Annotated in this window: 46 protein-coding genes and 3 pseudogenes (2 of these 49 cut by a window edge); 34 read left to right on the top strand and 15 right to left on the bottom strand. The window is 42.5% G+C overall.

Annotated elements, in window-relative coordinates:
- Nucleotides 1–447, bottom strand: partial view of a spermidine synthase gene (locus tag FH971_RS10045; protein WP_140234207.1) — the 5' portion only. 315 nt of this gene lie to the left of the window's left edge; 447 of the gene's 762 nt are visible here — the first part of the coding sequence; its start codon is at nt 445–447; its stop codon lies off the left edge, out of view.
- Nucleotides 448–1,284: 837 nt separating this feature from the next.
- Here FH971_RS10045 and FH971_RS10040 point away from each other — a divergent pair.
- From FH971_RS10040 to nhaA, 7 genes are all read left to right on the top strand, one after another.
- A complete protein-coding gene (locus FH971_RS10040) occupies nt 1,285–1,743 on the top strand; it encodes a hypothetical protein (protein ID WP_101088299.1) in 459 nt (152 codons plus the stop codon).
- Nucleotides 1,744–2,258: 515 nt separating this feature from the next.
- On the top strand, nt 2,259–6,092 hold the full coding sequence (gene putA, locus FH971_RS10035) for a bifunctional proline dehydrogenase/L-glutamate gamma-semialdehyde dehydrogenase PutA (RefSeq protein WP_140234206.1): 3,834 nt from the start codon (nt 2,259–2,261) through the stop codon (nt 6,090–6,092).
- A 677-nt stretch (nt 6,093–6,769) separates the two neighbouring features.
- Nucleotides 6,770–7,240, top strand: coding sequence for a Dps family protein (locus tag FH971_RS10030; RefSeq protein WP_140234205.1), 471 nt, complete (start codon nt 6,770–6,772; stop codon nt 7,238–7,240).
- 96 nt (nt 7,241–7,336) lie between these two features.
- Nucleotides 7,337–8,443: an efflux RND transporter periplasmic adaptor subunit gene (locus FH971_RS10025; RefSeq protein WP_140234204.1), complete on the top strand. Its 1,107-nt coding sequence runs from the start codon at nt 7,337–7,339 to the stop codon at nt 8,441–8,443.
- Between the two features lie 2 nt (nt 8,444–8,445).
- Nucleotides 8,446–11,517 carry an efflux RND transporter permease subunit gene (locus FH971_RS10020; protein ID WP_140234203.1) on the top strand — a complete coding sequence of 1,024 codons (3,072 nt, stop codon included), beginning with the start codon at nt 8,446–8,448 and terminating at the stop codon, nt 11,515–11,517.
- 310 nt (nt 11,518–11,827) lie between these two features.
- Nucleotides 11,828–12,076, top strand: coding sequence for a DUF2171 domain-containing protein (locus FH971_RS10015; protein WP_123777483.1), 249 nt, complete (start codon nt 11,828–11,830; stop codon nt 12,074–12,076).
- A gap of 579 nt (nt 12,077–12,655) precedes the next feature.
- A complete protein-coding gene (nhaA, locus tag FH971_RS10010) occupies nt 12,656–14,002 on the top strand; it encodes a Na+/H+ antiporter NhaA (protein WP_140234202.1) in 1,347 nt (448 codons plus the stop codon).
- 196 nt (nt 14,003–14,198) lie between these two features.
- Here nhaA and FH971_RS10005 read toward each other — a convergent pair whose 3' ends face one another.
- Nucleotides 14,199–15,194, bottom strand: coding sequence for a patatin-like phospholipase family protein (locus FH971_RS10005; RefSeq protein ID WP_140234201.1), 996 nt, complete (start codon nt 15,192–15,194; stop codon nt 14,199–14,201).
- A 245-nt stretch (nt 15,195–15,439) separates the two neighbouring features.
- The gene (locus tag FH971_RS10000) at nt 15,440–15,634 is read right to left on the bottom strand and encodes a YgaP family membrane protein (protein WP_140234200.1); all 195 of its coding nucleotides are present in this window, start codon (nt 15,632–15,634) and stop codon (nt 15,440–15,442) included.
- A gap of 457 nt (nt 15,635–16,091) precedes the next feature.
- Here FH971_RS10000 and FH971_RS09995 point away from each other — a divergent pair, with 457 nt between their 5' ends.
- Complete coding sequence (locus FH971_RS09995) at nt 16,092–17,786, top strand: thiamine pyrophosphate-dependent enzyme (RefSeq protein WP_140234199.1); 1,695 nt, start codon at nt 16,092–16,094, stop codon at nt 17,784–17,786.
- 451 nt (nt 17,787–18,237) lie between these two features.
- The gene (locus FH971_RS09990; RefSeq protein ID WP_140234198.1) at nt 18,238–18,507 is read left to right on the top strand and encodes a hypothetical protein; all 270 of its coding nucleotides are present in this window, start codon (nt 18,238–18,240) and stop codon (nt 18,505–18,507) included.
- A 155-nt stretch (nt 18,508–18,662) separates the two neighbouring features.
- Here FH971_RS09990 and FH971_RS09985 read toward each other — a convergent pair.
- A pseudogene (locus FH971_RS09985) lies at nt 18,663–18,870 on the bottom strand (IS110 family transposase); the annotation flags it as partial.
- Nucleotides 18,871–18,947: 77 nt separating this feature from the next.
- On the opposite strand from FH971_RS09985, the pseudogene FH971_RS09980 reads away from it, so the two are divergent.
- The 9 genes and pseudogenes from FH971_RS09980 to FH971_RS09940 all read left to right on the top strand — a co-directional run.
- Nucleotides 18,948–19,550 (top strand): annotated as a pseudogene (locus FH971_RS09980) (transposase); the annotation flags it as partial.
- Between the two features lie 459 nt (nt 19,551–20,009).
- Nucleotides 20,010–22,568, top strand: a complete 2,559-nt coding sequence (locus FH971_RS09975; protein ID WP_140234197.1) for an excinuclease ABC subunit UvrA — start codon at nt 20,010–20,012, stop codon at nt 22,566–22,568.
- 979 nt (nt 22,569–23,547) lie between these two features.
- Complete coding sequence (locus FH971_RS09970) at nt 23,548–24,207, top strand: DsbA family oxidoreductase (RefSeq protein WP_101088479.1); 660 nt, start codon at nt 23,548–23,550, stop codon at nt 24,205–24,207.
- Nucleotides 24,208–24,562: 355 nt separating this feature from the next.
- Nucleotides 24,563–24,997 carry an OsmC family peroxiredoxin gene (locus tag FH971_RS09965; RefSeq protein WP_140234196.1) on the top strand — a complete coding sequence of 145 codons (435 nt, stop codon included), beginning with the start codon at nt 24,563–24,565 and terminating at the stop codon, nt 24,995–24,997.
- A 575-nt stretch (nt 24,998–25,572) separates the two neighbouring features.
- Nucleotides 25,573–26,922 (top strand): APC family permease, encoded by a 1,350-nt coding sequence (locus FH971_RS09960; RefSeq protein WP_140234195.1) that lies wholly within the window; start codon nt 25,573–25,575, stop codon nt 26,920–26,922.
- Nucleotides 26,923–27,026: 104 nt separating this feature from the next.
- Nucleotides 27,027–28,670 (top strand): FAD-dependent oxidoreductase, encoded by a 1,644-nt coding sequence (locus FH971_RS09955; protein ID WP_140234194.1) that lies wholly within the window; start codon nt 27,027–27,029, stop codon nt 28,668–28,670.
- Between the two features lie 109 nt (nt 28,671–28,779).
- A complete protein-coding gene (locus tag FH971_RS09950) occupies nt 28,780–29,067 on the top strand; it encodes a sll1863 family stress response protein (protein WP_140234193.1) in 288 nt (95 codons plus the stop codon).
- A 55-nt stretch (nt 29,068–29,122) separates the two neighbouring features.
- Nucleotides 29,123–29,377 carry a GlsB/YeaQ/YmgE family stress response membrane protein gene (locus FH971_RS09945; RefSeq protein ID WP_140234192.1) on the top strand — a complete coding sequence of 85 codons (255 nt, stop codon included), beginning with the start codon at nt 29,123–29,125 and terminating at the stop codon, nt 29,375–29,377.
- A 50-nt stretch (nt 29,378–29,427) separates the two neighbouring features.
- The gene (locus FH971_RS09940; RefSeq protein WP_140234191.1) at nt 29,428–30,780 is read left to right on the top strand and encodes a DUF2254 domain-containing protein; all 1,353 of its coding nucleotides are present in this window, start codon (nt 29,428–29,430) and stop codon (nt 30,778–30,780) included.
- A 517-nt stretch (nt 30,781–31,297) separates the two neighbouring features.
- Here the strand turns inward: FH971_RS09940 and FH971_RS20545 are convergent.
- Complete coding sequence (locus FH971_RS20545; protein WP_240778471.1) at nt 31,298–31,609, bottom strand: hypothetical protein; 312 nt, start codon at nt 31,607–31,609, stop codon at nt 31,298–31,300.
- A gap of 612 nt (nt 31,610–32,221) precedes the next feature.
- Between FH971_RS20545 and FH971_RS09930 the strand changes: the two genes are divergently transcribed.
- Nucleotides 32,222–33,310 carry an alkene reductase gene (locus FH971_RS09930; protein WP_140234189.1) on the top strand — a complete coding sequence of 363 codons (1,089 nt, stop codon included), beginning with the start codon at nt 32,222–32,224 and terminating at the stop codon, nt 33,308–33,310.
- Between the two features lie 83 nt (nt 33,311–33,393).
- Complete coding sequence (locus FH971_RS09925) at nt 33,394–34,776, top strand: NAD-dependent succinate-semialdehyde dehydrogenase (RefSeq protein WP_140234188.1); 1,383 nt, start codon at nt 33,394–33,396, stop codon at nt 34,774–34,776.
- A gap of 408 nt (nt 34,777–35,184) precedes the next feature.
- On the opposite strand, the gene FH971_RS09920 is transcribed toward FH971_RS09925, so the two are convergent.
- Both FH971_RS09920 and FH971_RS09915 read right to left on the bottom strand, forming a co-directional pair.
- Nucleotides 35,185–35,883, bottom strand: coding sequence for a Crp/Fnr family transcriptional regulator (locus tag FH971_RS09920; protein ID WP_140234187.1), 699 nt, complete (start codon nt 35,881–35,883; stop codon nt 35,185–35,187).
- A 652-nt stretch (nt 35,884–36,535) separates the two neighbouring features.
- Nucleotides 36,536–36,721, bottom strand: a complete 186-nt coding sequence (locus FH971_RS09915) for a hypothetical protein (RefSeq protein ID WP_140234186.1) — start codon at nt 36,719–36,721, stop codon at nt 36,536–36,538.
- A 172-nt stretch (nt 36,722–36,893) separates the two neighbouring features.
- Here FH971_RS09915 and FH971_RS09910 point away from each other — a divergent pair, with 172 nt between their 5' ends.
- A complete protein-coding gene (locus FH971_RS09910) occupies nt 36,894–37,679 on the top strand; it encodes a PRC-barrel domain-containing protein (protein ID WP_140234185.1) in 786 nt (261 codons plus the stop codon).
- Nucleotides 37,680–38,190: 511 nt separating this feature from the next.
- Here the strand turns inward: FH971_RS09910 and FH971_RS09905 are convergent.
- A complete protein-coding gene (locus FH971_RS09905) occupies nt 38,191–38,799 on the bottom strand; it encodes a TetR/AcrR family transcriptional regulator (protein ID WP_140234184.1) in 609 nt (202 codons plus the stop codon).
- Between the two features lie 216 nt (nt 38,800–39,015).
- Between FH971_RS09905 and FH971_RS09900 the strand changes: the two genes are divergently transcribed.
- Entirely contained in the window at nt 39,016–39,552 is a 537-nt protein-coding gene (locus FH971_RS09900; protein WP_140234183.1) for a peroxiredoxin-like family protein, read from the top strand.
- Between the two features lie 389 nt (nt 39,553–39,941).
- Here the strand turns inward: FH971_RS09900 and FH971_RS09895 are convergent, their stop codons facing one another.
- The 5 genes from FH971_RS09895 to FH971_RS09875 all read right to left on the bottom strand — a co-directional run bounded on the left by FH971_RS09895 (nt 39,942) and on the right by FH971_RS09875 (nt 44,686).
- The gene (locus FH971_RS09895) at nt 39,942–40,952 is read right to left on the bottom strand and encodes a hypothetical protein (protein ID WP_140234182.1); all 1,011 of its coding nucleotides are present in this window, start codon (nt 40,950–40,952) and stop codon (nt 39,942–39,944) included.
- 133 nt (nt 40,953–41,085) lie between these two features.
- The gene (locus tag FH971_RS09890) at nt 41,086–41,448 is read right to left on the bottom strand and encodes a glutathione binding-like protein (protein ID WP_240778470.1); all 363 of its coding nucleotides are present in this window, start codon (nt 41,446–41,448) and stop codon (nt 41,086–41,088) included.
- A 572-nt stretch (nt 41,449–42,020) separates the two neighbouring features.
- Nucleotides 42,021–43,328, bottom strand: a complete 1,308-nt coding sequence (locus FH971_RS09885) for a tyrosine-type recombinase/integrase (protein WP_206194451.1) — start codon at nt 43,326–43,328, stop codon at nt 42,021–42,023.
- Nucleotides 43,329–43,417: 89 nt separating this feature from the next.
- Nucleotides 43,418–43,702 (bottom strand): hypothetical protein, encoded by a 285-nt coding sequence (locus tag FH971_RS09880; RefSeq protein ID WP_137227116.1) that lies wholly within the window; start codon nt 43,700–43,702, stop codon nt 43,418–43,420.
- A gap of 588 nt (nt 43,703–44,290) precedes the next feature.
- Entirely contained in the window at nt 44,291–44,686 is a 396-nt protein-coding gene (locus FH971_RS09875; protein ID WP_240778469.1) for a hypothetical protein, read from the bottom strand.
- 320 nt (nt 44,687–45,006) lie between these two features.
- Here FH971_RS09875 and ccoN point away from each other — a divergent pair, with 320 nt between their 5' ends.
- The 11 genes and pseudogenes from ccoN (at nt 45,007) to ttcA (ending at nt 55,460) form a co-directional block, all read left to right on the top strand.
- A complete protein-coding gene (gene ccoN, locus FH971_RS09870; RefSeq protein WP_137227118.1) occupies nt 45,007–46,434 on the top strand; it encodes a cytochrome-c oxidase, cbb3-type subunit I in 1,428 nt (475 codons plus the stop codon).
- Nucleotides 46,435–46,446: 12 nt separating this feature from the next.
- Complete coding sequence (gene ccoO, locus FH971_RS09865; RefSeq protein WP_137227119.1) at nt 46,447–47,073, top strand: cytochrome-c oxidase, cbb3-type subunit II; 627 nt, start codon at nt 46,447–46,449, stop codon at nt 47,071–47,073.
- Between the two features lie 9 nt (nt 47,074–47,082).
- On the top strand, nt 47,083–47,259 hold the full coding sequence (locus tag FH971_RS09860) for a cbb3-type cytochrome oxidase subunit 3 (protein WP_137227500.1): 177 nt from the start codon (nt 47,083–47,085) through the stop codon (nt 47,257–47,259).
- Between the two features lie 5 nt (nt 47,260–47,264).
- Nucleotides 47,265–48,233 carry a cytochrome-c oxidase, cbb3-type subunit III gene (ccoP, locus tag FH971_RS09855; RefSeq protein WP_137227120.1) on the top strand — a complete coding sequence of 323 codons (969 nt, stop codon included), beginning with the start codon at nt 47,265–47,267 and terminating at the stop codon, nt 48,231–48,233.
- Nucleotides 48,234–48,349: 116 nt separating this feature from the next.
- Nucleotides 48,350–48,829, top strand: coding sequence for a FixH family protein (locus FH971_RS09850; RefSeq protein WP_137227121.1), 480 nt, complete (start codon nt 48,350–48,352; stop codon nt 48,827–48,829).
- A gap of 57 nt (nt 48,830–48,886) precedes the next feature.
- Nucleotides 48,887–51,280 (top strand): heavy metal translocating P-type ATPase, encoded by a 2,394-nt coding sequence (locus tag FH971_RS09845; protein ID WP_140234181.1) that lies wholly within the window; start codon nt 48,887–48,889, stop codon nt 51,278–51,280.
- Nucleotides 51,277–51,415: pseudogene (gene ccoS, locus FH971_RS20540) on the top strand (cbb3-type cytochrome oxidase assembly protein CcoS); the annotation flags it as partial. The gene FH971_RS09845 and the pseudogene ccoS, both read left to right, overlap by 4 nt.
- A gap of 217 nt (nt 51,416–51,632) precedes the next feature.
- Nucleotides 51,633–52,322: a sulfite exporter TauE/SafE family protein gene (locus FH971_RS09835; protein WP_137227124.1), complete on the top strand. Its 690-nt coding sequence runs from the start codon at nt 51,633–51,635 to the stop codon at nt 52,320–52,322.
- 324 nt (nt 52,323–52,646) lie between these two features.
- Nucleotides 52,647–53,399 (top strand): electron transport transcriptional regulator EtrA, encoded by a 753-nt coding sequence (etrA, locus tag FH971_RS09830; RefSeq protein ID WP_137227125.1) that lies wholly within the window; start codon nt 52,647–52,649, stop codon nt 53,397–53,399.
- A gap of 100 nt (nt 53,400–53,499) precedes the next feature.
- Nucleotides 53,500–54,426, top strand: a complete 927-nt coding sequence (gene uspE / locus FH971_RS09825; RefSeq protein ID WP_137227126.1) for a universal stress protein UspE — start codon at nt 53,500–53,502, stop codon at nt 54,424–54,426.
- 89 nt (nt 54,427–54,515) lie between these two features.
- Nucleotides 54,516–55,460 (top strand): tRNA 2-thiocytidine(32) synthetase TtcA, encoded by a 945-nt coding sequence (ttcA, locus tag FH971_RS09820; protein WP_137227127.1) that lies wholly within the window; start codon nt 54,516–54,518, stop codon nt 55,458–55,460.
- Between the two features lie 83 nt (nt 55,461–55,543).
- On the opposite strand, the gene FH971_RS09815 is transcribed toward ttcA, so the two are convergent.
- Together FH971_RS09815 and FH971_RS09810 are read right to left on the bottom strand one after the other, a co-directional pair.
- On the bottom strand, nt 55,544–56,197 hold the full coding sequence (locus FH971_RS09815) for a DUF2987 domain-containing protein (protein WP_137227128.1): 654 nt from the start codon (nt 56,195–56,197) through the stop codon (nt 55,544–55,546).
- The gene (locus FH971_RS09810; RefSeq protein ID WP_137227129.1) at nt 56,190–57,008 is read right to left on the bottom strand and encodes a glucosaminidase domain-containing protein; all 819 of its coding nucleotides are present in this window, start codon (nt 57,006–57,008) and stop codon (nt 56,190–56,192) included. The genes FH971_RS09815 and FH971_RS09810 overlap by 8 nt, the downstream gene beginning before the upstream one ends.
- Before the next feature lie 268 nt (nt 57,009–57,276).
- Here FH971_RS09810 and yvcK point away from each other — a divergent pair, with 268 nt between their 5' ends.
- Nucleotides 57,277–57,671, top strand: the 5' end (the start) of a protein-coding gene (gene yvcK, locus FH971_RS09805; RefSeq protein ID WP_140234179.1) for a uridine diphosphate-N-acetylglucosamine-binding protein YvcK. 547 nt of this gene lie beyond the right edge of the window; only the first 395 of its 942 coding nucleotides appear in the window; its start codon is at nt 57,277–57,279; the stop codon falls past the right edge of the window.

The raw sequence follows: 57,671 nt of genomic DNA, 5'->3' as shown, positions 1-57,671 counted from the left end.
TTCCATGCCTTGTGCGCTGTAAAGATCTGAAAAAATAATGTCGCTTTGAGTTTTGGTCTTGTTAATGTAGTTAGCGGCATCGTCGATATGAATAAACAAGCGGTCAGTATCGGGTAAGTAAAAATATTCTTTTGCGGTATTTACCACCGCTTCACGGTATTCAACCGCGTGTACTTTCAAATCAGCAAAACTACTGAGCAGATTTTTTACCATGGAGCCGGCACCTAAACCCATAACGGTGGCAGTTTCTACTTTGGATATAAACAGAAAGGCCGCCATCATCGCCTGGGTATAACCCAAATGTAATCCATTAATGTCATTGGTTTTCATGCAACTCTGATAGATTTTGCCATCAAAGCTTAGAATGCGGCTGTTCTTTGTTTGGTAAACATAAATTGGGCCGTGCTCATCTACTATTGATGAGATACAAGTTCCTTTGATATCCATAGTATTTTTATATCTCTTAAAATGATGTCGATAACGGGTAGGGCATTATAACGGGAAATTGCTGAAGGAAAGTCACTCATAAACAAAAAGTGTCTACAGATTTAGGAGGAAGATCATTCTTAAGATACTCGATACTCAGTGCTTGCTTTATTCCTGGTGTTTTCGTGCTTTGCCAAGGACCTTTACTTGTAATCCCACAAGCCACAGCAGTTTAGATCTTGACATCACATTTGAATAAATTCTGTACCTTAGTTCGTCGTTTTCACTACTGACGCCATTGGCAGATATGAACGCGACGTCGGATCCAATGGTCTACGATACATCTTAGCTCGCACCGTCAGGCCCTTCATGGGAGCGTCATTATCAGAGTGCAACACAACGTCTTTCTATAAGCATTTTTCTGCCCAGCGTTCATCTATTTCAGGTACGTTCTATCTAAAAATCGCACGATATTTTTCAATGAGTTTGTTGACCTCTTTGATGATATCGCCACGATGAGCCGATAATTCTAATTGCCTTATGTTGGTCATACTTCTTCTCAGTAAGGTTTGTAAATATCTTGATTAGACAGATATTTATGTCAAGTTCAGTGCGGCAACGAACAGAGTGAAAAGTAAAATACACGTATTATGACCATCAACATCATGATTTAAATCCTGGTTGCTAATTTTTAATTATGTAGTAAATACATAATGTTGCATAGACAAAATGAGTTAAAAGCGATTGAAATTCAATCCGCAGATGGTGATATTTTTTCACCATTGTTTTATTTTTATGCTAGGCAGGCGATTCACTTTCCACCCAGAGTGACCTAAAAGCTTTAATTTTGAGGATAATATGCAAATAGAAACACTTCACGATGTTATGCAATGGACTAAAAACATGCACCAAGAACTGCATTATTTTGCAGCCAATTGTGCACAAAAAAGCGATAGTGTAAGAGTTGGTTTGCTGCTTAAGTACATTTCAGAGCACGAAAAAAAAATGGCGCAGGTAATGAAAAAGTTTGAAGATAATGGTAATAGCAGTGCACTCAACACGTATAGCCGGCATTACTACGAAAAATTCACTATTTCTATTCACACTGAAGGTGAGCATCCGTTTGAGAAGATGGATACGGATGAAATAGCAATTGTCACTCTTGAATATCACAAAAATATCGTCGGACTATTTGAGTATCTGCAAAAATGCAGCTGTGCACCTTCGGTGACTGAATTTCTTGATAATATATTGTCAGTTCAAGAGGCCGAGGGGCGATTACTGGCACGTAACATGAAACAAATTGACGATTTGTAGCATAAATGCCTCACAAACAAAAAATCACATAGCGTCATACTGAGTGATTTAGTACTAGAAACTTTTCAGAATGCACTCCTCTGGCAAGCAGAGCCTTTTTAATGACTAACTTTATGCGTTATTTTAGCCACCAAAATAACGCATAAAGTTAGTAACAACGGCCAATTCATATCAAGCCATATATAGATAATGCAACCTTTCAACAAATCTAGGCCGAATTTATGGGTTGTATTACCTCAACGTAGGTAACACTCCACTTAAACTCAGCGATATTGGCAAAACCAAACGATAGTTTATCAACGACATATAGCCTGATAAGGTTTTGAAAGTATGAGTTAACGTTAAGAGTTGGAACCTCTGTTAACCGTGTTTTATAGAAAGTACGCTAACGCACAGAGTCTAAAACTAAAGAGCAGTACAATTTACTCGTTAGTTATCAAATCTTGGGTATCACTTAGATATCAAATGTCTCCAATCATTGCAAAATACAATTTATTCATGCTGAGGTGAAGCACATGCTTTTTAATAATTCGAACATTACGGACTCTCCTATTCGTCAGAAAATTCGCGAGTTCTATCGTATTGATGAAAGTGTTGCGGTAGAGCATATTTTACCGTTAGCAGACGTTAACGATGAAGCTGCCAGTAGAGCGTGGGAAAAAGCACGTAAAATATCACTAAAAATACGTAGAGACGAATCAGGTAACGGTGCTGTAGATGCCTTACTCGCAGAATATACATTATCCAGTGAAGAAGGTGTGGTGTTGATGTGTTTGGCTGAGGCCTTATTGCGTGTACCAGATAAGCACACTCAAGATGCCCTCATTAGCGACAAAATTTCTCAAGGTGAGTGGCGAAGTCATTTGGGCAGCAGTGATTCACTGTTCGTTAATGCCTCATCGTGGGGGTTATTAGTGACCGGCACAATGGTTGATTATGCTGATGAACGCGAAAAAGATAGTTTTGATTTATTGAAAAAGATTATTGGTCGTTTAGGTGAGCCTGTCATTCGTAAAGCAATGAACTATGCCATGCAAATTATGGGTGAGCAGTTTGTTATGGGTGAAACAATTCAAGCTGCAACAGAGCATGCTACCAAACAAGATCGGCAAGGCTTCGTATATTCTTACGATATGTTAGGTGAGGGTGCGCGCACCATGGGTGATGCTGATAAATATTTTAAAGCTTATCAAGTTGCCATAGATGCTATTGGCGCGGTTTCACTCGCCTCAGGTAAGAACGATCCTCGTAGAGTTCCTGGTATCTCAGTTAAGCTTTCTGCTATTCACCCTCGTTACGAATTTGCGCAAAGACAACGGGTAATGACTGAAGCTGTTCCCAAACTTAAAGCGCTTTGTTTGCAAGCTAAAAAATACAATATTGGTTTAACGGTTGATGCGGAAGAATCTGAGCGATTAGATTTGTCCCTTGATGTTATTGAGGCGGTATTTAGTGATGACGAATTAGCGGGTTGGAATGGCTTTTCGATGGCTCTGCAAGCTTATCAAAAACGGGCTATTTTTATCATTGATTGGTTGCATGAGTTAACCGTTCGTGTTGGCCGAAAAATGATGGTGCGTTTAGTTAAAGGTGCTTATTGGGATACTCAGATTAAAAACACTCAAAAAGGTGGTTATGAACATTTTCCGGTATTCACTCGCAAGGCTTCCACTGATGTTTCTTACCTCGCCTGTGCAAAAAAATTATTAGAATATAGAGATACTCTCTATCCACAGTTTGCGACACATAATGCTTACACAGTGACGACTATTCTTGAACTGGCGGGCAATGACAAAACAAGTTTTGAATTTCAATGTCTATATGGCATGGGTGGTTCTTTATATGATCAAGTTGTTGCCAGTGAAAATGTTCAATGTCGCGTCTACGCACCGGTTGGTCCTCATAAAGAGCTACTAGCCTATTTAGTCCGTCGTTTGTTAGAGAATGGCGCTAATTCTTCTTTTGTTAATGCCATTATTGATGAGTCTCAACCGGTCGAATCTTTACTTGAAGACCCCGTTAAAAAAATGCATCGCTTAAAAGACAAATATAACGGCCAGATTATCAAACCTATTGCGTTGTACCATGATGAAAATGGTGTTGGTCGTGATAATTCCAAGGGCTTAGATTTAACCGACATAAATATGGTAACCCCGCTAAAAACATCACTAGATAACTGGGTTGAAAATAACCAGTTTTCTGAAAGTGATACGCCAGAGGGGGCTGTAGCCATTAGAAACCCAGCAAAGCAAAGTGAAATCATTGGTTTCCAGCGACATCATAGCAAAGATGACATGCTCGCGATGATCGATACAGCTCAAACTACATTTACCTCATGGTCACAAAAGCCTGTATCTGAACGCGCAGCCTTATTATGCAGTATCGCCGATATTCTCGAACATCATATGGACGAGTTAATTGCCTTATGCATCAAAGAAGCGGGAAAAACGACTCAGGATGGTATTGATGAAGTCAGAGAGGCTGTTGATTTTTGTCGCTATTATGCACAACAAGCGATAGTACTTGCAGAAGATGATCGTTTAGAAGCTCGTGGTGTGGTGTTATGTATCAGCCCTTGGAACTTCCCGTTAGCGATATTTATAGGGCAAGTGACTGCTGCCATTTCTACTGGTAATACGGTGCTGGCAAAATCAGCCGAGCAAACAAGTTTAATTGCATTACGCGCTATTGAACTAATGACGTCTGCTGGATTACCTCATGGCGTTGTACAAGCGGTTATTGCCAAGGGCAGTGAAGTGGGAAGTATTATTATTCCTAATGCACATATTCAAACGGTTATTTTTACGGGTTCGATTAAAACAGCGACTATTATTTCGCAAACTTTGGCTGATAGAGACGGCGCAAAAGTCCCTTTTATTGCTGAAACAGGCGGTCAAAACTGTATGATAGTTGACTCCACAGCTTTGCCTGAGCAAGTGGTTGATGATGTTATTTCTTCAGGATTTCAGTCTGCAGGTCAGCGTTGTTCTGCGCTCAGGGTATTATTTTTGCAAGAAGATATTGCTGATACTGTTATTACAATGCTTAAAGGCGCATTAGCAGAATTACATGTGGGTAATCCAGAAAAACTCAGCACTGATGTAGGTCCCGTCATTGATCAAAAAGCGCTAGATTCACTCAATGCTCACAGCGACTATATGAAAACTCATGGTCAATTATTGTACCAATGCGCGATATCTAATGAGACAAATGAAATAGCAGAAAACGAACATTTCTTTTTTGCGCCGCGACTTTATGAAATAGACAATATTAGTGTGCTCAAGCATGAAGTATTTGGTCCCTGTGTTCATATTATTCGTTTTAAAGGCGATGAAATAAAAAAAGTCATTGATGATATTAATGGCACCGGTTTCGGTTTAACGATGGGTATTCATACGCGGATTGAACAGCGAGCTTTTCATTTGGCGACACTATCCCGTGCAGGTAATGTATATGTAAATCGCAATATGATTGGCGCTATTGTGGGGGTGCAACCTTTTGGGGGGCGTGGTCTTTCAGGTACAGGGCCAAAAGCGGGTGGGCCATATTATTTAACACGTCTAGTGAAAGAGAAAGCCACTCCCGATGCCGATAAATTTAACTTATTACCATCGCAAGTTGATGCTTTAGTGAGCGATTCGAGATCGAAAGCAGAAGCAGAATTAATGATGGATAGGGCGGATATAGCAGAAAAAACCTGGCGCTTGACCGAGTTAGATCAGCGTATTTCTTTTGTGAGTCAAATGTTAGCCGAAATGGCTGATATCGATATTGTTGATGATTTAGCCGATGACTTAAATAGTACTTTGACAGCGGCTAATTCACAATTAGTGTGTGTTGAAAAACATCTGCAAAAGCCAACAACGCTTCCAGGTCCAACAGGTGAGTCTAATATACTCTATTTGGAAAATCGCGGTAATATCATCTGCTTTGCTGATGAAAATGTGACTTTTCACTTTTGGATACTCTCAATTGTAACGGCTTTGACAACCGGAAATACCGTTATCTCGGTCGTTTCTGATTTATTTTATGATCAAGCGTTAGCCATTAGAGATAAGTTCGTTACAACAGGCGCAGATGAGAATGTTTTTCAAATTACCCGCTTATGTCATTTAACCACTTTGTTGGCGCATCCTGCGTTATCAGGAGTCGTTGTTGATAGTCATTGTGGCCGAAAAAATTATATCAGTGACAGATTAGCCGAACGTCAAGGGGCAATTTTACCAATGATCAGTTCAGAATATTTTGATAATCTCATTCAACGTTTATTAACAGAAAAAGCCGTTAGCATTGATACTACCGCATCTGGTGGTAACACGTCGCTGATGACTTTAGATGAAGAGAACTAACTATTTTTGAATGTTATGTTTAAACAAAAATTCAAAATATTTATAAATCATCAACTGAAAAGTTGATGATTTATTCTCCTAATGTTTAGGTTTATTTGTCACAACTGATAAAAGTACTAATGAGTGACAACAGATAATACTTTCGGTGCGAACCTAACTTGATGGGGTTTATATTGTTTTTACATTTCATTTTGGCAAAAAATTAAGCCTGATTTAATGAGTTTAACTACTCAGCCAACAGGATTAAGCGACCACCCAGTTAAGGTCTATTCGCAGTAGGTTACGGTGATGAATCTATTCTTATTGCGATTAATAAATCTTTATTCAATATCCCCATTCCTCATGTTAATCCACTAGGCATTATTGTTGGTTCGATATCGCACAGAGCTTAAGTCCGTAATGGAGTAAAGTGTTGCTTGGTGTTACGGGAAAATACTTTTCTTACTCTGCTTTTATTTCAGTAAAGAATATTAATACTCGACCATGTCATTTCGTCTTGGTTTAAGGAACGACGTTGAGCTTTATTACTGGGACAACGATCAATCACCTACGCTATACAATATAAAAATTAATACATGTAAGGAATAAGTGCTAGCTGGATTTTTAAATTTTTTAAAGTCAGCATTCAGAAAAATCAGTATGAATATATCCATTAATAAACTAAAAGGAAATTTAATATGAGCAACATTAATATTGGCATTGATAAAAAAGATAGAAGCGAAATCGCTGAAGGGTTAAAAAAGTTATTAGCCGATACTTATACGCTTTATTTACAGACGCATAACTTTCACTGGAATGTGACAGGGGTGAGGTTTAGGGAGCTGCACTTGATGTTTGAAGAGCAGTATATGGAATTGGCCATTGCTGTAGACGATATAGCTGAACGTGTTCGAACTCTCGATGTTGCTGCGCCAGGCACTTATAAAGAATTTTCCAAGTTAAGTTCAATCCATGAGGTAGATGGTGTCCCGCATGCAACGGAAATGATGGCAGTATTACTCGTTGGTCACGAAAAAATTATACAGACCGCTCGTGATGTTTTAAAAGTGGCCCATCAATCAGACGACGAATCAACGGTATCTCTTGTATCTGATCGAATGCGAATACATGAAAAAACATCGTGGATGTTGAGAGCTTCAAATAAGTAGATTGAGCGTTTCAAACTACCAAGTTTTTGAAATTAAATGGGCAGATTATTAACGTTATTTACTTATTATATATTAACTAAAAAGGATACAGATTGAATGGGCACTTTCTCACGCTTCGCAATTGCTATCGTTCTGCTCCTTGTCGTCATCGGCAGCATCTTCGGCTACAAGTTCTATCAAATTAACCAAATGCAGGCCAAATTCTCTCAGCCACGCCCCGCAACCGTCGTTAAAACTACAGAGGTCGCTAGAGTATCTTGGCAACCGAGTATCCAATCAATCGGTGGCATCAGAGCTATCAACGGCGTCATGATAGCCAATGAATTGCCCGGTGTAGTGACAAAAATTTTGTTCAAATCGGGTCAATCCGTCAAAAAAGGCGATATCCTGATCCGCCTAAACAGCGATATAGAGCAAGCCGCTCTTACAACACGTCTAGCTGAGGCACAGCTTGCTTCGAAAGCATTTCAACATAACTCAGACTTGATTTCCAAACGGGCTGTGTCACAGTTCGCCTTAGATGAAACAAAGGCTGCGCTGGATGTAGCCAGAGCACGAGTAAAAGAAGCCGAGGCCCAGTTTGGTAAAAAAATACTCACGGCTCCCTTCGACGGCATACTAGGACTGCGTCTAGCGGATATAGGTGAAAACTTATCTGTGGGTACACCTGTCGTTGAAATCAATATGCTAAATCCAATTCTGGTCGAATATACTCTGTCTGAACAGGAACTGGCCAGCGTCGATATTGGTGATCTCGTTGAAGTCACTGTGGCGGCAACTGGCTCAGAGGTATTCAAGGGAACAATTACCGCAATTAATAGCTCTATCACGCCAGAGACACGCACAGTTAAGCTGCGCGCCCAACTTCTAAACCCCCAACAAAGCCTCAAACCGGGTATGTTCGCTACCATTAGAACCATGGCAGAGGGTGAAAGGCAGGTCATTGCAATTCCAAACATAGCCCTGTCGTTCAACACCTACGGCGATTTCGCCTATGCATTAACTAAAAATGAAAAAGGCCAGCTGGTGACTGAGCAGCGGACATTGGAAACAGGCGTTACACGGGAGGGCATGACTGAAATTAACAAAGGGCTAGAACCCGGTGAACGTATCATTGCCTCTGGTTTGCTGCGCTTGAGGGCTGGTCAGCGAGTGAAAATAAAGCAAAATGACAAGATTGCAGACAGTACAGGAGTTAAATAAACATGCGTTTTACAGACATTTTTATACAACGGCCAGTTCTGTCCATTGTTGTTAGTCTACTAATATTACTGGTTGGGATTCGCTCTATTATGGAGATGGAGATCCGCGAATACCCTGTATTGGAAAACACTAAAGTCACCGTTACTACTGCATATCCAGGCGCCAGCAGTGAATTGATCCAGGGATTCATTACCCAACCTTTGCAGCAGGCTATTGCCGAAGCAAAAGGCATAGACTTTCTGAGTTCATCGAGCATACAAGGTTTTTCAACTATCGAAGCGCAGATGGAACTCAACTACGATGCTAATGACGCACTCGCGGAGATTCAATCTAAAGTTGCCAGTCAGCGTAACGAGTTACCTGACGAGGCTCAGGACCCTGTTATCAACTCGACGACGGGAGAAGGTCGCGCGCTCATGTACATCGCCTTCTTCAGCGATACCATGCAAGTTCCACAGATCACGGATTATCTTGCCCGAGAAGTACAGCCAAAACTACAAGCCCTATCCGGTGTAGCCAAGGCCGAGCTGCTGGGGCGTAGCTTTGCGCTGAGAGTCTGGCTCGATCCTCAAAGACTTGCAGCGGTTAATCTCACCTCGACAGATATTGCTCAAACCCTGCGTCAGAACAACTATATTTCTGCAGTTGGGCAAACCAAAGATGAATTCATCAAGATCAATCTCACTACTAATACTGACGTTGCAAACACCAAACAGTTCGAGAATCTGATAATTAAATCGACCGAAGATACTGTCGTTCGTCTCAAGGATATCGCCAGGGTAGAGCTCGGGTCACAGACCTACGAGAACATAGCACTCTATAAGGGTAAACCTTCAACTTACGTAGCCATTAATCTATCTCCGGGTTCTAATCCACTGTCTGTGGCAGAACGTGTTAAAGAACTCCTGCCGGATATAAAGTCTCAGCTGCCCTCGGATCTGCAGGTCGAACTCCCCTATGATGCATCAGAATTTATTGATGATTCAATTAATGAGGTGATCAAGACGCTTATCGAGGCTGTGGGTATCGTTCTTGTCATCGTATTTCTATGCCTAGGATCTCTGCGAGCGGCAATCATTCCCTCAATAGCTGTACCGCTCTCGCTCATCGGTGGAGCTTTCATCATGCTTGTGCTGGGTTTCTCGCTCAATTTGCTGACGCTGCTCTCACTTGTGCTGGCTATAGGCTTGGTTGTCGACGATGCTATCATCATTGTCGAGAACATACACCGGCATATCGTTGATGGTAAATCAAAGAAGGAAGCGGCGTTGATCGGTGCTCGAGAAATGGCGAATCCAGTTATCGCCATGACGATAACCTTGGTTGCAGTCTACGCGCCTATTGGTTTCATGGGTGGGCTGGTTGGTTCGCTTTTTACCGAGTTTGCTTTCACGCTTGCTGGTGCCGTCGTCATTTCAGGCATCATTGCCTTGACGTTATCGCCTATGCTGGCCAGTAAGGTTCTCAAACCACATGGACAGTCGACCCGCTTCGAGAGTGCAATTGAAAGTTTGTTCGACCGACTCGCCAATACTTATCAGCGCTCGCTGGCTATCATGGTCAAGGCCGTCTCACCTGTAATCATGTTTGCGCTAGTCGTACTTGTGTCGATTTTTTTCATGATGATGCTAAGCCAGAAAGAGCTTGCACCGACTGAGGACCGTGGCATCATTCTGTTTCAGGGTAAAGGACCGCAGACAGCCACACTCGAATACTTGCAGAAGTATGGCACAGAAATGCAGACAGCCTTCGAGCAGGTACCAGGCTACGACGAGACGTTCATGCTGGTTGGTATGACGAGTCCAAATGCGGTGTTTGGCGGTTTCAAAATGAAGCCTTGGAGCGAACGGGATATATCGCAGTTTGATATCATGCCTCAACTGCAGGCTTCTGTGGCAGGGATTACTGGTTTGAAAACAGCCTTATTCCCAATTCCATCCTTGCCTGGCTCAAGTGGCGGTCTACCCTTTCAGTTTGTACTAACTTCGGGCAGTGATTTTACTCAACTCGATCAGATAGCTGATGAATTCGTAGGGGCTGCGATGCAGAGCGGCAACTTCACATTCGTGCAGAAATCGATCGACATCGATAAGCCCGTCACCCGAGTAAAGGTCGACCGCGAACGCGTAGCCGATCTCGGTTTGTCGATGCAGGAAATTGGTCAGGCGCTTGGCGGTATGCTTGGCGGCGGGTTTATTAGTCGTTTCAACATGGAGGGGCGCTCGTATGAAGTTATTCCCCAGGTTGAGCGCTACGCGCGACAAACAGCAACGGCGCTCAACGATTATTTCATCCGCGCCGACTCTGGCGATTTAGTTCCGCTCGGCTCGGTCGTTAGCTTCGAGCATGATGTAGAACCCTCATCCAGAACACAATTCAATCAGCTGAATTCGGTCACGATCGAAGGTATTCCAGCGCCATCAGTGTCGATGGGAGATGCCATCAGTTTCATGAAAACCAAGGCGGTCGATATCCTACCTCGGGGGTTCAGCTATGATTTTAAGGGCGAGTCTAGACAGTTCGAAAATTCTGGCAGTGCGTTAATCGTGACCATCTTTTTATCGCTACTCGTTATCTATCTGGTGCTTGCTGCGCAATTTGAGAGCTGGCGTGATCCATTTATCATTTTAATATCGGTGCCGATGTCAATTGCAGGGGCAATGGCCTTCATTATGCTTGGTTTTGCGTCGATGAACATCTACACACAGGTTGGTCTGATAACATTGATTGGCGTGGTCGCGAAGAACGGTATTCTTATCGTGGAATTTGCCAACACACTTCAGAAAAGAGGACGCAACAAGCGCGACGCGGTAATCGAAGCCGCAGCGATTCGACTTCGCCCTATTATCATGACTTCGCTGGCACTTATCGTCGCCATGATCCCGTTGTTAATTGCAGCGGGCCCCGGAGCACAGTCGCGCTTTGCGATTGGTATAACCATTGCTACAGGGCTAGGTATCGGTACTTTGTTAACTATGTATGTGTTGCCTGCTTTTTATATCGTCCTGGCGAAGAAGATTGATACTTCAGAGCTTGAGGGGCAGGGTAATACCGCTGATCAAACTCCGACTTAAACAACGAACATGTGATTGTCGTACTCATATTTTAGTAGCGTTCAGTTTTGATTGATTGGCGCAGTCACCCAAGATTTGGCTAATCTTATTGATTGAAAACATTGTAAAAGAGGACTTGAAAATGCAGTCTGTTCGTTGCCGAACAGACTGCATTTAGTTTTATGGGTATGATTTTACTGTGCGATTGGGAACATTAAGTAACCAATAATTTCAGTTAAAGTCAAAGACAATTCCGCTTTCTGAAGTTTGTCAGATGACTGATTGCTCATTTATAAATAGAAGGGCTTGTACTGAGCTCTGAGGGAAAACTATGATTCAAACCAACCAAATTAAACCTGATATGCCTGTTGTCTGCTCCGAAGATGGTCAATTTGCTACTGTAGATCATATGGAGGGCACTGATACCCTCAAGCTTAAAAAAGACAAGAGCGGTCAACACCATTACATTCCATTAAGCTGGGTAACCTCAACTGAGGGCGATAAAGTTAAAGTTGATCGTCCAGGAGACCAAGCTATGCAGGAATGGTCTCAAACTCCGCCAACGGGTACAGGACACTAAAGTCTTGTTGTACCACTAAACAAAGATGGCATTCTACTCATGCCATCTTAAGACTTGAGCGGGAAGCACGGTTTTTATTTCCCGCCTTTACTTTTCTCCAAGAATTCACGTGAAAATGATAGAGATCAAAAACAGTGTTCAAGTTTTAGCTTTCGCGCCGTTCAAAATAGCAGGAGACTTGCCTAATGAGTTTCGCATTCAGCAACCTACATGATAATGGCTGATCTCCGCGACGACATGCCCCGTCCTTAATGGCCAAGAAGCATAGCGAAAACCGCAACACGGTTTAATGTGGTCTATTTTACTGCTCAATATGCTGTTTACAGTATTGATAGGCGCAGCCCCTACGTTTACAGCAATGTAGCTTGGCTCCATAACGCATTTTTCATGTATGCGGGCTCTATGAGTTCAGGGTCTTGCAGTTTTATTTTCCGTAAAGCGTTTTTGTTCAATAAAGTAGTTATAAAATAATCGAACAAACGCAATTTATAGTATTTGTTCGAACTCTTAAACCCTAAAAATATTTTCTACTCTGAAGATAAATATACTTCTTAGGCGAGATGATGACAGGTGATTAATATGGCAAGCGAATCTAAAAATATATTGCAGCGTGGTTTGGAATATATGCACGAACCATTTTCCGGTTTTATTCGAGCTCAGACTACCTCCAGTCTGTTTCTTCTGTTATCTACAATTTTAGCCCTATGGTGGGCAAACTCAGTCTATTCTTCTACATACTTAGATCTTGTGCACACTCCAATTGGAATATTTTTGGGTGATGTTGAGTTACGATCTTCACTCAAACACATTATTAATGATGGTTTAATGGTGATATTTTTTTTATTGCTTGGACTCGAAATCAAACGAGAGGTGTTAGCTGGAGACCTGGCTAAACCGGAAAATAGGCGCATGTTGATTGTTTGTGCCATAGGCGGAATGATTATACCAGCTACGATCTATACCTTGTTCAATTGGGGCCTTGATTCACAGATCGGTTGGGGGATCCCAATGGCAACCGATACCGCATTTGCGCTAGGCGTGCTTACCATTGTACGAAAATACATACCTGCCAGTCTTTTGGCTTTCATTGTTGGACTCGCCATCGTTGATGATGTTGGGGCGATACTTGTTATTGCACTATTTTATACCCAGGAAATATCAGTAATCTATCTTTTTAGCGCATGTTCACTTATAACTTTCTTGGCAGTAGCTAACTACGCAGGCGTAAGACAGCCACTTTTCTATATTATCATCGGTATTGCAACCTGGTGGATGATGCTCATGTCTGGCGTTCATGCCACTGTTGCTGGCGTTGCAATAGCATTGACGGTGCCAGCACGGCCGAAGTTGGCGTCGGCACAATCGCTTGATAAGGCGAAAACGACAATCAGCTCCCTTCAGCAAGAAATTGAAGAGGTGGACGTTCTTGGTAGTCAGGAGGATCATAAACAGGTATTGGAAGTGCGCGATTTAGCAGAACATGCTGGGACTCCCCTGCGTCGTTGGGAAGATGTACTGCATTTACCTGTAGCACTCTTCATCTTACCGCTGTTTGCGTTGACTAATGCTGGCGTAGTGTTTAGTTTTAGTTCGTTTATCGACAGCCTCCAATACCCAGTTGGATTAGGGATTATTTCTGGCCTTGTTGTAGGCAAATTCATTGGCATTTCTGGAGCGTGCTGGCTGGCCCTGCACTACAAAATAGGCAGATTACCCAAGGGAGTTAATATTCAACACATCATTGGTGCTTCACTAATAGCTGGGATAGGCTTCACCATGTCCACATTTATTGCGACACTGGGGTTTGACGGGCAACCTGAACATCTCCATAACGCAAAAACATCCATTTTGGTCGCGTCGGTTATTTCTGCATTTTTTGGTGCGTTATATCTTAGATTCATTGGTACAAACAAACGAAAAAAATGACTCAATGAGACATCATAAGTCGGTTAACATAAATGTTACCGATATTGCATCATCGTTTACGTTAATAAAAGAGGATTATGTGGTGCTTGAACTGGTTATAAATTTTTAGTTTAATATATCTGTTTTGTAGGCATTAAAAAATGTTTTTTATTGCCTATTAATATTTATTCTACTGATTAACAGAACGGGTATAAATTTATTTTATTATGCTCAGATTATGCAAAATGTTTACAGCATAAAACGTTTTTTGGGTCTCCAAAAAAGCATTACCCGCAGTGATACCGGCACGATAATCATGTTGTAAATCCATATCAGTACTCCCTAACAATTTACTTTGAAGATTATCTTCCGCAAAAATTTGAATAATTTCGACATCTTCAGGAGGGTTAGTGATAAAGGCGAGTTCTTTTTGATAAGCTTGCTCATGCTGCACTAAATAATCAATCATTTTTGGGCAATACCCAGACACGTAAATCCATGACTTAAGTTTACGTACCCAAGCAGCCTGAGTATGAACGTCAGCATTCACAGTTCGAATAACCACAATTTTTTTAGCTCCACGGTGATAAGATTCTCGCACAGGTAAAGGCTCAGCAAGTCCACCGTCAAGGTAGATGTCAGTATCAACACTTGCTTTGGCCTTATTTTTTGAGCTAACGGCCTGTCTAGGTGCGAGCTTAACCCCTTGTTTATACAAAAAAGGAAATGCACTCGAGGCTTTAAGCAATTGACGCCAGTGACTTGTATGACCGTTTGGGCTTAAGAAATAGCCTTGTCTATCGCGTGAATTCGTTGCGCTGATCAAAAATTCTCGTTGACCCAATGATTTATTTGCTGTCGTCAAGTCCAAGGCAAAGCTACCTTGAATGGTTTTATCAAAGTACCAATCCAAATCAACAACATTGCCACCTGCTAATCCACGGCCTAGTTTGTAAAAGTTATTCCGACGTGTTAATTCACCAATTAATCTCTTGGCATAACCTTTCTGGCGAGATAAAAAGCTTGTAATATTTTGTGATCCTGCAGACGCCCCTATAAATAAATCGAAAGGATCAAAATCATTCTCTAACCACGCATCTAATACACCGGCTGTGAATATTCCTCGTTGCCCACCACCTTCTGCAATAAGTGCCATTTTAACACATGACTCTTCACAAGGATTAATCTGGGGGGGTGATGCAATGACTTTCATAGCAGGCCTTTTTATAAAAAATGCTGAATAAAATAACTTCGTAGAACTTGCGATTAGATATCTGTTGGCAGTAACAATGACCTCGTGTGTTTAAGCAGTACAGTTCCGAGTTCACTAATCTTAACCGCGCGAACAGAACTTAACCTTGCGAAAAGACGAACGGAAGAGTCGTACCATGAACGCGAGTCCTGTTAGGATTTTTACATGGTATTTCACGATAGCAGGGCATTCGCTGTGGATCCGATTCAGCGCTTACTCACTGAACAGGAGTTTATGCCTAGGAGCGAGTATAGAGGACACAAACCCACCGCTCCTGTAAGCAGCGGCACAACGCCAATATAGCCCCATATGCCAATTGTGTCGGTGGCAGCAAGTCCAATAAGAACTAGCCCGGCGGTAACGCGGAGCGTGCGATCGAGCATACCTTCATTCGTCTTCATCGTATTTCTCCTTTGTCGAGTCACTGGGCCACTCTGCTAAGTTACAGATAAGATCTAATATCGTTCCAGCCTTACGCGAATCGATTAGATGTCCATTAGAATAAATCGTAACTGTTCCCGGCGTCTGTTCGCCAGCGCACGCGAGATAATTTTCAGGAATGGTTAAATCGAATGACATGGCGAATAGGCTAAATTATTTTCTGCTAGGGTTTATCATTTGAGATAACGTTACTTTAAAAAACGGTCAATTGTATTTAACTTGTCAACATTCGTGAGAAAGCAAAAGCCAGAGGGTACGGTGACGCACAGAGTCAAAGTTCATAGCACAGTATGATGTGTTATTGGATCTTAAATAAATAGTTAACCATTAATAAAATGCTATTAAATTCAGTAACCTATTAATTTTGCTTAATTAAGTGTATTTCGTGAAGCTTATTTTAAACGGAGAGCGACATTTATGGCTGCAATAAAAAAACGCAAAGTGGTCGATCATATCGTAGAGACGATTTATCAATACGGTGTACGTCATGTCTTTGGCATTCCAGGGGATGCTATTAATGATTTGATGGACGCCATACGCCGCCATGGAGAAATCGAATTTATACAAGTTCGCCATGAAGAAAGCGGGGCATTCGCTGCATCAGCCCAAGCAAAATTAACCGGTAAACTTGCCGTTTGTGTTGGTACTGCTGGAGGTGGGGCCATACATTTGCTCAATGGTCTGTATGACGCTAAGCTCGACCATGCTCCCATTCTTGCAATAACCGGACAGTTACCACGCAGTGAAATCGGTAATCACTCGCATCAAGAAATTAATTCATCAGCTCTGTTTTCTGATGTGGCTGTGTTTAATCAAACCTTATTTGCCTCAGATCGTGTTCCCGAGATTATTCAGCAAGCGTGTAATAGCGCGCTGATTGAAAAAGGGGTTGCTCATATTGCACTGCCTGCTGATGTTGCCACTGAGCAAGTTGAAGCTGACATTACGGGCCATCCAATAGCGGGCGCTGAAACGGGACCAACTAAACCTTTAGCATCAGCATTAAACAGTGCAATTAGCTTAATTGAGCAAGCTGAGAAAATTGTTGTTCTAGCGGGTGTTGGGGCTATACCAGCACGTCAACAGTTACTTACTTTGTTGAAAAAAAGCAACTCCCCACTTATCAGAACACTAAAAGCCAAAGTACTACTTCCGGATGAGCATGAATATTCCTTAGGAGGGCTTGGCCTACTTGGTACGCGGCCATCTGTTGATGCAATGAATAATTGTGATTTACTTGTGATGCTGGGGACTGATTTTCCCTACAAAGAATATTATCCAGGAAAAGCCAAAGTTATTCAGGTGGATAAAGAAATTCGACATATTGGTCGACGTTGCCCTGTGGATGTATCGATAGTCGGAGATGTAAGTGAAGTACTAGACCAATTAATCGTTGATTTACCTCAAAAAGAAAACGACAACTTTCTTACTGAATGTCGGCGTCAGAAAAGGAGTTGGTCAGAAGAGCAAAGCGAAGCAGAAAACTCGCAAGATATGCCAATAAAACCCCAGTGCCTGGCTCGAACCGTCGGCGAGCTTGCGAACAAAGATGCCATTTTTCTTTGTGATACGGGTACAGTGACCGCATGGGTAGCACGACATTTACCCGTTACTGCACAACAATTATTTACCCTCTCAGGCAACTTGGCCACAATGGCATTTAGCATGGCTGGTGCGATAGGCGCGCAATTGAAATTTCCTGATCGGCAGGTGGTAGTCCTTATTGGTGACGGTGGTTTTAGCATGTTAATGCAAGAGTTTATTACTGCAGTCAATCTAACATTACCCATAAAGGTTATTATTTTTAATAACGCCAAGCTAGGGTTAATTCAACTAGAGCAAGAAAGCAGCGGTTACCCTAATTATAAAACAGCATTAAAAAATCCAGACTTTTCAGAGTTTGCTCGCTTATGCGGTGGTGAAGGTTGGAGTGTAGATCGCCCTGAGCTGCTAGTAAAAGCGTTGGGAGAAGCATTTGCTAGCAAAAATGCCTGTGTGATCGATGTCCATATCGATCCTAATGAACTCGTCATGCCGCCAAAGCTCGAATTGGCTCAAGCGGTAAATTATTCGATTGCTAAAGCTAAGGAGTTTTTAAATTCAAATGACTGATTTAAAAACATGTGGGAACGATTCCGAAATGCTATTACCTCAGTTTATGAGTTGTGCAGGCTAGTAGAAATATATCATCCTCAAGGTGAATATGCCGAAATAGGTGAATCTTGAAATGGTTAAGAAATGTTGGTTAGACCGTTAGACGTTAGGGATACATTTTCTCATATTTTGAGTCTACATTTAGTTGGTAACGCTAAAACGTTTATGTCCACAAATGGGTTAAGGGCTTAACCCATTTGTGCTCATTTAAGTGTTAGTCGATGATATTGTCAGCTCAAAAAAATTCGTTTCAGCGTACAATATCCAATCAGATTATCAACACAGATAAATCTTACTCTACCTTAACGTTACGTTATTGCCTGCAACACTCGAATAATTCTGAGTTTAATCTATTGCTTGCACCATGCTTGCGGCATAATGACGTTAAATATTTAACAGAGTAGTTATAATGGATAAGCAGCAAGACAGTTACATGACCGAAGAAACACTAATCGAAGTAGTCGAAAATCAAATCGCCGACGGTGAACCCAAAAAGGTAAAAGAAACCTTGATGCGCTTAGTCATGACAGGTACACCGCGTGAAGAAGCTATTCAAATGATGGCTTGCGCGTTGGCTATCGAAGTTTTCGATGTCATGAAAAATGGGTCCTCTTTTAACGAAATACGTTATGGCCAGCATTTGAATGCACTACCGAATATGGATTGGATGGAAGATTAATAACAACTCATAAATTCCTGTTTTGTTTATCCCGATAAGTGACATTATAGGGGGCTAAGTAAGATGTTTGATTTGCATCTTCGATGAGTAGTGTTGGAGCCTGTTTAGATCTCCTAATCGCAACTAACAAGAGACTATGGCGTCAATAGTTAATTTTATGCTTTTGGCGCTGCCCATAAAACACCATCTCTTAACATCGAATTTAAGATCACAACCATCTTTCTAAGCAGGCAATAATAGCCACTTTCTTTGGTTTTCCTGCCGCAACTAACCGCTTTTTAAGTCTCTTTAAAAACAGGGTTAGATTGTATCGCTGACATCATGGCCATGTATAAAAACCGTTCTCACTTGATGCCGACCTCCTAATGGCTAACATGGCTAATGGCTAAATATTAAACACTCAACTTAACCAATTGGAACGCCAAACAGTTGATGAATGCATTGTTGGGTACCGTAAACGCTTAATAGATATCAGCTGGTTTATGCGTTCACTCAGTGAGCCAATAGCCAGAATGACTAACAAAGAAGATAAGTGTACAGGTCGCTTCTGGGAAGGGCGCTTTAAGTCACAAGCACTACTTGATGAAGCCGCAGTATTAGCCTGTATGGCTTATGTGGATTTAAATCCAGTCAGAGCTAAAATGGCCGCAATCCCTGATACCTCAGATTACACCAGTATTCAACGACGTATAAATTCAGCAATGAATGGCGAGCAACCAACAGAACTAATACCGTTTGTGGGTAATGAAAGACTCAATATGCCTAATGGGTTAATGTTCAGTGTGAAAAACTACATCGTGCTGGTTGAGGATACAGGTCGGATTATTCGAGAAGATAAGCGTGGAGCCATTAGCTCAAGCAGCCAAGACATCCTTAATAGATTAGACATCCCCGAAGAAAATTGGCTTAAAATCACCACAGAGTTTGGCGCATTATTTAAAGGAGCAGTAGGCGCTTTGCCTGCCTTATCCGAATATTGTGAGCATTTAGACCGAAAAGGACGACAAGGCGCTGCAAATTGCCCGCGCTGGTTGTGTGCGTAAACAATCACTTCTGAATCCCACAAACTATTTTCTACTTGATTGATATCAAGCTTTTCTGTTGCCTTGGTTTTAACTAATGAGTCATTTTGTGGCTATTGAGTAAACATTTTTCAAATCACTCGGTTGAATCTGTATGTTTAGAAAATCATAGCAGGTGTTGGCAACTCAAAAACGAAAGGCGTTATGTGTTACCTTAAAAATGGGTGGCATATTTTAATTGGAATATTTTGATGGAGATAGTGATCTCAAGCTCTTGGTTAAGAACATACCATGAACTCTGTTTACCCAGACTGAGTAAACTAGACCTTATATGGCTTGATTATTGTTATTATTGTGCCATGAAATAAATGGCAACATAGGCTGAGAATTCCGCATTAGTGCCAGTAGAAGCAATCATATTCTGCACGTCCCATCATACCTGCACATCTAGACAAGAATTAACCTAAGGGGTCTTTAAGCATGAATAAAGCAAAGAATAGTGGCAACCTTGATTTGCCAGTTGACACTTTCAGTAGCCACACCCCAACACCAACATCAGTTTCACACTCCATACCCGCGGGGTTTGTGCGCGTGCGCGGCGCCCGAGAGAATAACCTGCAGAACGTTGACGTGGATCTACCCCGGGACTCGATAGTTGCTTTCACAGGGGTGTCCGGCTCTGGCAAATCCTCGCTCGCTTTTGGCACCATTTTCGCTGAGGCCCAGCGACGTTTCTTCGAGTCCGTCGCGCCGTACGCCCGGCGTCTGATCCAGCAAGGTCATACGCCTCAGGTGGACGAAATTACTGGATTGCCGCCAGCCGTCGCACTCCAGCAGCGCCGAGGTACACCCAACTCACGCTCAAGTGTAGGCACAGTCACCACTCTCTCGAATTCTCTGCGGATGCTTTATTCCCGTACAGGTATTTACCCTGATGGAGCTTTGCGTCTCGAGTCGGACTCCTTTTCACCCAACACCGCCATGGGCGCTTGCCCTAAATGCCAGGGACTCGGAACCGCGCACACAGTCACCGAGGCATCGCTGGTGCTCGACCCTTCACTGAGCATTCGCGAAGGCGCCGTTACGGCTTGGCCTGGGGCGTGGCAGGGTAAGAACTTGCGCGACATCCTCACTGCGCTCGGCCATGATGTGGACATACCTTGGGAACAGCTGTCCCGCGCCGATCGCGATTGGATCTTGTTCACCGAGGAACAACCCGTTGTCGACATCATGCCGGAGCGAGAACGGCCCCGGCCTTACAAGGGGAAGTTCTGGAGCGCGCAGAGTTATGTGATGCACACGCTCGCCGATTCAAAAAGCGCTTCGGTGCGTAACCGTGTACTGAAATATGTTGAATCTGGACCATGCTTAATATGCGCGGGCAGCGGACTGCGCAGCGAAGCACTCGCCGTTACCTTTAACGGCCGCACCATAGCCGAGCTCAACAGCTTGTCGCTCACCGAGCTTCGCCACGTGCTTGACCGTCCGGCGGCCGCCAATACCCCGGGAGCGACTATCACCAAGGATCTCACTCGCCGCCTCGACGTGTTGCTCGATCTCGGCCTCGGATACCTAAGTCTAGGCCGCGCAACACCCACGCTCTCTCCTGGTGAAATGCAGCGGCTGCGCATAGCCACCCAGCTGCGCTCTGGGCTTTTTGGCGTAATCTACGTACTCGACGAGCCTTCCGCTGGGCTTCACCCGGCCGATGCCGAGCCGCTCCTAGCCGTACTCGACGAGCTCAAATCTAGTGGTAACTCAGTTTTTATCGTGGAACACAATATGGACGTGGTACGCCGTGCCGACTGGGTCATCGACGTCGGCCCGCATGCGGGAGAGCAGGGCGGAGTGGTCCTCTACAGTGGACCTACGGCTGGACTCAAAGATGTACCTGCCTCGATCACGCGAAAATTTCTCTTTGCAAGCGAGCGTCCAGTCCCGGCTGCACGCGAGCTGCGACAACCGCTCGGTTGGCTTGGCCTGACGGGTATCACCCGCCATAACCTACGCGGACTCGACGCTGAGTTTCCGCTCGGCATACTGACCGCGGTCACGGGTGTATCGGGCTCAGGCAAGTCCACTCTAGTGAGCCAGGTGCTTGCCGAGACTGTTGGCCTGCACCTTCATCCTGATCTGGATCCCAGTGACGGGAACGCATCCACAGCCTCGGTGGCCGGGGATAAGGATGAACAACCCGAGCCTAAACCCGTCGAAATCACCACGGTTGAAGCGATCAACGGCGCGGATCTGATCGATCGACTGGTGCGCGTTGACCAGAAACCAATCGGTCGCACACCGCGGTCCAACCTCGCCACCTATACAGGCCTGTTCGATGCCGTGCGCACCACATTCGCCGCGACCCCCGAGGCTCGGAGCCGAAAGTTCGGCGCTAGCCGGTTCTCGTTCAACGTGCCGGGTGGCCGCTGCGAGACCTGCCTTGGCGAGGGATTTGTGGCGGTCGGTCTGCTTTTTTTACCTGGCAGTTACTCGCCCTGTCCCGACTGCGGTGGCACGCGGTACAACCCTGAGACCCTCGAGGTGACATACTGTAACAAGAATATAGCCGAGGTGCTTGGGCTTACAGTGGATGCGGCAATGGTGTTTCTCGCCGATGTACCCTCGGCATTGCGCAGCCTTAAAACCCTTAGTGAGGTGGGGCTCGGCTACCTACGACTCGGCCAACCCGCCACCGAGCTTTCCGGAGGAGAGGCGCAACGCATCAAGCTCGCGACCGAGCTGCAGCGGGCACGCCGCGGCCATACGCTGTACATTCTCGACGAGCCCACAACAGGGCTGCATCCTGCCGACGTGCTATTGCTGCTCGCCCAGCTCAACCGGCTTGTCGATGCCGGCAATACCGTGATCGTGGTCGAACACGACATGGACGTGGTTGCCGCCGCCGACTGGGTTATTGATATCGGCCCTGAAGGCGGTGACAAGGGAGGCGGTATAGTGGTCGCTGGCACGCCCCATGCTGTGGCCGCCCACCCGGCGAGCCGAACGGCGCCTTACTTGGCCCAGTGCATCTCTACCACCTGAGCGACTGCCTGTCGTGGCAAACTAGGGGTCGCGCAATAATAAAGCTGACAGCTTTCTGAAATAGGCATAAATTTTGACCAGTGTACTCTTGAAAAAAGACTCTTAGCTGATTTGGGGCCAGCCTAATAGTTCCCGTATCATCAAACATGTCAATAAACGTTTTTGAAGCTTTTTTTTGCCAGCCCCAGGCGATCCGTACATAAAAATAGACACCGACTGTAGATCCGCAGGAAACGTGTTTAAATTGGTCTGTTCACGTGCTATCTGAGTGCGATTTGCTTTCGCATAAATGATGCCTTGGTTTCAATTTCAGTTTTTCTCTGTCATAGGTTTTGATGTGTTTACCAAATTAAAACAACAAGATAATAGCGAATGCAAGGTGAGTGTAAATTTACCATAGCTTGTATGTATCTACATGAACGGTTGGGTGTAATAACATCACGATAACATGGCACAACCTATTAATTATGATTACGGCAGGCAATATCGCGATGAAAACGCCAATAAAACGGCGTTTTACCGCTAGGGAAATCGCTGATTTATTAAGCCATTGAATGGCTTTTTTATGCTCTCCGCCCGTTAACTTCGTTGCTTATCGCACTCATCGCGGGCATCGCTCACTTTGTTTGCAGTTTACCGCCTCATTGGTTTTACGCCGGTTGATACTTCGAGTATTGATGCCTATAAGGACAAACATAGTAGTATTTGTTTGGTTGAACTTGCTAACAAGTTTATCGACAGTCGCGACAAAAACACTTCCTTTTTCAGCACTATGTCATCTATTGAGTATTGCTCAATAGATGACAAAGTTGTGCCGTTTATCTACACGCTTATATACATACAATGGCGTAGAAATGCCTGTAAATAAGTGTATGTACGCAGTCGCACAGACAGTCAGATTGGCTGATGACATGATTTGAAGTTCTGACGTTATCGTACCGTGCGATTAAAGATCCTCAGATGAAGGAGTGACATGCCAATGGATAAAACCTTAATCATAGATTATTACACTGACATTCTTTGTGTCTGGGCTTGGATTGCTCAGAAACGTGTTGATGAACTTAATAAAAAATTGGGGCACAAAATCGAACTTAAATGTTACTACGTTGACGTTTTTGGTGATGTACCGACAAAAATAAACACTCAATGGCAATCAAAAGGCGGGTTTATTGGCTTTGCTGAGCACATACAACAGTCAGCATCTGCCTTTGAATATGCCTATATAAACCCAAAAGTATGGACGCAAGTTAGACCCACTACTTCAGCCAATGCGCATTTGATGCTTAAAGCGGTAGAGATTACTTATGATAAAAAGAAAAGTATCGATATGGCGCTAACATTTCGAACCGCATTTTTTGTTGATGGCTTGGATATTGGCAACCTTGAAGTCCTCTGTGATTTAGTTAACGCCAATGGACTAGACCTAAACACCATCAATACCAGCATTGGTGATGGCTCTGCTATGGCATCTTTAATGGGTGATTATCAAAAATCAAAGAGTCAAGGCATTAACGGTAGTCCTTCATATGTCCTTGATGGTGGGCGTCAAACATTGTATGGCAACATAGGTTTCGGCGTAATTCTTGCTAATATTGAAGAGCTTTTGAAGCATCCAACAGATGAGGCAAGTTGGTGCTGAAACGAAAGTGTACAGAGGTGAAGTTGAGAAGCATGTCTTCGATTGGAACATGAGATTCTGCAACGACCCTGCGCTATTTTACGTAATCAGATTAGCGCCTTTGCAGCCGTCACATCTGTTGGATATCGCACAGACGAATACCTATGGCCAAGTCCAGACTGACATACATTGAAAGTATAAGTCGTCTCAGTTTACCCAATCCTTAGCGCCGAAACTGACCAGATTACATCTGTTTGTGACAACCGGCTTATGGTAATCAGATAAGCTATAAATGCTTTAATAACAAGGGAATAATTACCATTACTGTCAAAAAGTGAAACCCTTCTTGAGAAATTTGATATTTAGGAGACAGACCATGATTGAAAAAATAGCAACTATCCAGTGGCAAGGTCAAGGTAAGAAAGGCCAAGGTAAAATAAGTACCGAGACTGGTGCACTGAAGCAATATCCTTACGGCTTCGGTAGTCGCTTCGAGGATGACCGAAGTGGCACTAACCCTGAAGAGATACTAGCCGCAGCCCATGCCGCGTGTTTTACGATGGCGTTTTCATTCGCCTGTGATAAGGCAGGGTTTGCCACCGCCAATATCGACACTAAGGCCAGCGTACGTCTCGCTAAACAAGGTGAAGGTTTTGTTATAGACCGCATCGCGTTGACGATGATCGCAGAGGTTGCGGGCATCGACGAGGCGAAATTTCAGGAGATTGCGGCTGCGGCAAAGTGTGACTGCCCGGTATCGAAGGCTCTTGCCGGAGTTGAGGATATTACCCTGCAAGCGACACTGAAGTAGGTCATCTCCTGAGACACGCTGTCAGCCCGCGCCATGCAACTACAAAGCAGCAACTAAACGGCAGCAACGCCAAAGTCAGACCGAACGCTAAAACTAAGGTTTAATGACTGTATTCATATCCTCTTCCAGCATTTTTCTAACCGTCGGCAAGATTGCCGACGGTTCTTCTACGGAGAATAACTTTCGGTCTGGTGTCCGTGCGTTAACACATTCATCAATAGACCTTATTTGGCAACTAACTCGGATACATAGACACAGAGCCGTTCGTCAATCCCATGAAAATGACACCAACGTTTGATAGCGTACAGACAGCGTTGCCGCTTTTACCTTTTAATAGTTCTGTATCGCCCTCATGTTGGGACATTTAGTATTTGAAGGAGACGGTACCTATGTTACGCACCGTTAACAATATAGAGGACTATGTCATCAGTGTTACAGATGGCAACATTGGTCATATCAAAGACATTTTTTTCGATGATGAAACTTAGTGTATTTGCTTTATCGTTGTTGAAACAGGCACTTTAGGATAGCAGGATAAAAAGTTGCTTATATAAAAGACAAATCACGGAGGGCGTATGCATGACCATGAAGATAAAAAGTCACATTATCAAAAAGATAGTCTGACATTAGTTGGTGCGGTTGCGCTTGGCACCGGCGTTATGATTGGTGCTGGCATATTTGCCTTGACGGGGCAGATGGCCCAGATGACCGGAAGTCTTTTCCCGCTGGCCTTTCTTTCGGCTGCGGTGGTTGTGTTATTCAGCGCATACTCTTACGTAAAATTGTCCAATACTTATCCTTCCGCCGGTGGGATTGCCATGTACCTAAAAAAGGCCTATGGCAGCACGGTGACAACCGCCTTTCATTCCCTGTTGATGTATTTTTCTATGGTGATTGCCCAGAGTTTTCTGGCGCGTACCTTTGGGACTTATACATTACAGCTGTTTGGAATCGATGATAGCAGTGTGTTGGTGCCGACACTGGGTGCTGGATTATTGCTGGTAGCGTTTCTGATCAATTTATCCGCCAACAAGATGATCGAAGGTGTCGCGTCGGTGCTCGGCTTTATTAAGATTGGCGGTATCGTTTTGTTCGGTATCGTTGGCGTAATGGTAGCTGGCACGGTGGAAGTCGATTTCTCAACAGTCAGTCCAGACGCCTCAACTTCTGGTGCAACAATAGCTGGTTTTATTGGTGCAACCGCGCTGGGTATTTTGGCCTTTAAGGGCTTTACCACCATTACCAATAGTGGTTCAGAGCTTACTGACCCTCACCGAAATGTGGGCCGAGCTATCATGATCTCCATCGGTCTTTGTGTGGTAATTTATACGCTAGTCGGTTTTGGCGTCGCAAGTAACTTATCACTCGAGCAAATCATCGAAACAAGAAATTACTCGTTGGCTGCAGCCGCAAAGCCTGCACTGGGCGAATACGCGGTCTGGTTTACGGTTGTTTTGGCCATGATAGCAACAGCAGGCGGTGTTATTGCCAGTATATTTGCGGTTTCCCGGATGTTGGCAATGCTGACTGATATGAAACTCGTTCCCCACAGCCATTTTGGCATGCCCGGTAGCATCCAAAAGCACACCCTGGTTTATACCGTCATTTTAGGTTTGCTGTTGACCATATTTTTTGACCTAACGCGGATTGCGGCCATGGGTATCATCTTTTATTTGATTATGGACATGGCGATCCACTGGGGTGTTTTACGTCACCTGCGAGACGAAGTGGGTGCTAAACGCGCATTCCCTATGGTCGCGATTATCCTTGACTTGATCGTTCTAGCCGGTTTTGTCTGGATCAAGATAAACAGCGATCCATTGGTGTTAGGTGTCGCTGGTGTTGTCATGTTGGTTATTCTGCTTGTTGAGATCCTATTTTTACGACATAACCCGATCGAGCCAAAAAAACACAACCACGGATGAAAATAACCAAATACTACCTTCTAGTGCTAACTACCCGAGACAGCCTGAATGCAGCTGTGTAGGGGCTCACTCCGTAGGACGAACTTTAATCATGGAGATAAATAATGAAATCTGTCGTTATATTTGGGGCTGGCATTGCCGGATTAAGCGCCGCACATGAGCTGGCCGAACTGGGGTATCTTGTTTCAGTTTATGAAACGGCTGATGAGCCGGGGGGATTCTTCAGAAGTTCACGCCTTAGTCACGACAATATACCGACCGAGTATTCTTGGCACGGCATGGGACCTTGGTACCATAATGTTTTTGATTTGATGAAAAAAATTCCATTCAATGAAGAGGGCAGCGTTTATGATTCGGCCCTGTCTCGGCCCATTGATTTTGGCATATTCCCAGATGCTGGTCAGGCGCAATTTTACGATAAGGGATTTAAAAGTATTAACAAGATGTTTGGCATGAGCAATTGGGAGTTTACCAGAGCGTGCTATTTAATGTTAAAGACTTGGACCTCAAATCATCGAAGCCATGTGGCATATGCCAAGGTGAATGCGGCTCAGGCTTGGAAACCTATGCTTAGCGTGCAAAGTTATAACGCGTGGCGTTCTTGTTTCGGTCCTTGGATTGGCTCAGATTGGTCCAACGTGTCACTGCACACCGCAGGGAATTTTTTTAGAAAGCAATTTACGACAAAGCCTGCGCACCAGCATAAATCTGATCAAGATGGACCCGCATGGCAGCAAGGCGCCGGAGACGGTTGGCTGCTCCTAAAAGGGCCCAGTAGTGAATACTGGTTCAATCCTTGGGTTAAATACCTTGCACACAAGGGCGTGAAATTCTATTGGCAGAAACCGCTCACCAAATTAGTGTTCGACGGCAGCAAAATAGTCTCCGCTTTTGTCGGTGATGAGGAGATCCAAGGCGATATTTATATTGTGGCCATCAATCCTTACTTGATGGTTGATATTTTAAGTAAAACTCCCGCGCTTGAGCGGCAAGAAGAATTAAAATTGTTTACACCGCTTGTTCAAGACGGCCCACACACTCAAGTCTCTTTTCGGTTAGCATTTTCAGACGAAATCAAACTTCCTCGAAAGCGGACTGCAGCGGTGATCAGTGATTCAGAATTTAATTTGACCGTGTTCGCCGAAGAACAAGTTTGGGACAAGGATGTGGATTTGGGGCAAAACATCAAATCTCTTTGGACTGGCACATCTTGTATTGGCGGCTTCCCTGGGAGGATATTCCATAAGCCAGTCAATCTCTGCACCAAAGAAGAATTTATCGAAGAAGTGAAGGCTCAAATCTTGAGTTGCGGTGCACTAAATCAATTGATTAAACAAGCGAATGACGGCAAAGAGTTGAAAGATTTTACAATTGAAAAAGTTGAAGTGTGGCATGAATGGCACTTTTCCTGTGATGGAATAACGCCGCTACAGCCAAAGTGGGTAAACACCACCAACACTCAAGCATTTATGCCATCTCAAAAAACACCAGTGTTTAATCTATTCTTGGCCGGAGCCCACACTAAGACTCAGGCTCAAGTCTGGAGTATTGAAGGTGCTGTTGAAAGTGGCAGAAGAGCGGCCAAAGCGATAGATAAACGAGTTAACGTATTGGATCAATATCGACCCAGATGGATTAAATTGTTATCGAAAATCGATGACATCTTGTATCTAATTAAAGCACCGCAGCTTCTAGATTCTGTGGTTTTATGTATCGTTTTATTGCTTATTTTGTGGTTTTTGATCTGATCATCTCTTGATTGATCTTAGCGCTATCCAGAAGGGATGAGCGACATTAAAAGTGCCATAACATCAACATTGGCCCTAATAGGTCTTACAACGACAAAGGAGTTTAACCATGAACAAGAAAGAAGCTTACCAAAAAAAACTACAGGCACAATTAGACCAGTGGAGCGCAGAGATCGATAAGCTCAAAGCAAAAGCTGATAACGCGGAGGCCGATGCACAAATTGAGTACTACAAACAAATCGAGGAACTGCGAACGATGCAAAAATCGGCCAATAGCAAACTTGTCGAACTTAAGGCATCCAGTGACGATGCATGGGAGGAGCTTAAGGCCGGTATGGATAGTGCGTGGAATTCGCTTGGCAATTCGCTGAAGTCGGCCACCTCTAAATTCAAATAAACAGCATGATCATTGCGCCAAATAGGCGCACTATAAATTAGTACTGGAGTGCAACATGGACATTATTAGCTTACTCATATTTTTGGTAATTGGCGCCTTGGCCGGCTGGCTTGCAGGCAACATAATAAAGGGAAGAGGATTTGGTGTCATAGGCAATATTATTGTAGGAGTTGTTGGTGCTGTGGTAGGTGGTTTTATATTCAGCTTACTCGGCATAACAACAGGCGGTTTAATAGGCTCTATCATTATGGCTACAATAGGCGCTGTTATTTTGCTATTTATAATTAGTTTGGTTAAGAAGAAAGCCTAGTTCCTTAAACACAACGATACATGTTGAAAATTCAAATTGGGAGTGGCCACATGATTAAGTTAAGACAGTTTTGGGGGAAACTGCGATCGAGCTTTTGGTTTATGCCTTCACTGATGGTTGCTGTCAGTATGACCTTAGCGGTTGTGTTGGTCGAAGTGGAGTCTGCCGGTTTAAACCAATGGCTAATTCAGTGGCCACGGCTGTTTGGGGTCGGTGCAGAAGGCGCTCGCCAGATGTTGTCCACCTTGGCTGGTTCGATGATGACTGTAATGGGGATCACTTTCTCCATGACACTGCTGGCCCTAGTGCTTGCGTCGGGCCAGTACACCTCTCGCATTTTGAGGAACTTCATGCGTAACAGTGTCACGCAAGCAACACTGGGGGTTTTTGCGAGCATTTTCGCTTATTGTCTTATAGTATTACGCACCATTCGTGGTAGTGGTGGTGTTGATGAATTTGTGCCCAGTCTGGCGGTGTTTTTTGCCTTAGTGATGTCGCTTGGTGGTGTGGGGGTTCTTATCTATTTTATTCATCATATTGCCTTGTCAATCCAGGCATCAAGTATCATCGCTTCGGTCGCTCAGGAAACCAATGCTGCCATAGATAGGTTACTGCCGATAAAACCGGATGAGGAACTTGATGAAGATGAAATGCGACACCCGATACTCAAGTCTCTGGATGAGCGGGTCTGGTATCCCGTACCGGCAGCTCGCAGTGGCTACATTTTAGGCGTGAACAACAATACATTAATTTGCTTGGCGAGTGACAACAGAACCATAGTGCGTATGGAGCAAGGGATCGGCTCGTTCATTGTCCAAGATACGGCTCTGGTGTCGCTAGCTCTTACTTACCCGCCAGAGCAGAAACTCATAGATGCTTTGAATGCAGCTTACAGTATTGGTCGCCATCGCACAGTGGATCAGGATCCTACTTTCGGTATTCGACAGATTGTGGATATGGCTATAAAAGCGCTGTCCCCCGGGGTTAACGACACTTCAACGGCAGTGATGTGCGTGGATTATCTCACCTCGATTATGGCTCGATTGGCCAGTCGGCAATTTCCGCCATTGTACCATTATGAGGGAGAAACTCTGCGAATGGTGGCGATGGTTCCGAGCTTTGATAGTCTATTGGCCGATGCTTTCGACCAGATTCGAAGTAGCGCCGAAAAGAATTTTGCGATACTGGTACGCATGCTTGGTGCCATCGAGACTATCGGAAGTCTAACGATCTGCCCGAGCCGCTTTAGAGCACTCGACAAACAGCTGCAGTTGATTGCAGAGTTGACCGCTCGCGGCTTTGAATCCAGTCATGATCGCGTGCGGCTTGAAATGCGACTGTCCAAGGTGCGTGAATCGTTGGACGGTCAGTTTGCATTGAGCGCATTAGTTGGGAAAGATTAGTTTTATGCAAATTAGACGGATACTAGGGGCTGTTGATCTTTCAAGGTTGGTTTTGCAGCGAATTGTTGCTCATTTGTACAAGGCAGAGACTTTTTATTCTACATAAAAAGTCGATAACGCAGTAAAAATGACCAACAAACGCTGCCCGAAGGGTTCGGCTAAAAACATTTTACTCTTTGTTGAGAAAATCTTTATTAAGCGAGTAGTGCTTAGATTGCTAGGCAGCAATCCACTCGCCTCGATTAAAACGCTTTTATCTCGAACAAAATTTAACCAGCAAAGATCAACAGACCCTAACATACAACATTCATTTTTTTGTTGACCAATTCGCTAGCTTTTCCTGGGTGTACATCCAACGCACTCTATTTACAATCTCATCGTTCACTATAACTCATATAATTTTGCTATCCGCAATCGCAAAACATTCTTTCAAAACTCGATAACGATACATAAAAGCCCGACCAATATGATATTAGCAAAGCGATATTACAGTGATAATGGACGGCGACGGAGGCGGTTAGTCACTAGTCAGGCTCTGCAAGGCATTGGTGATCTCACTCATCCGCGCCGCCGTGACTTTACCATGAACCTGCGATATCAGATTACCGTTCTTATCCAAAACAACAATGACCGCCTCTTCGCTATCGGAGGGCACACCCAACGCGCTTTCCATGATCTGTGAGTTGAGAATCCAGGTTTGATCGTGATAGCGCTGCGGCACTTGTTCTTTGGCTCGGCCAATGGCATCTTCTTCCGACATAAAGAAGGGTAAATTGACAGCCAGTACGTCGCGAACCCGATATTTACTATGATCTATCTCTGAGCGCAATGTGTTAACCCACTCCCGAGTGGATATTGCGGCATTGCGAGACGGCGTAAGTATGAGCAGTGTCGGTTGACCTATCAGTTTGTTACTGTCAACTTTTTCGCCGCTAAGCGCCGTCGCTGTAAATGACGGCCATGGTCCATCGCCTGCGATAGCAGACGGCCCACATAGGGTTAGTATGGCAAGTAGGGTCAGCTCAGTGACTCGTCGGGATGTTGAGCCCCAAAGTGTTATCGGTATCGTTGGTCTGGTTAGCATAGTATTCCTCCGCTCAGTGATAGGGGCGCGAACAAGCAGGCCAAGCCAGATCCAAATACAGAAGTCGCAGCATTCAGTGAAACTCCTTCATAAATCATCTTGGCTCTTCTCATGTCTGACAAGTAAGCATCACACATACAATATGCGATTGACGACATTTCATCTGTTCGCTAGCGAACTTTCTGCCAACCAATGATCCTATTGGATCTGCAGGGGGCTTTTGTGGGTATGTGTTCTATCGAACAGACCAGGCCAATGCCAGCGCGCAAGCTGTAGTTCTCTGACCTTGGTCGCAATGATCTTTTTCTCGGACTAGGAAAAGTTCATCCTCATCATACATAACAGGATATCTAGCTTATGCTTTTCGAAACGTTTTCTAACCGCTCGCTGCATCTATCCAATCGCATGGTAATGGCGCCGTTAACACGCAGTCGGGCTACGCCTGAGCACACGCCGAACGCGCTGATGGCAACGTACTACGGCCAACGTGCGACGGCTGGACTGATTATTACCGAGGGCACTTCGCCCAGCCCCAACGGACTGGGCTACCCACGCATCCCCGGTCTTTTCGATAGCACGCAGATGAATGCATGGAAGGCAAGCACATCAGCAGTACACGCCAAAGGCGGTAAAATCTTCTTACAGTTGATGCACTGCGGTCGAGTCGCGCATGTCGACAACTTGCCAACAGGTGCCGAAATACTCGGGCCAGATGCCGCGATATGCCCCGGCGAGATGTATACCGACACCCTAGGGATGCAGCCCCACAGTACGCCCCGTAAAATGACCGAGGCTGACATCGTCCATGTGATAAATGAGTATGTGACGTCAGCGAAGCTCGCGCTGGAGGCAGGTTTCGACGGTGTCGAAATACACGGCGCCAACGGCTACTTGATCGAGCAGTTTTTGAATCCGCTTATCAACCTGCGCACTGACGGTTACGGCGGCAGCATTGAAGGCCGCAACCGACTCGCGCTGGAGATTGTGCGTGCGACAGTGGCAGCCATCGGCAGCGATCGGGTTGGTATCCGGCTCTCTCCTTACGGTGTGTTCAATGGCACCGGCGCATTCCCCGACATAGAGACGCAGTACCTGGCATTGACTAAGGCACTTTCCTCACAGGGGCTTCTCTACATCCACTTGGTTGATCATTCATCCATGGGGGCACCAACGGTACCCGCCGACTTTAAGCTTAAGCTGCGCGCTGGTTTCGATGGTCTGTTCATTCTGTCTGGAGGGTTAGATCATCAAAGTGCTGAACAGGCGTTACGCGATAAACATGGCGATCTGGTCGCCTTTGGTCGACCGTTTTTGGCTAACCCTGATCTCGTCGCTCGGATGCGCCAAGATGCAACGCTCAACACGCCAGACGAAGCGACTTTTTACGTACCTGGCGCCAAGGGCTATACCGACTATCCAACTCTCGCGACTTCTCAAGAGCGTTAGCGCCAAAAGTCATCGCCGAGGTATAGCACAATTCAGCAGAAGCCTGCGGCACTCATAAGACCAAATTAAAACAGGATCTCACTATGACCTACAAAAGCATTAATCCCAACAACGGAACAATCTTGAAGACCTTTGATGAAATCAGTGATGCACAGCTTGACATCAAGCTTGCCTCTGCGCATGCCTGTTACCAGACATGGAAAAACACCAGCTATAAGCAACGCGCTGCTATTATGGCCAAGGCTGCGGAACTTCTGCATGCGCATACTGATGACTTTGCTAAGCTGGCGACACTGGAGATGGGGAAGCGAATTGATGAAGCCCGTGGCGAAGTAAATTTCAGTGGCAAAATCCTCAGCTATTATGCAGACCACGCGGAAGCGTTTTTAGCACCAGAGAAACTTGACCCGGAACACGGCGAAGCCCATATGGAAAGCAGCCCGATAGGCGTGATTTTTTGCGTCGAGCCGTGGAACTTTCCCTTCTATCAACTTGCTCGTGTCGCAGGCCCGCAACTGATGGCGGGCAATGTTTTAGTGGTGAAACATGCCAGCAATGTGCCCCAATGTGCTATCGCCTTTGAACAGTTGCTGATTGATGCGGGCGCACCTGAGGGGTTGTACACAAATCTTATGGTTTCGCACCAACAGTCTAACCAGATTATCGACGACCCGCGCGTCAAGGGCGTGGCACTGACAGGTGGTTTTGCCGCTGGCAGAAGCGTTGCCGCCCGAGCAGGGCAAAACCTCAAACCCTCGTCGATGGAGCTCGGTGGCAGTGATGCCTTTATCGTGCTTGATGACGCTGATCTCGACAACACTATTCCTTGGGCTGTTTGGGGCCGTATGTACAATCAGGGACAAACCTGCTGTGCTGCTAAACGCTTTATTGTGCTCGATTCGATTGCTGACAAATTCATCGAAAAGTTTCAAACCGCGCTTGAACTTCAGCAACCTGGCGATCCGATGGACGAAACAACGACCAAGGGACCGATGTCGCAAGAAGCCGCTCTGGTTAATATTTTGAAGCAGGTCGATGATGCTGTAGCCCATGGTGCTAAGGTGTTAATGGGCGGCAAGCGTATCGACTGCCCGGGCTCTTTCATGCAGACCACGATACTGACCAACATTGAGCCAGGCAACCCTGCTTATCGCACTGAGTTCTTCGGCCCAGTTGCGTTGATTTTTCGGGTCAAGGACGAAGCCGCGGCCATAGCGCTTGCTAACGATTCTGACTTCGGACTTGGTGGATCTGTGTTTACCGAAGATGCCGCTCGTGGCAAACGCGTCGCCAGTCAGATTGATACCGGTATGATGTTCATCAACAATATTGATTGGACAGATGCCGCGCTTCCGTTCGGCGGCGTCAAAGATTCCGGTTATGGCCGCGAACTCGGCGAAATGGGCATTCAGCAGTTCGTTAATAAGAAGCTGGTTCGCACCATTTCGATGGCTGCACCCGTTTAACGGTTGCACAGCTAGGGGTTAGCAAGCTGATAAAAGTAATATTTCACAAGCAAAACCCTATATGGCAATGGCATAACATGGCGAACGAGCTTAGTTATCTAAGATAGTGACATAGTTATCGAGAGTTTAACTAAATCGATGGGTTAGGTGGCTGTGGTTTGAAAATGCTATGGTTTGACAATGCTATGGTGTCACAGCGCTGAGTTTGAATGAAATTAATTCATTGCACCTTAAGTGTCTAGCTGTGAAGCCGATTAATCTTGCTTGGGAGGATATAGAAAGGGCATGACGTTATTGTTTTTAATGTTTGGGATGATTTGTTATAAACGACAAGATAGCTAAATATACCATGTCAAGCCACCAATGAGGGGTAGCTTGGCATAGATAATTTAGTTAATAGATGATTAGTTAATAGGTTTCTAGTCTATCGGTTTCAATTTTTACCACGGCATAACATTCACAGCACAGCGTTTCGAGTTTTTGTCTGTTGGTCACGGTAATTTGACCGCGCTTATAGTTGATTACCCCAAGTTTTTGCAGTTTACCGGCGGCTTCAGTTACGCCTTCTCGTCTGACGCCTAACATGTTGGCGATCAACTCTTGGGTCATTGTGAGATTGTTGCTAGCCAGTCTATCAAGTGATAGCAGCAGCCAACGACAAAGTTGCTGGTCGATAGAATGGTGCCTGTTACATATTGCCGTCTGCGCCATTTGTGCCATCAGTGCTTGAGTGTAACGTAACAACAGTTCTCGAAGGATTTGATTGTCATTAAATTCATCGAACAATACTGATGCAGACAATTTATAGGCTCGGCCTGCGCTTTGTACTATGGCGCGATTTATAGTGCTTTCTCCCCCCATAAACACGGCAATGCCCACTACACCTTCATTGCCGACAACAGATATTTCTGCCGATGCCCCATCTTCGAGAACGTTCAGTAAAGAGACAATACTGTCAATGGGGAAATAGACATTTTCAAGGTTTTGACCAACTTCATAAATAACTTTACCTAAGGGCAGTTTTATTATCTTTAATTGCGGAAATAAACGCTGTTTTGTCGCTTCTGGTAATGCTTTAAGTAATACGTTCTCATTTGGGTCAATCATTGATAACCTTTTTATATAAAGTGAATCACTCACTACTAGCTATGATCTTACTTATGTTATTGCTTTATTCATGATGACATAATGCTCAAGTAACGATGATCTTCTTATTAATATAACAGAGATTTTTTGAATCGAGTTGGTTAAAAGTGCCTTGTTGCTTCTATGGACTGATTTTATGAGGTTTTAAAGCACCATTTTCGGCAAAATTAGTGCCGTGTTCAGCGTCATTAGCAATCACAGGGACGAGTGGAACTCATAATTTTTCGTTCAAAAGGTATTTCATGTTGTGTTGTATATATTGCACATCGACAGGATATTTAGTGGGGGGAGATAGTAAAATAAGGCCTTTTGATAGCTGTGTGTTACTCATATTAAATCGACTAAATAACAACCGGCAGTCATTACTTTTATAAAGAAAATCAATAAATTAGGTTGCTGGTTATGAAGATTTAATGGCATAAAAAGGCAGAGCAGTAAAGTGATTTTGGGAGTGATTTTCTAGTGGCTGCTAGGTATTTGTCCTTTGCCGTCGGAGTTAGTTAAGTTTATGTGCTTTAAGTTTATGTGCAGTCTGATGCAAAGTGCACTTAACATCAGATTTTTCCCTCGGCCTAAACTCACATGTTGAAGCGCCTTGATAGATATTTGCAATTTATTTATTTTGAATATCATCAAGCGCCTGTCGAACTTCATTCAAAATTAATCTGTTTGCCACGTTTTCATCGATATCGGGCACATCCCATCCAAAAATCGCGCGATATTTCTCAATCAAATTGTTGACGTCTTCGATGATATCGGTGCGGTAAGCCGCTAACTCTAATTTTTCTATTTCATTCATGCCAGTTCACCTTAAAAGTTATAGATAGATCTAGACTAGGCTAGTATTCATGCTACTTCGGTGCGACACCGAACAGATTGAATAGGGGATTTAGTGCAAGCTTAAAGATATTCACTCTATTAGCAAAGCAATTATTTATTGTTTGCCATCTTTAATCTGGAGCAAATACAGCATGTTATATACATTGACTGATTTACAAAATTTAACCGTTCACGCCTCTGATGGCGATATTGGACAGACCAAAGATTTTTATTTTGATGACAAACATTGGGTGATCCGATATTTGGTGGTAGAAACGGGTTCTTGGTTATTAAGCAAAAAAATATTGCTTTCACCCATATCAATTAAAGCGTTTAATCAGGAACATAAGACGCTTACTGTTACAATCTCAAGAGAGCAGGTAAAAAACAGCCCTGACATCGATAGCGAGAAACCAGTCTCTAGGCAGCATGAGGTCGATCATATGGAATATTATGGTTACTCACATTACTGGGGTAACACAGGTATTTGGGGAAGAGAGCCTAGTCCTAACATGATGGCTCCTGGCTATTATAGTGTCGCGCCAAAGCCAGACAATTTAGATAACCCAGAGATGTCCGCAGACGTTGAAGCTGCACTATCACGGGATAATGATCATCATCTACGTAGCAGTGATGCAGTGACGGGTTATCACCTTGATGCCATAGACGGTGAATTGGGTCACTTGCAAGGTATGTTGATAGATATCGACACTTGGGCTATTCGTTATTTGATTATCAACACCAGTAATTGGTGGTTGGGTCATCTGGTTTTGATTGCGCCCAAATGGATTAAAGAGGTGAGTTGGCCTACCTCTAAAATTTATGTTGATATGACACAGCAGCAAGTGAAAGATGCACCCACGTACGATTCCTCAGTGCCTTTCAATATTGAACATGAGCAAAGTCTGCAAACTCATTATGGCCGTAATGATGAATAACATTATTACCTCTCTATGAGGTGTTTGGCTGTCGTGTTTACGTTGTTTGTTTAAAAAGTGTTCTTGGAGTAAGTTATCTATCTCAATATGAAAATATAGTCAATATCAGTTAGTCATTGCAGTTTTTTCTTCTTGAAATTACTGCAATTAATTGAAAATACGAGACTAATTTAATATTTAATACGAGGACTTTGAACCCAAGGGGTACCCTTTATAAAAACAAGCTATCTGTTTTCAAAATTTAACGATAAAGCTTTATCAGAAATGATGAAGCTTTATTGTGTAGATATAAGACTCCCATCAGATTCATTAGACCATTACACAAAGAACCTCGCGGGCCTGAGACACACAGACCTTTAAATACTCTTCAAACGTGTCGACTAAATTAAGGGTTCCGATGAAGCTTGAATGGTGGCTGGATTTACTTTAATGAATGAAAGATAAACACTCATGCAGGCGCTTTGGATTAGGTTGTTGCTTCAAATTGGCTGGCAATTTTGTTTTGATACAGTCAAGGGTTTGCTAATATCATGTGCACTCTATACTCGACATCTTGTTTCATACTTTCTGATTTGAATCCCGCGCGGGCACGAAATACATAGCCCTGTCGAATATCAAACATAAGCTTTGCACGTGCTAATGATGGAAAATTGGCAGGTAAAACACCACTTGCTTTTTCTAGCTCAAAGCGTCGCGATAATCGCGCATCGGTATCTAATACTGCCCTTTGTAATAGTTCTTGTGCTCCCTCGACCTCGCCAGCACTTGTAGCAACGCTGGAACTGAGAAAGCAGCCTTTTGCGCCGCTACCATTTGCAGTACTGTAATCAATCACTGCAATCATGAACGAGCGGACAGCTTGGTTAATATCGGGTTCTGTTTCAAAGGCTACTAATGGTGCGCATGCATCAATTGTGGCGTAGCAGTTTATAGCTTCTAAATAGAGTTTACGTTTGTCACCAAAAACCGAGTAAAGGCTAGGGCTGTTAATACCCATTGCTTGGGTTAAATCTTTAATGGAGGCGGCATCATATCCTTGTTTCCAGAAAACATGCATCGCGGACAAAAGCGCTTCGCTACGATCAAAAGCGCGTGGCCTACCAGCCTTATTTTGAATCATATCGGATACCTCAACGCTGTGGATTTAATGATTTATTTTAGTATCAATTGATACATAACTCAATTGATTAAAACCCATTAACCTAGGTAAGGTAATGATTATGCTCTAGGAAGTTGTCTATATTGGCAATGTAGTTTTGTAACGTTCACTATGAAATATTGACACCTTGGCATTATTTTGTTTTTATAACGTTCACTACAAAACATTGGAATAAACATGAACTCATCTAAATTAGTAGCAGGACAAACCTTTCCAGACATCACTCTAGCGCTGCTTGGTGGTGGTGAAATTAATCTTACGGCTGCTCCGGCAGAGGGCTGCGATTGGCGTATGGTGGTTGTTTATCGGGGTAAGCACTGTCCCATTTGTACTCAATACCTATCGACGTTGAACGAGCTGTTGCCTGAATTCAAGAAGTTAGGTGTTGATGTTGTAGCTGTATCCGCCGATCCCATAGAAAAAGCGATGGCTCAAATGGAGCTGGTTAAGCCTTTATTTGATGTGGCGTACGGCTTAAGTATTGAACAAATGCAAAAAATCGGGGTGTATATTTCAAATCCTCGCTCGCCGGAAGAAACTGACCGACCTTTTGCCGAACCCGGATTGTTTATTATTAATGATAAAAAACAGGCACAAATTATTGATATATCGAATGTTCCTTTCTCTCGCCCAGAGCTGAAATCAATGATTATGGGTTTAGGTTTTATCCGTAATCCACAAAACAATTACCCAATAAGAGGAACCTACAAATAAAAAATCATGGCCCTCTACATAAAGAAGTACGGCAAGTAATTGTGTAGTGACATCGTATTTTAGCCACCTAAATAGAGGTAATATTATTGCCTTATACATGACTTTAGGTGAGCAAATGAAATCAAATACCAGAAGCACCCCATAATACCGTTGCTGTAGCGGTATATTATGGCGTGCTATCTTTTTGGCAAGTGGATGCTGCGGTGAAAGCAGGCCATTGTGGTTTTATTTTCATAACGTTCATTCATCAATGGCGGTATCGTTATGTGTTACAACGCTTATAAATCGATTTCGACGATGCTTATTTTATTTAAATTGCTGTGTGATGATTGTTTTTTAGGAACCGCACAACAAAGCAATACCTCACCTTCGGTTGGAGTGACCACTGGCTAAGTTCTATAAGTGATTGATCCTTTTAGCAGTCTTACTGCGCTCGTGCCGCAAATTCCGTTACAGCAACTGAAGTTAGGGGTGAGCCCATGGTTTTCTGCTGTTTCTAAAAGTGTCACATCATTTGCGTTCCATCTTTGTTCAAAACCAGACTTCACAAATTTGATGACGGCTTCATCGGCTTCGTTTTCTGCTTCAAGTAACTTTATTGCTTCAAGTAACATTGATTCATTATCGATTTGGCGAATAAGTGCCGCAGGCCCAAACGCTTCGGCAAAAATACGTGCATCACGTACCCCTAAACTACGTATTTCATCATAGAGTGCTTGCATAAACGCAGGTGGACCACATAAGTAAAAATCATAATCGTCTAGTGCTAATATTTGCCGAAGTGTATCTGCGGTAATGTGGTCGATTGCATTAAAATCAATGCCTATTTTTTCCTGCTTACTAGGTTGAGTGATAATTGAATAGTACCGAATTTTACCATTAGATTTTATTTCAGCATCTTGGAAGTTTTGTGTAAAAGTGCGTTGTTGGGTCGTTTTGGCAGCGTGTAATATGGTCAATGGTCTTAAATGACGGGTACGCTCAGCTTCATTTAGGATATGCGAGGTCATCGCAATCATCGGCGTAATACCTACGCCTGCGCCGATTAATACAGCCGGGCGCTTTTCTGCTGCATCAATATAAAAATTACCCGAAGGAGCTTTAGCTTCAATAACATCGCCGACGCGCACATTATCGTGTAAGCATTTCGAAATAGTGCCATTAGCTTCTCGTTTAACTGAAATGCGGTAATACATGTCTCCAGTTATTGCCGATGCATTAATCGTTAATGTTGTTGAGTCTGGTGATGTTATAAATCCTGGATATCCCGAAAGCATCGATGCCCAAGGCCAACCTTGTTGGTTAACACTGCCAGCAACAATAAAGGGCAGTTGTTGATAAAACTCACGATGTTGTTCTGGAATGTATGGACGTATTGCACGTTGTCCAAAACTCTCCATCACAGCGCGTTTACCAACACGATCCTGAATGTTCTGTTCACCAGGATGAAATGGCGATAAAGCTGATTTTTGATGGGTCTTATCGGTACCAAAAATCCGCAGTGGATGTGCGAGCTGCGCAGAGCTAATCGTCTTATGCTACTAATCCAGCTTTGGTTGCTGGCATAGCAACAAATCCTCTCAACCCTTCAATGTTTGTTAACCAGCGACGTACATTTGGGTAAGGTGCTAATGACACATCGCCTTCAGGTGCATGAGCAACATAACTGTATATAGCAAAGTCAGCTAAGCTGATTTTATTTGCGACCAAATAATCTTGGTCGATAAGTTGTGCTTCTAATTTTGTTAACGCTTTTTCTGCTGTGGCTTTAGCAAACACCGGATCTGATGGTGAATTGAAAACATTAATTAATCTCGCTGCGCCTAAATGACCAAGTTCACAATCGGAAAATCGGCGCGAGTTAAGTTTTGCATCGTGGTCAAAATTCAGCTTCATTTATAGAACTGACGACAACCAGGGTCAGAGGATATTTATTCCTGTGGATCACAATCGTCTATCAAAGCAATCAGTCTTCTACATGCACTTGCCGTACTTGAAATCTGATTGGTCAAGGTAGTCTAGTTAGTACAGATTTTACGTAGGCGCGCATTACAAATGTCAGGCATTATTTTCCGCAACCAGAATAGCTAGATCTCACGTTAAATTCGAATCTCAGTTGTCCTGGTATCAATGAAAAATGGCTCTAGGCCAATAGTGGTGTGGGCTAGAGCCATTCAAATTTCAGTGGGATCAAGTTTCGATCTCAATGTCGAATATCACAAGAAGCTATTGAGTAACACTACACAAATACCCTATTTAACATAATATACATTGTGCGCATAAGTATTATTATGTTCAATACTGTGTATACGAGGTTCCTGATTGTGTTTGGCCAGCCTTAATGGTCTTCATTAAACATATCTTATCGCGAACGTAATTGTAGTTTAATGAGTCATTGTACCTAAATATACGATTTAGCATCGTGCTGAGATTGCATACTTTCAATTTTTACGGTCAATGGTAGCCAACTATTTAATCTCAGCAAGATGATTTAGTGGTTTATTGAATGCACTTTGATGTCGTTCAGTTTGCGTGGTGTGCAAATATTGTGATGTGGTGTCGATACTTTCATGGCCGGCATCGGCCTGGACATGTGATAACGGTCGACGGTTAATATTGATGTCGTGCGTTATCCCAGTATGGCGAATATTATGAGCACTGAGTTTGCGCATAAGTTGGCTGTCATGTTCAAAACCATCTTTGGCGGCATTGTCTGCGGCTAAGTTAATGAGCTTGTCGATTTCGTCTCGTATGTGCCGAATTCCAAGATTGGCATTGATGACTCCTGATTCACGACCATGTGCAGCGGCTTTATGGCGGACAAATATTGGGTGCTGATCATTGATGTTAGGTAAATCACTAAGACGTAGATAACGACGATAATCGACTAAGCCTGCAAGCAAAGCTTTTGATATGGCAATATTACGCGCTTTACCGCTTTTAGAAAACGGTACATGGAAATACCAAATCCCAGAATGTGGGTCTTGCCTGAACTGACTCATGATCGGTGCATAACCTGCGCGAGCACTGATTTCTGATATACGTAAATAGCAGCTATATAATAGTGTGATTAAAAACAAACTGCGTTGATGTTGTTCTGGTTGATTTTGCGCTAATTGTTCAACAGTACTGATAACGTATGACCATTGAAGTTCAGTGAATGCATGGTTGTTGTTGTCTTCGTCGATGGTGAATTTACGTTTAATAGCAAAGCGACTGTGTTTAAGCCATAACTGAGCTGGGTTTCGTTCGGTGTATTCCTCACTTATTAGATAGCCATAGAATGATGATAATATTGCAATCTTTGTCTTCAGCGCATTATCACTCAGTTGATATGGTAGACATTTCCCTAGGTGTTTTTTACCTATAAACGGTCGCCATTGTGGATTGGGAGTTCTATCACCGGTAGCTTTATCGAGTTTGAACTGAGCCACATTGAAGTAACCGATTAGTTCAATTGGCGGTGTTTGACAGTAATCGATGTATTTGGCGATGTCTTTACGCGTCACCGCGATTGGCGATAATGCCACAACATCAAAGCACCAATGTAGATATGTGGTTAGTTCACTACGGTAGGCTTTATAGTTATTTTCAGACTGTTTTTGTTCAAACAACCAATCGGCGCAATGCTCTATGATAAGCCCTGCATCGGCGACTTTTTTAATTGATATGTTAGTAATGTATTGATTGATTTGAGCATTACCTTGCAGCACAAATTCAGCTGCATCAAAAAGTGGCAATACTGGCGGCAACTCATCAATCATTTTATTAGTCATGTGATTAAATATAGGCTATTGATTATATTGCCTTATTGTACTATTTTTTAGCTGATGCCGATAATGTTATTTATCGGCATCAATCGTGCTCATTTTGCATATGAGTTTTGAATATATGCATATCTAGGCTCTGCAATCTCGTCATCAGTGATTAATTGTTGCATGCATTGCTGGATGGCGTTTGATGGCATGCATGATTGTTGGCATTGCTTATTGTGACAAGTTGAGCGTTTTTGACAGCTCATTAAACATAATTGCCAAATGGTTTGTTTACTCGCTTTGTCTAAGCATTGTAAATCGGCCGCACATAAATGACCGGCTTTGATTAATTGCGCCACTTTATTTGCATCAATTGACACATTTACTCTGTTCATATGTGCTCCTTTTTATCGCAACGGTAATAGAAATCTGTAAACACGATGTTGGTTCATCAGTCGAATTCTTTTAATCGTCTTATGCCCTACTCACCCTAATGGGTAATATGTTATGTGTTAATAATACATTAATGAGAATGATTATCAATTAGAATATAATGGTTATCACCACTTCTTTGTTTTAGATCATGATAAAAGTATCAATAAACCGTAAATATAGGCTCTAAAGCGACATGTTTGCGAGGATGGTATTTGCAGAGGTATATGGTTTGATTGTGTAAATGGTGATTTTGAATATTATTCTATGCAGAATTAAGCTTATAAAAGTACAATTCTATAATATGTACCGTTATCTATCTAAACTCTGCCCTAGCCTTCAGAAATATTGTTACTTTACTTGGTTAGGCTCTCCCTGTAATTGTTGTGTATATTTTTGTAATAACTCAGAACATCGATATTTATGCCTATTTAATCATTTTAATCATTTTAATCATTTTAATCGTTTATCTAAACGGCTAAATGACGAGATTTCGCTATGTACTAGGCATAAATAAATTTGTTGTGTTCATTTACATGACCATTTTATCTTTAATTGTTATCGGCTAAAAAGTCGTACATTAATGTTCTAGGTTGTTGTTGGTAGTCAAATGAGACAAACACTCGCCACACCATATAATTGCTACTGCATGAACCAAAAATCAGGTTTCCGTGTATTTCATTGTCTGTTATAGAGGATAATGACACCGGTATAACCCCCATGAACATATCGCGACCTTCTACTCTAACTGAAACATTAGTGATCGCTTGTGTAGATGTTAACGTAAGATTTAATGGTTTTTCACTTGGAGTATTGACGGGATCGATCATTAAACCGACAGTGATATCGGCTACTTTTTTGTAACATTCACCTGTTGAAAATTGACATAAAGTTTGGTCTACGGGGAATGTTTGTTGTTCTGCTGTTTTATCACCATTGCAGGCCATTAAAAACGTTAGGGAAATTATAAAAATGACGATTTTGTTTATTTTATGCACAAATTTTAACCTTTCTATTTGTATTGATAACATGATCCTCCCGATATTGATCTAAATCAAATTTGAGACGCGTTGTGAAGTATCTTTTTTGACTTAGCTCAAGTATCATTACATCGCCTTGTGGTAGAGAACATTTACACGAGGTAACATCTTGACTATTGGCCTTAAAAACGGTGTAAACAGCTCGATTTATCGCCATATGTTAATCTAACAGGTAAAGTCCGCTTTACTAAATATTAAAAGTATAAGTAATAAGCCGTGGAAGCATTATGATGAACCATTCCCAGTCTACAGGCGCTGATTACAACTACACTATTGTCCGCCAATTCGCATTAACCACAGTTTTGTGGGGAATCTTTGGTATGGCAGTGGGTGTATTTATTGCGGCTCAGTTAATCTGGCCGCAACTGAACTTCGACACACCTTGGTTAACGTTTAGTCGTTTACGACCTTTACATACCAATGCGGTGATTTTCGCGTTCGGAACATCAGCTCTTTTCGCTACATCCTACTACGTTGTGCAACGCACTTGTCAAGTCCGTCTATTTGCGCCTAAATTGGCCGCATTTACCTTTTGGGGTTGGCAAGCCGTTATTATTGCAGCTGCAATCACTTTACCTTTGGGTATCACCCAAAGTAAAGAATATGCAGAATTAGAATGGCCTATTGATATCGCGATTGCGATTATTTGGGTTAGCTATGCAATTGTATTTTTTGGCACAATCGCTAAACGAACAACCTCCCACATTTATGTGGCGAATTGGTTCTTTGGTGCCTTTATCATTACTGTTGCAGTACTTCACATTGTTAACTCAATGGCAGTACCAGTAAGCTTATTTAAGTCTTACTCACTGTACTCTGGTGCAGTCGATGCGATGGTTCAGTGGTGGTACGGTCATAATGCGGTAGGCTTCTTACTTACAGCTGGCTTCTTGGGGATGATGTATTACTTCGTGCCTAAACAAGCTGGTCGTCCAGTGTACTCTTACCGTTTATCTATTGTTCATTTTTGGGCATTGATTGCGTTGTACATATGGGCCGGTCCTCATCACTTACATTACACTGCCCTTCCTGACTGGACTCAGTCATTAGGCATGGTAATGTCATTAATTTTATTCGCGCCATCTTGGGGCGGTATGATTAACGGTATTATGACCCTGTCTGGTGCATGGCATAAGCTACGTACAGACCCTATTTTGCGTTTCTTAGTTGTTTCATTGTCTTTCTACGGTATGTCTACCTTCGAAGGCCCAATGATGGCAATTAAAACGGTCAATGCATTATCTCATTATACTGACTGGACTATTGGTCACGTTCACTCTGGCGCGCTAGGCTGGGTTGCAATGGTGTCTATTGGTTCTTTGTATCACTTAATTCCAATATTATTCGGTCATGGCCGTATGTACAGCAGTAAGCTGGTTAACGTTCATTTCTGGTTAGCGACTATCGGTACTGTGTTGTATATCGTTAGTATGTGGATTTCTGGTGTTATGCAAGGTCTTATGTGGCGTGCGGTTAACGCTGATGGAACACTAACTTATAGTTTCGTTGAGAGTTTAGAAGCTTCATATCCATTCTACTTTGTACGCTTTATTGGTGGTTGTTTCTTCTTAACTGGTATGTTCCTTATGGCTTATAACGTTATCAAAACCGTTAAAGCACCTAAAGATTCATTACCTGCTATTGCAGAAGCTTAAGGAGCAGATTCGATGAAATTTAATCATGAATTAATTGAAAAAAATGTCGGTCTGCTTGCTATCTTCACTGTTATCGCCATTAGTTTTGGTGGTTTAGTGCAGATTACCCCACTGATATTTCAAAAAGACACTACTGAACCTGTTGAAGGTCTTATTCCTTATACAGCGTTACAGATTGAAGGTCGTGACATTTATGTTCGTGAAGGTTGTTACAACTGTCACAGCCAAATGATCCGCCCTTTGCGTGCTGAAACGGAACGTTATGGTCATTATTCTGTTGCTGGTGAATCTGTTTGGGATCATCCATTCCAATGGGGTTCTAAGCGTACCGGACCTGACTTAGCACGTGTTGGTGGACGTTATAGCGATCGATGGCATGAAGTTCATTTAATGAACCCTCGTGACGTTGTACCACAGTCAAACATGCCTGGTTTTCCTTGGTTAGCCGAGAATAAACTAGACGGCGTTCTGACCGGTGACAAGATGACTATTCTACGTAACCTCCATAAAGGTGGTTATAAAGGTAATGATCTTTACACTGATGAAGAAGTCGCCGGCGCTCAAAAAGCGGTTGAAGGCAAAACAGAAATGCAGGCACTGATTGCTTATTTGCAATCTTTGGGTCACGCACTCAAATAGGAGGCAATGATGGATTACGGTACTTTTCAAGGTATTTTAACCATAGTTGTTATGGTGACCTTTGTAGGTATATTTTTCTGGGCATACAGCAAGCACAGCAAGTCAAATTTTGACGAAGCGGCAAACTTAGTGTTTACAGAAGATGAACTTACAAAAATGTCAAAAGACTCGGGAGATCAGAAGTAATGATTATGAGTAACTTTTGGAGTATTTGGATTTCTGTACTGACGATTGTGGTTATTGTTGGTTGTTTTATCCTTCTAAAACTGGTGAATAATAATTACACCGGAGTAGAAGAAGGTAAATCAATGGGCCACAGTTTTGATGGCATTGAAGAACTGAACAACCCACTCCCTAAGTGGTGGGCATACATGTTCTATTTGACCATTTTTTTCGGTGTGATCTATTTAGCTCTGTATCCTGGCCTTGGTAACTACAAAGGTCTATTTGGTTGGACAAGCTCTAACCAAAGCATTGGTACTGATAAAGGCATTAAAGCTGACTCAGCTGCAGCGCTTGAAGCAGCAAAAGCAGAAAACCGTTTATCTCAGTATGACCGCGAAGTGGCTCGTGCTGAAGAGAAATACGGTCCTATTTTTGCGGCCTATTTAGCGACACCATTAGAAGAACTGGTTAAAGATCCTGAAGCATTAAAAGTGGGCGGACGTTTGTTTTTACAAAACTGCTCACAATGCCATGGTTCTGATGCTCGTGGTTCTAAGGGTTTCCCTAACCTTACCGACAGTGATTGGTTATATGGTGGTGAACTTGCCACAATTAAAACCACAATCATGAATGGTCGTAACGGTATGATGCCGCCTAAAGGTGGTTTACCTATCGAAGACAGCGAGATTAAAGGTCTTGCTGAATACGTGGTTAAATTGTCTGGACGTGAACATGACGAAGCGTTAGCTGCCCAAGGTCAAGGATCATTTATGAAAGGTTGTTTTGCATGCCATGGTATGGATGCAAAAGGTAACAAGTTCATGGGTGCACCTAACCTAACTGATAATATTTGGTTATATGGCGGTAGTCGTGGTGTGATTCAACAATCTATCACTAACGGCCGCGCTGGCGTTATGCCTGCATGGAAAGACATTCTTGGTGAAGAGAAAGTCCATGTGGTTGCTGCTTATGTTTATAGCTTATCAAACAAATAGTTATATATAAGTAACATCAAGGCCTCGAATTTATCGAGGCCTTTTTTTTAAGTGATTATTAAGCCATTACGGGGTAAAATACCCCCCGAATTATTTCAATGATTTTAGGATGTATCATGTCGACAGAACCCCCTTGGTATAAACAGTTTTGGCCTTGGTTTTTAATTGTTTTACCTATGTGTGCCGTTATTGCCAGTTTAGCCACGTTAAAGATTGCTTTGGATAATTCTGATTCATTAGTTGCTGAAGATTATTATAAACAAGGCAAAGCCATTAACATGGATTTGCGTAAGATAAAATATGCTAAACAAATTGGCATGAAATTTTTGGTTACGGTTGCAGATCAAGAGTTAACCATCACTCAACACGGTGGCCCTGAATATCGTGCGGCGCTTAATGTCCGTTTTTATCACCCTACCATTGAAGCTAAAGATTTCAGTCTTAATGCCACGGCAGACGCCAATTATGTTTATCACATCCCTTTAGATGATGCGATTACCGGGCCTTGGGAAGTGCGTCTTGAAGGATTTGACGCTAAATGGCGTATCCAACAACGCATAGATATTAAAGATGACGTTGAATATTGGCTAAATTAACACCATATCCATGTTGTTTCTGTGTGATGACATATTTAATTAAGCTGGTATAAATAGATGACATCTTGTTTCCATTGCAATGAGCCGGTACTCACGGGTGATAAGTTCACCACTGTGATTAATGGGCAACCACAACCTATGTGTTGCCCTGGTTGCCAAGCGGTTTCGCAGGCCATTATGGATGCTGGTTTAAGCAGTTATTATCAATTCCGTAGTGAACCGGGTCATCGTCAAACAGGTTTAATACCAGAGCAATTGTCACAATACAGTGCCTATGATTTACCTGAAGTTCAGCAGGATTTTGTTCACAAAAAAGATAATATCAACTCAACGTCTTTGTCTATCGACGGCATTACCTGTGCAGCGTGTGCTTGGTTAATCGAACATAAGCTCAAGCCCGTTGCTGGTATCAGCAATGTTTTGGTTAACTCTACAACACAACGGGCGTTAGTCAGCTGGGATAGTCAGGTTATTCAACTCAGTGAAATCCTGCAGATTATCAGTAAGGTTGGTTATCAAGCCGCGCCTTATCAAGTTGATGAACAAGAAAAACAATCAAAAGCAGACAGTCGCAAGTTTTTATTACGTTTAGGCCTTGCTGGTTTTGCCACCATGCAGGTAATGATGTTTGCCCTTGCCTTATACACTGGATATTTTTCCGATCTAGAGGTTGAGTTTCGGGACTATTTTCGTTGGGTGAGTTTAATCTTTGCGGCACCTGTCGTGCTGTATTCTGCACAGCCATTTTATTTCAGTGCAATTCGCAGTTTATTAAGTGGCAAACTTAATATGGATGTATCTGTTTCTATTGCTATATTTGGTGCTTATGTGGCCAGTTGCATTGCCACTATTCAGGGTAATGGCGAAGTGTATTTTGAATCAGTATCCATGTTTACTTTCTTTTTATTATTGGGTCGTTATTTTGAACAAACGGCTAGGCAAAAAGCCTCAGTTAGTTCAAGCAATTTACATAAGCTGGTGCCACTCACTGCGCATCTGCGTTGCAACGGTGAAATTACTGAAATTGCCGCTAAACAATTAAAGATTGGCGATATTATTTTAGTTAAACCAGGTGAAGTGATTGCTGCAGATGCTGAAGTCGTTAGCGGACAATCGAGTGTTAATGAAGCAATGCTGACGGGTGAACAGATGCCAATTGGCAAACGTGTGTCTGATAGCGTTTATGCTGGCACCATTAATGTTGAACAACCACTTGAGGTCCGTGTTGTCGCACTTGGGCAAGATCAACTGGTTGCTGAAATTATTCGGTTACAGGAGTTAGCATCAAACAATAAACCCGCCATTGCATTATTGGCCGATAGGTTAGCGCGCTATTTTTCTGGCACGGTTTTATCGATAGCGGCAATAACATATGTGGTGTGGTTATTCATTTCTCCTGATGATGCCTTTTGGATTACCTTATCAGTACTGGTTGCGACTTGTCCTTGTGCCCTCGCCCTTGCAACACCAACAGCGGTAACTTGTGCTTCAGCTATTTTTACTAAGTTGGGTGTGATTCCTCGAAAGGCCGGTGTTTTTGAAAAGCTGCCTAAAATCGATCATGTGGTGTTTGATAAAACGGGAACCTTAACCTGTGGTCATTTATCGATTGGTGAAGTGAAAACCTTTGGCGGATATTCATCTCAACAAGTTCTCTCGCTCGCCGCCGCAATAGAGCAAGGTTCATTACATCCCATCGCGTTAGCTTTTTCACCTTTTTATGATCATCAACACAGAGTTGAACTCATTGATCACCATATTGGTTTAGGTATTCGCGCCAGCATTAATCAACAACAAGTTTGCATTGGAACTTCACAGTTTGTTATGCCTTCACTCAACATTGTGTCTCCGCAAGCCATAGAAAGTCAGTGGATTTATTTATCTATTGATAATGAATTGGTTGCCAAGATTGAATTGATAGACCAGTTACGGGCTGACAGTTTAGCAACAGTTAATGCGTTAAAAGCCGCAAACATAAAGCTGAGTATTGCGAGTGGAGATAATTCAGGACATGTTGAGTTTTTAGCGAAAAAAATAGGTATTTCGGATGTACATTCAGGTTTGTCACCCCAAGGTAAGTTAGCATTAATAAATCAATTACAACAGCATGCTAATGTTGCTATGTTTGGTGATGGTATTAATGATGCACCAGTATTAGCAGGAGCCAATTTGTCTGTGGCTATGGGCAGTGGCAGTGCTATTGCCAAAAACAGTGCCGACTTAATTTTATTAGGCGATCATTTATCTCGTTTTAACGATGCTATTTTTGTGGCTAAGAAAGCACAACAGATTATTCATCAAAATTTGTTATGGGCCTTTGCTTATAACATGGTTATTTTGCCATTAGCGGTGACAGGACATGTTGCCCCGTACATTGCAGCTATTGGCATGTCTGTTAGTTCACTTATTGTGGTGAGTAACAGTTTACGGCTTCTTAGGATTAAATTATGAGTATCATTTACGTATTAATACCTATTGCGATGTTGTTTGTCATTATTGCAGTTTCGATTTTCTTTTGGGCCGTAAAATCTGAACAATTTGATGACTTGGATAGACAAAGTGTGTCGATACTGTTCGATGAAGATGACACAATTGCAAACAATAATGCTAGTGCCAGTGCGAATACAAACAGCAATGTTGATGATGACTCATCCATAAATTCTTCCGCTATTAAACATTCCCTAAGTGATAGTTCTACGAGTGACATTTTTACGAGTGAGAATGATGTTACATCTTCTCCTATCGACCGTAATGTTAAACCTGTTGGTTCGACTACCACTCATATTAAAGCAGAGTAAGTCCAGTGATCGAATATAACGTTGGTGGTGCTTTTATTGTCGGATTGATGGGTGCCGCGCATTGTTTTGGAATGTGTGGCGGTTTAATCGGCGCTTTTTCAGCCAATATTCCTTCTCAAGGGCAATCTCGTTTAGGTACGCAACTTAAATTTCTTTTTAGTTATAATTTAGGACGTATTTTTAGTTACACAATGGCAGGTGCCATTGTAGGAGGCAGTGTGTCTGCCCTTGGTCATCTATTCGATGCTGATAGCTATTTAATCTTTTTACGCATTTTTGCGGGTATTATGATGATTTTTACTGGGCTTTATATTGCTCAGATATGGTTTGGAATTGTACACATTGAAAAAGTTGGCAAAATACTGTGGCGCTATTTACAACCGTTAACCCGTAAATTCATTCCTATTACACATCCGTTACAAGCGGTTATGGCTGGTATGGTTTGGGGGTGGTTACCCTGTGGGCTGGTGTACAGTACACTAACCTGGTCAGTTGCATCAGGTAGCGCATTACAGGGTGGTTTAATTATGTTCGCATTTGGTTTAGGCACATTACCTGCTCTATTTGCTGCCGGATTAGCGGCTAAAACCTTAGCTCAGTGGGTTCAAAAACGTGCAGTGAGATTGTTTAGCGGTGGGTTATTAATATTGTTTGGTTTGCAAACGCTTTATATCGCTTTTAATCAACTAAACTAGTTTATATATGTTAACAAATCAGATATTGTAACCAAGATATATATAACCTATAACTAATAAATATATAGTTTCGAACAATTTATTGTTAGAGATCGTCTCTTGTTCTACTTTAATATCGTGTTGATGGATTAAGAGATATCAACTAGAGGCTGTCTCCATAGAGTGAACAAGCTTAGATAGATTTGTGTTTATATATCAACACATAAGTGTCAATATTATACGCCCCATTCATTTCATTTAGTCCATATAACTCTACTGCTGAGCAGTACCTTATTAATGAAGAATGGTATAACATAGAACAATCTTCATTAATTGAGAATGGGTATGTCTTCAGATTTGATTAAAACTCGACGTCCACCGGCCAGCGGCAGTGCCATTCATTGTCATGACTGCAGTATGGAGGCGCTATGTATCCCTTTTACGTTAAATAATGATGAGCTCGATAAGCTCGACAACATTATTGAACGCAAAAAGCCCATCCAAAAAGGGGATCTTATCTTCAAATCAGGTGATGCTCTCAAGTCATTGTATGCGATTCGCTCTGGTACGATTAAAAGCTATACCATTACAGAACAGGGTGATGAGCAAATCACTGGTTTCCACCTTGCTGGTGATGTCATTGGTTTTGATGGTATACATTCTAAATATCATCAAAGTTTTGCCCAAGCATTAGAAACCTCAATGGTATGTGAAATACCTTACGATACGCTAGACGACCTATCTGGAACTATGCCTAAGCTTCGCCAACAAATTATGCGCTTAATGAGTAACGAAATCATGAGCGATCAAGAAATGATCCTCCTCCTATCAAAGAAAAATGCTGAAGAGCGCTTAGCTGCATTCATTAATAATTTAGCTAATCGTTTTGGTAACCGTGGTTTCTCCTCTCATGAATTCCGTCTTACAATGACACGCGGTGATATTGGTAATTATTTAGGGTTAACGGTTGAAACGATTAGCCGTTTATTAGGTAGATTTCAAAAGTCTGGGTTAATAGATGTAAAAGGTAAATATATTTCTATTACCGATCATGCGGCTTTGAGTAGCCTTGCTGGAAACGCTCGTATAGCTACTTAAATTGAATATGCATGATCTATCTCAACGTTTATTTATTAGGAAATATTGATACTGTAAATAGACAATACAAATAACAAAATTTATCAGTTTCGGAGGTTTTATGAAGGATTATAAAAAGATACTTGTGGTAATCAATCCTACGACGGATACCCAACCTGCATTGGCGCGAGCTGTTGAATTAGCCTCTAAAAGTCAGGCCAAGATAACGGCTTTTTTATCAATCTTTGACTTTTCTTATGAAATGACCTCAATTTTGTCTAGCCAAGAACGCGAAGCTATGCGTCAAGGTGTTATCGATCAACGTGTTGCTTGGTTAGAAAATGTAATAAGTGGCTCAAATAAGCTTAATAATATCAACACTGAAGTGGTCTGGCATAATCGCCCTTTTGAAAGTGTGATTAATTATGCGATGAAAGGCCAATATGATTTAATCGTTAAAAGCACCCATGAACACGACAAGCTAAAAGCCGTTATTTTTACCCCGACCGATTGGCATTTAATGCGTAAATCACCTATTCCTGTGTTGCTAGTAAAAGAACATGATTGGCCAGTAACGGGTAACATTATTTGTGCGGTTAATGTGGTAACTGATGATAAAGACCATCAGGACCTTAATGGTAAAATTATCAGTTATGCCCTTGATTTAGCGAAAAAATTCTCTGGAAATGTACATTTAGTAAATGGTTTTCCTGGCACGCCGGTTAATTTAGCGATTGAATTACCCGATTTTGATGCCAATGTATATAACAATACTGTGCGTATGCAGCATGAGCAAAGAGTTCAATATTTAGCTCAAGCTTATGATATTCCTTTAGAAAACTGCCATGTTGAAGAAGGTTTACCTGAAGATGTTATTCCTGAAATGGCAACTAAGCTAGATGCCGAATTAGTTGTGCTAGGCACTGTAGGTCGTACTGGTTTTTCAGCAGCGTTAATTGGTAATACCGCAGAACATGTTATCGACAGTATCAATTGTGATTTGTTAGCAATTAAACCAGACGGATATAAATCACCATTAGAAGATTAGTTGCAAGAGAATAGGTTAACTACTTTACCCTGCCCCAGAATACTGGAATAATACGCGCCCTGAAACACTTAGTTACTGGGCGCATTTTTATGTCTGAAGTTGAAGTCGATATTATCACTAACACAAATAACACTCGTATGCATAAACTGCAGAGACGCCTTCGACGTGAAGTCGGTTCGGCTATTGCAGATTATAATATGATCGAAGAAGGTGACCGTGTTATGTGTTGCCTATCTGGCGGTAAAGACAGTTATACCATGTTGGATATTTTATTAAATCTTCAGCAACGTGCCCCAATCAATTTCGAAATTGTGGCGGTTAATCTAGATCAAAAACAACCAGGATTTCCCGAACATATTCTACCCGCCTACTTAGACAAACTAGGCGTTGCTTACCATATTTTAGAAAAAGATACCTATTCAATCGTTAAAGAAAAAATTCCTGAAGGCAAAACGACTTGTTCATTGTGTTCGCGTTTACGCCGCGGCACCCTTTATGGATTTGCTCAACACATTGGTGCGACAAAAATTGCATTAGGTCATCATCGTGATGATCTTATTGAAACACTATTCTTAAACATGTTTTATGCAGGCAAGCAAAAATCTATGCCGCCTAAATTATTGTCTGATGATGGTGCCAATATCGTTATTCGTCCGTTAGCCTACAGCCGCGAGAAAGATATTGAAGAATATTCGACGCTGAAATCGTTTCCTATCATTCCTTGTAATTTGTGTGGTTCACAAGAAAACTTAAAACGTGGTGCCATTAAAGACATGTTGCAAATGTGGGATAAACAACACCCAGGTCGAATTGAAACCATTTTCACTGCAATGCAAAATACCGCGCCATCGCAAGGTGTAGATAGAGAACAATTTGATTTTGTGTCATTAGAACGCAATCCTGATGCAGCCAACAATGGTGATGTTGCTGATGCTAATTTACCAGCGTTTGATTTTGTTGATATTAATAACAATGGTCATATAAATTTAGACATCAGCAATCGGATTGATGTAGTTGAAACGTTTAAGCCTTAATGATAGTTCTGATGATAATAGACAAAATAAAGGCGTTGAATTCAACGCCTTTATTTCATTATTATTTGACTGCCACTTGATTGTTACTTCGTCACTAGCGGGCTGACAATATCGGGTTTCTGAGAAAATGATATCTGTTGTAATTGGTTGATTTTTTCAAGTGTTAGCGGATATGTTTCACTCACCATTGATTCTACATTATCAATAACAAGCTTGACCTTTTCGTTATCATTCTGCATCTTATCAAACTCAAATGTCAGTCCATTTATAGGGTTACGGAAGTACTTCATTGGAAAACCTTGTAACCCATCTAGTAATCGATTCATATCCGCGGTCAATGCTAACAGTTCTGTTTGAGTGTAGCTTTGCTTTGCTTCTTTAGCGCGAACTTGCATGGCAATAGCACATTTTGAAGCATCGCCAATTACATGAATATTGACGAGCGCACGGTCAGATTTTAGTTGTGCATCATAAGGAATAAATATTCGCTGTTGCTTGGTATACGTTAACGGATACTGTTCTTTTTCGGTTGTAATGCTTCCTGACTTTATCATGCAATCTGGTGTCATCGGCACACTGAATGCTAGCTCAACTAAAGGAAAGTTTTGTTTGTTAACTTGCTTTAATCGGTCATAAAAACCTTTGTATTCTAATGAAACGGTTTCTGCAAAACTGTTATTTATCATTAACATTGTTGATATAAACATAAATCCGTTAAGTAGCGTGCGATTACGCATTAGCGTTGTTTCCTTGTAAATATGACTTATTGTGTTTAAGCATTTCGAGTAGCTCATCTATGTATTCGTCTTTTCGTTCAGAATAATTAATTAATCCATAAACCAATTTGTCAGCAGTGAGTTTGACATTTTGCCCGCGTAAATCGGCACGAATAGAACGGAATAAACGATATGCTGGATGGGTATTCAAGTTGTTCATATACGCAACAATTGAATCTTTTGGTGAATCAAATACTGCTACCTCGTGTGTTTTACCGTTATCTCTGTTTAATGGTACTAAACCACAACCTTCACTAAAGCACCATTGGCCAAAAAAGTTAAACCCTTCAACAGCAAAACGAGAACTCCCCCAACCGCTTTCGTTGGCAGCTTGTATTAACACCATATTGACCGGAATTATATCGATACGTTTTAATAATGGCGTTAAGGTGTTCCGAGTCACTAATTTAACGTCATATTGATACTTTTCGAAAATTGAGTTTAACCTCTCATTATCAGATTTACTTAGCTCTAATCCATTATCAATTTGTTCTATAACACTTATTAGAAATTGACGATCTTGGTTAATAATGTGATTTTGCGCTTCTATCGCCGGACGAAAATAGTCAAAGAAGGTTTGTTTTTTAGTGGGGATGTGATCTATTTCAGCAAACATAGGCATATCACCTAAATCAATATGATTGAATTGATCGGTGCTTGACTGTAAAGATACAGTAGTGGTGTCAGGAATAATAAATAGTCTCATCGCCAACAAAGCAAAAATGGCTAAGCCTATCGCAAATGTCACTTGACCTATATTACCTATCTTCAATAGTACCTGCCTTATTAAAAATGCTATTTCGACTTATCTATTTTGGTAATTATAACCTTAAAATCGATAGGATACAGCCAACGACTTTTGAGCGATTGAGTGATTGCCATCTATTGATATGAGTATGTTAAGTCATCATCTACAAAAACTAAAATTAATTACACTTTCATGACAATATACAGTTAAAATTAAACCGACATTATCATTAGGCAGTTTTTCATTTTCTGCATATTTTTTATTCAACAACTCAAGGATTTGAGAACAGATTATGTTGAATCACAAACTTAAGAATTATCATCATGTAGTAGCCATAGGTGGCGGACATGGTTTAGGCCGCATTCTTGCTGCATTATCATTTCTGGGTCCTAAATTAACTGGGGTCGTAGCAACTACAGATAATGGTGGGTCGACTGGGCGACTAAGACAAGATCAACAAACAATTGCTTGGGGAGACTTACGTAATTGCCTTTCCCATTTGGCACATAGACCTTCATTAGGTTCAATGCTATTTGATCATCGCTTTACCGGTGACAATGAACTGTCTGGTCACAATTTGGGTAACGTAGTGCTTCATGCACTTGATCAACTTTGTGTAAGGCCACTCGAAGCGGTAAATTTAATTCGTGGTCTACTGAAAATTGAAACTAATATTATTCCAATGTC

This window comes from Shewanella polaris (genome assembly GCF_006385555.1).
Taxonomy (GTDB): domain Bacteria; phylum Pseudomonadota; class Gammaproteobacteria; order Enterobacterales; family Shewanellaceae; genus Shewanella; species Shewanella polaris.
Note: the sequence above shows the minus strand (reverse complement) of the source record. Positions and strands in the feature narration are given on the sequence as shown.

Excerpts from the sequence above, each read along its gene's own strand:
- FH971_RS09955 (WP_140234194.1), top strand. The coding sequence starts at position 27,027 with ATGAAATCTGTCGTTATATTTGGGGCTGGCATTGCCGGATTAAGCGCC.
- FH971_RS10025 (WP_140234204.1), top strand. The coding sequence starts at position 7,337 with ATGGGCACTTTCTCACGCTTCGCAATTGCTATCGTTCTGCTCCTTGTC.
- FH971_RS09960 (WP_140234195.1), top strand. The coding sequence starts at position 25,573 with ATGCATGACCATGAAGATAAAAAGTCACATTATCAAAAAGATAGTCTG.
- FH971_RS10030 (WP_140234205.1), top strand. The coding sequence starts at position 6,770 with ATGAGCAACATTAATATTGGCATTGATAAAAAAGATAGAAGCGAAATC.
- FH971_RS09895 (WP_140234182.1), bottom strand. The coding sequence starts at position 40,952 with ATGGAGAGTTTTGGACAACGTGCAATACGTCCATACATTCCAGAACAA.
- FH971_RS09965 (WP_140234196.1), top strand. The coding sequence starts at position 24,563 with ATGATTGAAAAAATAGCAACTATCCAGTGGCAAGGTCAAGGTAAGAAA.
- FH971_RS09995 (WP_140234199.1), top strand. The coding sequence starts at position 16,092 with ATGGCTGCAATAAAAAAACGCAAAGTGGTCGATCATATCGTAGAGACG.
- etrA (WP_137227125.1), top strand. The coding sequence starts at position 52,647 with ATGTCTTCAGATTTGATTAAAACTCGACGTCCACCGGCCAGCGGCAGT.
- FH971_RS09945 (WP_140234192.1), top strand. The coding sequence starts at position 29,123 with ATGGACATTATTAGCTTACTCATATTTTTGGTAATTGGCGCCTTGGCC.
- FH971_RS10005 (WP_140234201.1), bottom strand. The coding sequence starts at position 15,194 with ATGAAAGTCATTGCATCACCCCCCCAGATTAATCCTTGTGAAGAGTCA.
- FH971_RS09975 (WP_140234197.1), top strand. The coding sequence starts at position 20,010 with ATGAATAAAGCAAAGAATAGTGGCAACCTTGATTTGCCAGTTGACACT.
- ccoO (WP_137227119.1), top strand. The coding sequence starts at position 46,447 with ATGAAATTTAATCATGAATTAATTGAAAAAAATGTCGGTCTGCTTGCT.
- FH971_RS09925 (WP_140234188.1), top strand. The coding sequence starts at position 33,394 with ATGACCTACAAAAGCATTAATCCCAACAACGGAACAATCTTGAAGACC.
- FH971_RS09970 (WP_101088479.1), top strand. The coding sequence starts at position 23,548 with ATGGATAAAACCTTAATCATAGATTATTACACTGACATTCTTTGTGTC.
- FH971_RS09915 (WP_140234186.1), bottom strand. The coding sequence starts at position 36,721 with ATGAATGAAATAGAAAAATTAGAGTTAGCGGCTTACCGCACCGATATC.
- FH971_RS09910 (WP_140234185.1), top strand. The coding sequence starts at position 36,894 with ATGTTATATACATTGACTGATTTACAAAATTTAACCGTTCACGCCTCT.
- nhaA (WP_140234202.1), top strand. The coding sequence starts at position 12,656 with ATGGCAAGCGAATCTAAAAATATATTGCAGCGTGGTTTGGAATATATG.
- FH971_RS09905 (WP_140234184.1), bottom strand. The coding sequence starts at position 38,799 with ATGATTCAAAATAAGGCTGGTAGGCCACGCGCTTTTGATCGTAGCGAA.
- FH971_RS09885 (WP_206194451.1), bottom strand. The coding sequence starts at position 43,328 with ATGACTAATAAAATGATTGATGAGTTGCCGCCAGTATTGCCACTTTTT.
- uspE (WP_137227126.1), top strand. The coding sequence starts at position 53,500 with ATGAAGGATTATAAAAAGATACTTGTGGTAATCAATCCTACGACGGAT.
- ttcA (WP_137227127.1), top strand. The coding sequence starts at position 54,516 with ATGTCTGAAGTTGAAGTCGATATTATCACTAACACAAATAACACTCGT.
- FH971_RS09900 (WP_140234183.1), top strand. The coding sequence starts at position 39,016 with ATGAACTCATCTAAATTAGTAGCAGGACAAACCTTTCCAGACATCACT.
- FH971_RS10000 (WP_140234200.1), bottom strand. The coding sequence starts at position 15,634 with ATGAAGACGAATGAAGGTATGCTCGATCGCACGCTCCGCGTTACCGCC.
- FH971_RS10020 (WP_140234203.1), top strand. The coding sequence starts at position 8,446 with ATGCGTTTTACAGACATTTTTATACAACGGCCAGTTCTGTCCATTGTT.
- FH971_RS09990 (WP_140234198.1), top strand. The coding sequence starts at position 18,238 with ATGGATAAGCAGCAAGACAGTTACATGACCGAAGAAACACTAATCGAA.
- FH971_RS09845 (WP_140234181.1), top strand. The coding sequence starts at position 48,887 with ATGACATCTTGTTTCCATTGCAATGAGCCGGTACTCACGGGTGATAAG.
- FH971_RS09930 (WP_140234189.1), top strand. The coding sequence starts at position 32,222 with ATGCTTTTCGAAACGTTTTCTAACCGCTCGCTGCATCTATCCAATCGC.
- putA (WP_140234206.1), top strand. The coding sequence starts at position 2,259 with ATGCTTTTTAATAATTCGAACATTACGGACTCTCCTATTCGTCAGAAA.
- FH971_RS09815 (WP_137227128.1), bottom strand. The coding sequence starts at position 56,197 with ATGCGTAATCGCACGCTACTTAACGGATTTATGTTTATATCAACAATG.
- FH971_RS09850 (WP_137227121.1), top strand. The coding sequence starts at position 48,350 with ATGTCGACAGAACCCCCTTGGTATAAACAGTTTTGGCCTTGGTTTTTA.
- ccoP (WP_137227120.1), top strand. The coding sequence starts at position 47,265 with ATGAGTAACTTTTGGAGTATTTGGATTTCTGTACTGACGATTGTGGTT.
- ccoN (WP_137227118.1), top strand. The coding sequence starts at position 45,007 with ATGATGAACCATTCCCAGTCTACAGGCGCTGATTACAACTACACTATT.
- FH971_RS09950 (WP_140234193.1), top strand. The coding sequence starts at position 28,780 with ATGAACAAGAAAGAAGCTTACCAAAAAAAACTACAGGCACAATTAGAC.
- FH971_RS09860 (WP_137227500.1), top strand. The coding sequence starts at position 47,083 with ATGGATTACGGTACTTTTCAAGGTATTTTAACCATAGTTGTTATGGTG.
- FH971_RS09880 (WP_137227116.1), bottom strand. The coding sequence starts at position 43,702 with ATGAACAGAGTAAATGTGTCAATTGATGCAAATAAAGTGGCGCAATTA.
- FH971_RS09940 (WP_140234191.1), top strand. The coding sequence starts at position 29,428 with ATGATTAAGTTAAGACAGTTTTGGGGGAAACTGCGATCGAGCTTTTGG.
- FH971_RS09920 (WP_140234187.1), bottom strand. The coding sequence starts at position 35,883 with ATGATTGACCCAAATGAGAACGTATTACTTAAAGCATTACCAGAAGCG.
- FH971_RS10015 (WP_123777483.1), top strand. The coding sequence starts at position 11,828 with ATGATTCAAACCAACCAAATTAAACCTGATATGCCTGTTGTCTGCTCC.
- FH971_RS09890 (WP_240778470.1), bottom strand. The coding sequence starts at position 41,448 with ATGAAGCTGAATTTTGACCACGATGCAAAACTTAACTCGCGCCGATTT.
- FH971_RS10040 (WP_101088299.1), top strand. The coding sequence starts at position 1,285 with ATGCAAATAGAAACACTTCACGATGTTATGCAATGGACTAAAAACATG.
- FH971_RS09875 (WP_240778469.1), bottom strand. The coding sequence starts at position 44,686 with ATGGCCTGCAATGGTGATAAAACAGCAGAACAACAAACATTCCCCGTA.